The sequence below is a fragment of the Anabaena sp. 54 genome (assembly GCF_017355725.1).
GTDB classification, from domain to species: Bacteria; Cyanobacteriota; Cyanobacteriia; order Cyanobacteriales; family Nostocaceae; genus Dolichospermum; species Dolichospermum heterosporum.
The window spans coordinates 346,029-402,335 of the sequence record NZ_JAAVWA010000001.1 but is presented as its reverse complement, the minus strand read 5'-3'; the positions used below and the strand labels follow the sequence as shown (position 1 = coordinate 402,335).

At 37.3% G+C, this 56,307-nt stretch carries 63 protein-coding genes and 1 pseudogene (2 of these 64 running past the window's edge); 39 read left to right on the top strand and 25 right to left on the bottom strand.

The window, feature by feature from the left end; all coding sequences use genetic code 11:
- The 8 genes from HEQ36_RS02055 to HEQ36_RS02020 all read left to right on the top strand — a co-directional run.
- Window positions 1-484 carry the final stretch of a transketolase C-terminal domain-containing protein gene (locus HEQ36_RS02055; protein WP_168631788.1) on the top strand. 1,421 nt of this gene lie to the left of the window's left edge, so 484 of the gene's 1,905 nt are visible here — the last part of the coding sequence; the start codon falls outside the window, past its left edge; the stop codon is at window positions 482-484.
- A gap of 94 nt (window positions 485-578) precedes the next feature.
- The gene (gene gmhB, locus HEQ36_RS02050) at window positions 579-1,115 is read left to right on the top strand and encodes a D-glycero-beta-D-manno-heptose 1,7-bisphosphate 7-phosphatase (protein WP_015078124.1); all 537 of its coding nucleotides are present in this window, start codon (window positions 579-581) and stop codon (window positions 1,113-1,115) included.
- A 110-nt stretch (window positions 1,116-1,225) separates the two neighbouring features.
- Window positions 1,226-2,518 carry a DUF563 domain-containing protein gene (locus HEQ36_RS02045; RefSeq protein WP_168635294.1) on the top strand — a complete coding sequence of 431 codons (1,293 nt, stop codon included), beginning with the start codon at window positions 1,226-1,228 and terminating at the stop codon, window positions 2,516-2,518.
- A gap of 69 nt (window positions 2,519-2,587) precedes the next feature.
- Window positions 2,588-3,595 (top strand): SDR family oxidoreductase, encoded by a 1,008-nt coding sequence (locus tag HEQ36_RS02040; RefSeq protein WP_015078122.1) that lies wholly within the window; start codon window positions 2,588-2,590, stop codon window positions 3,593-3,595.
- Between the two features lie 17 nt (window positions 3,596-3,612).
- The gene (locus tag HEQ36_RS02035; RefSeq protein WP_085929755.1) at window positions 3,613-4,020 is read left to right on the top strand and encodes a secondary thiamine-phosphate synthase enzyme YjbQ; all 408 of its coding nucleotides are present in this window, start codon (window positions 3,613-3,615) and stop codon (window positions 4,018-4,020) included.
- A 2-nt stretch (window positions 4,021-4,022) separates the two neighbouring features.
- Window positions 4,023-5,144 carry a DegT/DnrJ/EryC1/StrS aminotransferase family protein gene (locus HEQ36_RS02030; RefSeq protein ID WP_015078120.1) on the top strand — a complete coding sequence of 374 codons (1,122 nt, stop codon included), beginning with the start codon at window positions 4,023-4,025 and terminating at the stop codon, window positions 5,142-5,144.
- A gap of 108 nt (window positions 5,145-5,252) precedes the next feature.
- Window positions 5,253-6,089 (top strand): sugar phosphate isomerase/epimerase, encoded by an 837-nt coding sequence (locus HEQ36_RS02025; protein ID WP_053539650.1) that lies wholly within the window; start codon window positions 5,253-5,255, stop codon window positions 6,087-6,089.
- 37 nt (window positions 6,090-6,126) lie between these two features.
- Complete coding sequence (locus HEQ36_RS02020) at window positions 6,127-6,882, top strand: SDR family NAD(P)-dependent oxidoreductase (protein ID WP_015078118.1); 756 nt, start codon at window positions 6,127-6,129, stop codon at window positions 6,880-6,882.
- Between the two features lie 134 nt (window positions 6,883-7,016).
- Here HEQ36_RS02020 and HEQ36_RS02015 read toward each other — a convergent pair whose 3' ends face one another.
- The 3 genes from HEQ36_RS02015 to HEQ36_RS02005 all read right to left on the bottom strand — a co-directional run bounded on the left by HEQ36_RS02015 (window position 7,017) and on the right by HEQ36_RS02005 (window position 10,594).
- Entirely contained in the window at window positions 7,017-7,874 is an 858-nt protein-coding gene (locus HEQ36_RS02015) for an HAD-IIB family hydrolase (protein WP_081424236.1), read from the bottom strand.
- Between the two features lie 385 nt (window positions 7,875-8,259).
- Window positions 8,260-9,960, bottom strand: a complete 1,701-nt coding sequence (locus HEQ36_RS02010) for a DUF3685 domain-containing protein (protein WP_168635293.1) — start codon at window positions 9,958-9,960, stop codon at window positions 8,260-8,262.
- 187 nt (window positions 9,961-10,147) lie between these two features.
- Complete coding sequence (locus HEQ36_RS02005; protein ID WP_168464973.1) at window positions 10,148-10,594, bottom strand: Fur family transcriptional regulator; 447 nt, start codon at window positions 10,592-10,594, stop codon at window positions 10,148-10,150.
- A 266-nt stretch (window positions 10,595-10,860) separates the two neighbouring features.
- Between HEQ36_RS02005 and HEQ36_RS02000 the strand changes: the two genes are divergently transcribed.
- Window positions 10,861-11,346 (top strand): CRR6 family NdhI maturation factor, encoded by a 486-nt coding sequence (locus HEQ36_RS02000; protein ID WP_053539652.1) that lies wholly within the window; start codon window positions 10,861-10,863, stop codon window positions 11,344-11,346.
- A gap of 83 nt (window positions 11,347-11,429) precedes the next feature.
- On the opposite strand, the gene HEQ36_RS01995 is transcribed toward HEQ36_RS02000, so the two are convergent.
- Window positions 11,430-12,272, bottom strand: coding sequence for an RNA-guided endonuclease TnpB family protein (locus HEQ36_RS01995; RefSeq protein ID WP_053537839.1), 843 nt, complete (start codon window positions 12,270-12,272; stop codon window positions 11,430-11,432).
- A gap of 206 nt (window positions 12,273-12,478) precedes the next feature.
- Window positions 12,479-13,420 carry a glycosyltransferase family 9 protein gene (locus tag HEQ36_RS01990; RefSeq protein WP_053539653.1) on the bottom strand — a complete coding sequence of 314 codons (942 nt, stop codon included), beginning with the start codon at window positions 13,418-13,420 and terminating at the stop codon, window positions 12,479-12,481.
- Between the two features lie 195 nt (window positions 13,421-13,615).
- Here HEQ36_RS01990 and ispD point away from each other — a divergent pair, with 195 nt between their 5' ends.
- From ispD to HEQ36_RS01975, 3 genes are all read left to right on the top strand, one after another.
- A complete protein-coding gene (ispD, locus tag HEQ36_RS01985) occupies window positions 13,616-14,296 on the top strand; it encodes a 2-C-methyl-D-erythritol 4-phosphate cytidylyltransferase (RefSeq protein ID WP_039201346.1) in 681 nt (226 codons plus the stop codon).
- A gap of 85 nt (window positions 14,297-14,381) precedes the next feature.
- On the top strand, window positions 14,382-14,939 hold the full coding sequence (scpB, locus tag HEQ36_RS01980) for an SMC-Scp complex subunit ScpB (RefSeq protein ID WP_168464975.1): 558 nt from the start codon (window positions 14,382-14,384) through the stop codon (window positions 14,937-14,939).
- A gap of 103 nt (window positions 14,940-15,042) precedes the next feature.
- A complete protein-coding gene (locus tag HEQ36_RS01975; RefSeq protein ID WP_027401717.1) occupies window positions 15,043-15,387 on the top strand; it encodes a DUF760 domain-containing protein in 345 nt (114 codons plus the stop codon).
- A 116-nt stretch (window positions 15,388-15,503) separates the two neighbouring features.
- Here the strand turns inward: HEQ36_RS01975 and HEQ36_RS01970 are convergent, their stop codons facing one another.
- Window positions 15,504-16,706, bottom strand: coding sequence for an HhoA/HhoB/HtrA family serine endopeptidase (locus HEQ36_RS01970; RefSeq protein WP_168635292.1), 1,203 nt, complete (start codon window positions 16,704-16,706; stop codon window positions 15,504-15,506).
- Window positions 16,707-17,164: 458 nt separating this feature from the next.
- Here HEQ36_RS01970 and HEQ36_RS01965 point away from each other — a divergent pair, with 458 nt between their 5' ends.
- Window positions 17,165-18,058, top strand: a complete 894-nt coding sequence (locus tag HEQ36_RS01965; protein WP_168635291.1) for a M23 family metallopeptidase — start codon at window positions 17,165-17,167, stop codon at window positions 18,056-18,058.
- Window positions 18,059-18,775: 717 nt separating this feature from the next.
- On the opposite strand, the gene HEQ36_RS01960 is transcribed toward HEQ36_RS01965, so the two are convergent.
- The 5 genes from HEQ36_RS01960 to HEQ36_RS01940 all read right to left on the bottom strand — a co-directional run bounded on the left by HEQ36_RS01960 (window position 18,776) and on the right by HEQ36_RS01940 (window position 23,503).
- Window positions 18,776-20,056 carry a VWA domain-containing protein gene (locus tag HEQ36_RS01960; protein WP_053539657.1) on the bottom strand — a complete coding sequence of 427 codons (1,281 nt, stop codon included), beginning with the start codon at window positions 20,054-20,056 and terminating at the stop codon, window positions 18,776-18,778.
- Window positions 20,053-21,309 carry a VWA domain-containing protein gene (locus HEQ36_RS01955; RefSeq protein ID WP_168635290.1) on the bottom strand — a complete coding sequence of 419 codons (1,257 nt, stop codon included), beginning with the start codon at window positions 21,307-21,309 and terminating at the stop codon, window positions 20,053-20,055. The genes HEQ36_RS01960 and HEQ36_RS01955 overlap by 4 nt, the downstream gene beginning before the upstream one ends.
- Before the next feature lie 330 nt (window positions 21,310-21,639).
- Complete coding sequence (locus tag HEQ36_RS01950; protein WP_168635289.1) at window positions 21,640-22,101, bottom strand: DUF29 domain-containing protein; 462 nt, start codon at window positions 22,099-22,101, stop codon at window positions 21,640-21,642.
- 135 nt (window positions 22,102-22,236) lie between these two features.
- The gene (locus HEQ36_RS01945; RefSeq protein ID WP_168635288.1) at window positions 22,237-23,067 is read right to left on the bottom strand and encodes a DUF4351 domain-containing protein; all 831 of its coding nucleotides are present in this window, start codon (window positions 23,065-23,067) and stop codon (window positions 22,237-22,239) included.
- A 130-nt stretch (window positions 23,068-23,197) separates the two neighbouring features.
- Window positions 23,198-23,503, bottom strand: coding sequence for a DUF29 domain-containing protein (locus HEQ36_RS01940; RefSeq protein ID WP_233455392.1), 306 nt, complete (start codon window positions 23,501-23,503; stop codon window positions 23,198-23,200).
- 253 nt (window positions 23,504-23,756) lie between these two features.
- Between HEQ36_RS01940 and HEQ36_RS01935 the strand changes: the two genes are divergently transcribed.
- From HEQ36_RS01935 to hypB, 10 genes are all read left to right on the top strand, one after another.
- Window positions 23,757-25,622, top strand: a complete 1,866-nt coding sequence (locus tag HEQ36_RS01935) for a pentapeptide repeat-containing protein (protein WP_325064577.1) — start codon at window positions 23,757-23,759, stop codon at window positions 25,620-25,622.
- A gap of 653 nt (window positions 25,623-26,275) precedes the next feature.
- Window positions 26,276-26,395, top strand: coding sequence for a type ISP restriction/modification enzyme (locus HEQ36_RS01930; protein ID WP_199924453.1), 120 nt, complete (start codon window positions 26,276-26,278; stop codon window positions 26,393-26,395).
- A gap of 254 nt (window positions 26,396-26,649) precedes the next feature.
- Entirely contained in the window at window positions 26,650-27,810 is a 1,161-nt protein-coding gene (locus tag HEQ36_RS01925; protein WP_168635287.1) for a hypothetical protein, read from the top strand.
- A 39-nt stretch (window positions 27,811-27,849) separates the two neighbouring features.
- On the top strand, window positions 27,850-30,201 hold the full coding sequence (gene hypF / locus HEQ36_RS01920; protein ID WP_168635286.1) for a carbamoyltransferase HypF: 2,352 nt from the start codon (window positions 27,850-27,852) through the stop codon (window positions 30,199-30,201).
- Between the two features lie 58 nt (window positions 30,202-30,259).
- Window positions 30,260-30,505: a HypC/HybG/HupF family hydrogenase formation chaperone gene (locus HEQ36_RS01915; RefSeq protein WP_039204499.1), complete on the top strand. Its 246-nt coding sequence runs from the start codon at window positions 30,260-30,262 to the stop codon at window positions 30,503-30,505.
- 131 nt (window positions 30,506-30,636) lie between these two features.
- Window positions 30,637-31,788, top strand: coding sequence for a hydrogenase formation protein HypD (gene hypD / locus HEQ36_RS01910; RefSeq protein ID WP_053539665.1), 1,152 nt, complete (start codon window positions 30,637-30,639; stop codon window positions 31,786-31,788).
- 24 nt (window positions 31,789-31,812) lie between these two features.
- Window positions 31,813-32,028, top strand: a complete 216-nt coding sequence (locus HEQ36_RS01905; protein ID WP_027401706.1) for a 4-oxalocrotonate tautomerase family protein — start codon at window positions 31,813-31,815, stop codon at window positions 32,026-32,028.
- 68 nt (window positions 32,029-32,096) lie between these two features.
- The gene (gene hypE, locus HEQ36_RS01900; protein WP_053539666.1) at window positions 32,097-33,191 is read left to right on the top strand and encodes a hydrogenase expression/formation protein HypE; all 1,095 of its coding nucleotides are present in this window, start codon (window positions 32,097-32,099) and stop codon (window positions 33,189-33,191) included.
- A gap of 54 nt (window positions 33,192-33,245) precedes the next feature.
- Window positions 33,246-33,587, top strand: a complete 342-nt coding sequence (gene hypA / locus HEQ36_RS01895) for a hydrogenase maturation nickel metallochaperone HypA (RefSeq protein ID WP_053539667.1) — start codon at window positions 33,246-33,248, stop codon at window positions 33,585-33,587.
- Complete coding sequence (gene hypB / locus HEQ36_RS01890) at window positions 33,578-34,402, top strand: hydrogenase nickel incorporation protein HypB (RefSeq protein WP_168635285.1); 825 nt, start codon at window positions 33,578-33,580, stop codon at window positions 34,400-34,402. The genes hypA and hypB overlap by 10 nt, the downstream gene beginning before the upstream one ends.
- 144 nt (window positions 34,403-34,546) lie before the next feature.
- Here hypB and HEQ36_RS01885 read toward each other — a convergent pair whose 3' ends face one another.
- The 7 genes from HEQ36_RS01885 to HEQ36_RS01855 form a co-directional block, all read right to left on the bottom strand.
- Window positions 34,547-35,155, bottom strand: coding sequence for a class I SAM-dependent methyltransferase (locus HEQ36_RS01885; protein ID WP_168635284.1), 609 nt, complete (start codon window positions 35,153-35,155; stop codon window positions 34,547-34,549).
- Between the two features lie 102 nt (window positions 35,156-35,257).
- A complete protein-coding gene (locus HEQ36_RS01880) occupies window positions 35,258-35,629 on the bottom strand; it encodes a hypothetical protein (RefSeq protein ID WP_168635283.1) in 372 nt (123 codons plus the stop codon).
- The gene (locus HEQ36_RS01875; RefSeq protein WP_168635282.1) at window positions 35,622-36,620 is read right to left on the bottom strand and encodes an LLM class flavin-dependent oxidoreductase; all 999 of its coding nucleotides are present in this window, start codon (window positions 36,618-36,620) and stop codon (window positions 35,622-35,624) included. The genes HEQ36_RS01880 and HEQ36_RS01875 overlap by 8 nt, the downstream gene beginning before the upstream one ends.
- 18 nt (window positions 36,621-36,638) lie before the next feature.
- Window positions 36,639-36,974, bottom strand: coding sequence for a hypothetical protein (locus HEQ36_RS01870; RefSeq protein WP_027401698.1), 336 nt, complete (start codon window positions 36,972-36,974; stop codon window positions 36,639-36,641).
- A 131-nt stretch (window positions 36,975-37,105) separates the two neighbouring features.
- On the bottom strand, window positions 37,106-37,417 hold the full coding sequence (locus tag HEQ36_RS01865) for a hypothetical protein (RefSeq protein WP_027401697.1): 312 nt from the start codon (window positions 37,415-37,417) through the stop codon (window positions 37,106-37,108).
- 2 nt (window positions 37,418-37,419) lie between these two features.
- Window positions 37,420-37,683, bottom strand: a complete 264-nt coding sequence (locus HEQ36_RS01860) for a hypothetical protein (RefSeq protein ID WP_015079389.1) — start codon at window positions 37,681-37,683, stop codon at window positions 37,420-37,422.
- Window positions 37,684-37,840: 157 nt separating this feature from the next.
- Entirely contained in the window at window positions 37,841-38,269 is a 429-nt protein-coding gene (locus HEQ36_RS01855; protein ID WP_168635281.1) for a hypothetical protein, read from the bottom strand.
- A gap of 907 nt (window positions 38,270-39,176) precedes the next feature.
- On the opposite strand from HEQ36_RS01855, the gene cysK reads away from it, so the two are divergent.
- Window positions 39,177-40,118: a cysteine synthase A gene (gene cysK / locus HEQ36_RS01850; RefSeq protein WP_168635280.1), complete on the top strand. Its 942-nt coding sequence runs from the start codon at window positions 39,177-39,179 to the stop codon at window positions 40,116-40,118.
- Between the two features lie 62 nt (window positions 40,119-40,180).
- Window positions 40,181-40,315 (top strand): hypothetical protein, encoded by a 135-nt coding sequence (locus tag HEQ36_RS01845; RefSeq protein WP_256366854.1) that lies wholly within the window; start codon window positions 40,181-40,183, stop codon window positions 40,313-40,315.
- Window positions 40,316-40,573: 258 nt separating this feature from the next.
- On the opposite strand, the gene HEQ36_RS01840 is transcribed toward HEQ36_RS01845, so the two are convergent.
- A complete protein-coding gene (locus HEQ36_RS01840; RefSeq protein ID WP_168635279.1) occupies window positions 40,574-40,996 on the bottom strand; it encodes a hypothetical protein in 423 nt (140 codons plus the stop codon).
- Between the two features lie 219 nt (window positions 40,997-41,215).
- A pseudogene (locus HEQ36_RS01835) lies at window positions 41,216-42,316 on the bottom strand (nickel-dependent hydrogenase large subunit); the annotation flags it as partial.
- A 471-nt stretch (window positions 42,317-42,787) separates the two neighbouring features.
- Between HEQ36_RS01835 and HEQ36_RS01830 the strand changes: the two are divergent.
- The 7 genes from HEQ36_RS01830 to HEQ36_RS01800 all read left to right on the top strand — a co-directional run bounded on the left by HEQ36_RS01830 (window position 42,788) and on the right by HEQ36_RS01800 (window position 47,064).
- Window positions 42,788-44,101, top strand: coding sequence for a site-specific integrase (locus HEQ36_RS01830; protein WP_233455391.1), 1,314 nt, complete (start codon window positions 42,788-42,790; stop codon window positions 44,099-44,101).
- Between the two features lie 110 nt (window positions 44,102-44,211).
- On the top strand, window positions 44,212-44,547 hold the full coding sequence (locus tag HEQ36_RS01825) for a hypothetical protein (RefSeq protein WP_168635278.1): 336 nt from the start codon (window positions 44,212-44,214) through the stop codon (window positions 44,545-44,547).
- The gene (locus HEQ36_RS01820; protein WP_168635277.1) at window positions 44,544-44,966 is read left to right on the top strand and encodes a hypothetical protein; all 423 of its coding nucleotides are present in this window, start codon (window positions 44,544-44,546) and stop codon (window positions 44,964-44,966) included. The genes HEQ36_RS01825 and HEQ36_RS01820 overlap by 4 nt, the downstream gene beginning before the upstream one ends.
- A gap of 407 nt (window positions 44,967-45,373) precedes the next feature.
- Window positions 45,374-45,925 carry a DUF6036 family nucleotidyltransferase gene (locus HEQ36_RS01815; RefSeq protein ID WP_053539677.1) on the top strand — a complete coding sequence of 184 codons (552 nt, stop codon included), beginning with the start codon at window positions 45,374-45,376 and terminating at the stop codon, window positions 45,923-45,925.
- Window positions 45,922-46,227, top strand: coding sequence for a hypothetical protein (locus HEQ36_RS01810; RefSeq protein ID WP_053539678.1), 306 nt, complete (start codon window positions 45,922-45,924; stop codon window positions 46,225-46,227). The genes HEQ36_RS01815 and HEQ36_RS01810 overlap by 4 nt, the downstream gene beginning before the upstream one ends.
- 185 nt (window positions 46,228-46,412) lie before the next feature.
- Complete coding sequence (locus tag HEQ36_RS01805; protein ID WP_053539679.1) at window positions 46,413-46,652, top strand: hypothetical protein; 240 nt, start codon at window positions 46,413-46,415, stop codon at window positions 46,650-46,652.
- Entirely contained in the window at window positions 46,639-47,064 is a 426-nt protein-coding gene (locus tag HEQ36_RS01800) for a type II toxin-antitoxin system VapC family toxin (RefSeq protein WP_053539680.1), read from the top strand. The genes HEQ36_RS01805 and HEQ36_RS01800 overlap by 14 nt, the downstream gene beginning before the upstream one ends.
- A gap of 117 nt (window positions 47,065-47,181) precedes the next feature.
- Here HEQ36_RS01800 and HEQ36_RS01795 read toward each other — a convergent pair whose 3' ends face one another.
- A complete protein-coding gene (locus tag HEQ36_RS01795) occupies window positions 47,182-47,550 on the bottom strand; it encodes a hypothetical protein (protein ID WP_053539681.1) in 369 nt (122 codons plus the stop codon).
- 24 nt (window positions 47,551-47,574) lie between these two features.
- Window positions 47,575-47,958, bottom strand: coding sequence for a papain fold toxin domain-containing protein (locus HEQ36_RS01790; RefSeq protein ID WP_053539682.1), 384 nt, complete (start codon window positions 47,956-47,958; stop codon window positions 47,575-47,577).
- A gap of 462 nt (window positions 47,959-48,420) precedes the next feature.
- On the opposite strand from HEQ36_RS01790, the gene HEQ36_RS01785 reads away from it, so the two are divergent.
- The 3 genes from HEQ36_RS01785 (at window position 48,421) to HEQ36_RS01775 (ending at window position 49,666) form a co-directional block, all read left to right on the top strand.
- The gene (locus tag HEQ36_RS01785; protein WP_168635276.1) at window positions 48,421-48,756 is read left to right on the top strand and encodes an RNA-binding protein; all 336 of its coding nucleotides are present in this window, start codon (window positions 48,421-48,423) and stop codon (window positions 48,754-48,756) included.
- Window positions 48,757-49,209: 453 nt separating this feature from the next.
- Window positions 49,210-49,431, top strand: coding sequence for a hypothetical protein (locus HEQ36_RS01780; protein ID WP_053539683.1), 222 nt, complete (start codon window positions 49,210-49,212; stop codon window positions 49,429-49,431).
- Window positions 49,409-49,666, top strand: a complete 258-nt coding sequence (locus HEQ36_RS01775; RefSeq protein ID WP_168635275.1) for a hypothetical protein — start codon at window positions 49,409-49,411, stop codon at window positions 49,664-49,666. Before HEQ36_RS01780 ends, HEQ36_RS01775 begins: the two co-directional genes overlap by 23 nt.
- A gap of 183 nt (window positions 49,667-49,849) precedes the next feature.
- Here HEQ36_RS01775 and HEQ36_RS01770 read toward each other — a convergent pair whose 3' ends face one another.
- The gene (locus HEQ36_RS01770) at window positions 49,850-49,972 is read right to left on the bottom strand and encodes a hypothetical protein (RefSeq protein ID WP_267902162.1); all 123 of its coding nucleotides are present in this window, start codon (window positions 49,970-49,972) and stop codon (window positions 49,850-49,852) included.
- A 259-nt stretch (window positions 49,973-50,231) separates the two neighbouring features.
- Here HEQ36_RS01770 and kdpA point away from each other — a divergent pair, with 259 nt between their 5' ends.
- The 4 genes from kdpA (at window position 50,232) to kdpC (ending at window position 55,125) form a co-directional block, all read left to right on the top strand.
- Window positions 50,232-51,974, top strand: coding sequence for a potassium-transporting ATPase subunit KdpA (gene kdpA / locus HEQ36_RS01765; protein WP_053539686.1), 1,743 nt, complete (start codon window positions 50,232-50,234; stop codon window positions 51,972-51,974).
- A 52-nt stretch (window positions 51,975-52,026) separates the two neighbouring features.
- Entirely contained in the window at window positions 52,027-54,153 is a 2,127-nt protein-coding gene (kdpB, locus tag HEQ36_RS01760) for a potassium-transporting ATPase subunit KdpB (RefSeq protein WP_168635274.1), read from the top strand.
- Window positions 54,154-54,316: 163 nt separating this feature from the next.
- Entirely contained in the window at window positions 54,317-54,511 is a 195-nt protein-coding gene (locus HEQ36_RS01755) for a potassium-transporting ATPase subunit F (RefSeq protein ID WP_039205087.1), read from the top strand.
- Window positions 54,511-55,125, top strand: coding sequence for a K(+)-transporting ATPase subunit C (gene kdpC, locus HEQ36_RS01750; protein WP_168635273.1), 615 nt, complete (start codon window positions 54,511-54,513; stop codon window positions 55,123-55,125). Before HEQ36_RS01755 ends, kdpC begins: the two co-directional genes overlap by 1 nt.
- Here kdpC and HEQ36_RS01745 read toward each other — a convergent pair.
- Window positions 55,108-55,434 carry a hypothetical protein gene (locus HEQ36_RS01745; RefSeq protein WP_168635272.1) on the bottom strand — a complete coding sequence of 109 codons (327 nt, stop codon included), beginning with the start codon at window positions 55,432-55,434 and terminating at the stop codon, window positions 55,108-55,110. The genes kdpC and HEQ36_RS01745 overlap by 18 nt on opposite strands.
- Window positions 55,435-55,914: 480 nt before the next feature.
- Window positions 55,915-56,307, bottom strand: the final stretch of a protein-coding gene (locus tag HEQ36_RS01740; protein WP_053539689.1) for a WYL domain-containing protein. Its footprint extends 480 nt past the window's final position; the window shows 393 of its 873 coding nt (coding positions 481-873); its start codon lies off the right edge, out of view — the gene reads right to left on this strand; it ends in the stop codon at window positions 55,915-55,917.

Sequence of the window (56,307 nt, the reverse complement as noted above, 5' to 3'; positions counted from 1 at the left end):
AGGGTTAAGATTTCTCTTTTCTAGCCGTTCCCCAGTACCCGATATTCTGGATACAAATAGTAAACCTTTATTTGCAGATGGTTATACATTTATTCCTGGAAAAGATGACGTAATACGAGAAGGAACAGCCGGCTATATCGTTAGCTTTGGAGAGGTACTTTACCGCGCCTTAGAAGTAGTAGAAAGCCTGAAAAAACAGGGAATTAATGTCGGTTTAATCAATAAATCCACATTGAATCTAGTAGATGAAGAAATCATGGCAAAAATTGGTTCAACACCCTTTGTTTTAGTAGTTGAATCCTTAAATCGGCGTACAGGTTTAGGTATCCGTTTTGGTTCATGGTTACTAGAAAGAGGGTTTTCTCCCAAATATGCCTATATGGGAACTCATCAAGAAGGTTGTAGCGGAATTTGGGAACAACTCCCCCATCAAGGTATTGATACTATTGGCATCATGAACAAAGTTGAGGAAATGTTAAAATAAGAAAAAAATCCCCGAATTCTTCTGTGATCATCACCATAAATTATCAGATGATATCAGAAGTCGGGGATCTGAATCTAAAGGAGAATAATTACCAGTGATTAAAGTGGCTTTTCTTGATCGAGATGGAGTAATTAATATTGATCATCACTATGTTTTTAGATGTGAGCAGTTTGAATTTAATGATGGTATTTTTGCTACTTGTCGTCTACTACAAGATTTAGGTTATAAGCTAATTGTGATCACAAATCAATCAGGTATTGCTCGTGGTTACTATTCTGAACAAGATTTTTTAAGTCTTACTGTCTGGATGTATGAGCAATTTAATAACCAAGATATAACAATACTGGATGTGTTTTACTGCCCACATCATCCCCAATCAACTATATCTAATTACCGTCAAAACTGCCGATGTCGTAAACCGTTACCAGGAATGATTGAACAAGCTTGTCAGAAATATCCTATAGACTTGCAAAGCTCAATCCTAATTGGTGATAGAATATCGGATATGCAAGCTGCTAAAGCCGCAGGAATCGGTAAATTTTATTTACTCAGTCCAGAAATTTTTATTCCTAAAGAATTACAAGTTTCTGCTCGGTTGGATAATCTGGAAGCACTAAAGTTTTTTATTTAATGAATTTGAGAATATGTTTATTAAATATTCATTAAATTTTACTAAACTTTTACTAAAAAACCAGCAAATTATTTTCCTGTCCTATACAAAACAGAGAGATTTACAAGCAGATGAATAAAGTTGGGCGTTATGTTCAAGAATTGCTAATATTTAAACTCATATATCCCATTCTATTGAGATACATTGACGAAAATCTCATCACGATGACTGAGGAGATGGAGAAAGATAAAATGGAGAATAATATTCCTAAATTAGAAGTGGAATATGAACAATTACCTATTCTCAAATTGATTTATTCAATTTTATTTAACTATCTACACAGCAATTTAATTACTAGAGTAGATTTACTCCAGCAATGTCAAGCAGAGAATAATCTTTATCAGTTAAAATATGATGAAATTATTCAAATTGAACCAGCTATAAGTTATCAAGAAATTCCCGCAGCATTTAGAGAAAAAGAAGGTAGCTTTGAATTTACTAATCCTTTTGCTGCGGTTGTCAAAAACGTTGAGTTATTGGGAATTTATGGGATTGGTTTTACTGAGGATAAAAATATTATTTTAGAAACAGTTTTAGATAGAGTAGATGTCTTAGAACACACTACTATTTCTACAATGAGGGCAGGTTTCAATTCTCAATATATTACCCCTATAGCTAATATAGAACATTTTGATTTAGCTTGTTCATTTGTTAATTATTGGAGTCATTTATACGCTCATTGGATTTATGAGGCTTTAACTAGATTAGAAGTCCTTGAATATTATTCTCAAAAAACAGGTAAAAAACCAGTCTTAATAATTGATAAAGATATTCCTAGTTGGAAAATTCGCTCTTTAGAATTGATGGGTTATGGTCTAGAAAATTATATCCAATGGAATGGATATAGAGCTAAAGTTAATGAATTAGTTATTTGCTCTAAAAGACGTGAAGGAGGACGTATTTCTATCAAAGCTTGTCATTGGGTAAGAGAACGTATTCTTAGTAACGTAGATACTTATGCAAATCCAAATCTGGTTTTGAGTCCCAATATTTTTATTTCTCGTAAAAAAGCAAATGCTCGCCGCATTTTGAATGAAGAAGAAGTAAGCAATACTCTCGATAAAATGGATTTTGTACCTTATGTTATAGAAGATTTAGATTTTGCTGACCAAGTAAAATTGTTTGCTCAAGCTAAATTTATTATTGCTCCTCATGGTGGTGGAGTAACAAATATTATTTTCTCCCAAAATTTAACTTTAATTGAACTTTTTGGTCAGAAAATTAGCCATTTCTATTATACAGTTGCTAAAGGATTAGGATTCGATTATGCTTGTATGTTTTGTGAGGTAAAGAATGAAGATATCATTGTCAATTGTGAAGAATTAAGTAGAATGGTTGATAAAATGACAAAAAATAGAATTTGATAATGTAAATTAGATGATCATAAAGCTTGATGAAAATTTAAATTTTGACTAACAGATTATTAATTTTGTATGAACAGTAAATTAAATTCTCCTAAACATTGCTTAGTCACTGGTGCTGCTGGTTTTATTGGTAGCCACTTGTGTGATCTCCTCCTCAAATCAGGTCATAGTGTCGTTGGTTTAGATAATCTGGTGACAGGAAGAACGGCTAATTTAAAAGTGGCTCAAACCTATTCCACATTTACATTTATTGAGCAAGATGTTGCTGATATTTCCCCATCCATATTAACAGATATTGACTGGGTATTTCATTTAGCAGGATTAGCTGATTTAGTTCCCTCAATCCAAAATCCAGGAGCATATTATCATGCCAATTTACATAGTACATTCGTCCTTTTAGAAGCTTGTCGTACTGCTAAAATCCAAAAATTTATCTACACAGCTTCTTCCACTTGCTATGGTATTCCTAATCAATATCCCACATCAGAAACCTATCCTTGTCATCCTAAACATCCATACGGCTTAACAAAATATTTAGGTGAACAATTAGTCATGCACTGGGCGCAAGTTTATCAACTTCCAGCCCTTTCTTTACGATTGTTTAATGTGTATGGACCAAGATCCAGAACCACAGGAGCTTATGGTGCAGTATTTGGCGTATTTTTAGCTCAAAAACTAGCGAAAACCCCTTTTACTGTTGTTGGAGATGGAATGCAAACGAGAGATTTTACCTTCGTTAGTGATGTAGTAGCAGCCTTTATCAAAGCTGCTGAATCGGATATTACCGGGGAAATTATTAATATTGGTTCTGGTAAATCTGAAAGCGTTTTAACACTGGTGAAATTATTAGCAGGAGAAATTACTCACATTCCCAAACGCCCAGGAGAACCGGATTGTACTTGGGCTGATATTACTAAAGCTACGACTCTTTTAAAATGGCAACCTCAAGTACCTTTAAGTCAAGGTGTAAGTGAAATGTTAGCCAATATTGAACTTTGGCGAGATGCTCCAGTTTGGACACCAGAAACAATTCAGCAAGAGACAAAATCGTGGTTTGAGCATTTAGGAAAGGAATAAAAATGACCAACTCATCTATAAGACTTGACCAACAATCAATCAAGGTACAAACTACTGGTAAATCTCTATGTCAAATTACGCCCCAAGTCCAAGCAGTCATTACAGAATCAGGAATTACAGCAGGAATTTGTAACCTTTTTATCCGTCATACTTCCGCCAGTTTATTGATTCAAGAAGAGGATGCCAAACCCGACGTGGAAACCTTTTTTGCGAAGTTAGTTCCCGAAAATGGTCAATATCTTTTAGCCGGACAAGGTTTAGATGATATGCCGGCACATATTCGCTCTGCCCTTACCCATACCTCTGAACAAGTTCCGATTGCTCAAGGTCTTTTGCAGCTAGGACGTTTACAAGATATTTATATCTGGGAACATCGTCAGTCTGGTTACATCCGTGAAGTCGTTATCAATATATTGGGATATTAAAAATGTCACAACTATTAACCATTAATCAAATACCCTTCGTTAATCTTAAAAGTCAACACGCTGCCATAAAGTCTGAGTTACTAGCAGCAATGGGTGAAGTCCTTGATGATGGCAACTTTATTTTAGGCGAGCAAGTTGCAGAGTTTGAGCGTCAGTTTGCTCAATTGTGTGGCGTTCGTTATGCAGTTGGTGTTAATTCTGGGACAGATGCCTTAATTTTTGCACTCAAAGCACTTGGTATTCGTTCTGGTGATGAAGTTATTACTGTCCCTAATTCTTTCGTGGCTTCAGCTACCTGTATTCGCATACTTGGTGCTAAACCTGTATTCGTTGATGTGGGCGATGATTACAATATTGATCCAACTAAAATCGCCGCAGCTATTACTCCCAAAACAAAGGCAATTATCCCTGTACATCTGACGGGAAGACCTTGTAACATGAAACCAATTTTAGATATTGCCCAGGAAAATGGAATAGCTGTAGTGGAGGATGCCGCCCAATCTGTACTGGCTGAGTATCAAGGTCAACGAGTAGGTTCTTTGGGAATAGTGGGTTGTTTCAGTTTACACCCCCTGAAAAACTTAAATGCTTGTGGAGATGGAGGAGTAATAGTAACGGATGATTCCGAACTGTATGACCAGTTAAAAATTATGCGGAATATTGGTTTACGAACTCGTGATGACTGTGTGATGTGGTCTCATAATTCTCGCTTAGATACTTTACAAGCAGCTATTCTGTTAGTTAAATTGCGTTACCTCCAGGAATGGACACAGCAACGTCAAGAAAATGCTCACTATTACCAAAGTCAACTTGCGGGTATTCCTCAAATCATAATGCCATGGGAACGAGAGTGGGAAAAATGCGTTTACCACACCTTTGTTATTCAAGCTGAACGGCGTGATCAATTGCGTCAATTTTTGAGCGATCGCGGTATCGGTACAGCAATTCATTATCCAGTGCCAATTCATCTATCTACAGCAGGTAAAGAATTAAGCTATCCAGCAGGGAGTTTTCCTGTCGCAGAAATGCAAGCAAGCCGCATCCTGAGTTTACCTATTTATCCAGGACTAACCGTTCAGGAACTTGAGCAAGTTTGTGAAAACATTAAGTTATTCTATCAATAAATAAGCCTCAAATTTTCTTCACTTTTGACTTGCTGTTGTGCATTTTGAATGCACGACAGCTTACCCTCTAAGCTATACACATCATTTCTAAAATCCAAAATCTAAAATATGCTAAAGTCTAACATTAATTCACTAAATATTGGCTGTGCTGCTTGGGGCTGGAGAGAAGTGGAAATACCTGAATATTTCCACTGGATAGCTAACCAAGGCATTCGTTCAGTAGAAGTGAATGCTCATCCCCAAGCACCCAAACATCTTTTACATGATGGTGATGATCAAGCAGTATCTAAAATTGCTGATTGGGCTAAAGAAGCAGGAGTAGATATTATTTGTATAGCAGGAAGAAATAATTTTACACTCTCAGATGCAAATGAGTTAGAAACAGAAATTAAAAGAGTAGAGCGTTTTGTTGATAGTGCTGAAAAATTAGGGGCAAAATTTGTCAGATTATTGTCTGGTGATCACAGAAATGATTATATTCTCCCAGATGTTTTTCCTCTGTTGCATTATGCTTTTAATAAAATCGGTGATTACGCCGAAGAACGAGGAATTCAAATAACGATTGAAAATCATGGTGGACCAACTGCAACCGGACAAAGAGTGGCCAGAATGATGGAAGGTATTAAAAGTCCTGCTGTTGGTATTAACTATGATCCCGCTAATTTTTTGAATCAGGGAACTGATCCTTTGATGGCACTCCGCTATATTCTTCCTTGGGTAAATTATAGTCATTGGAAAGATGTGCAATGGGTTAATGGTAGTCCTCAATTCTGTGCTTTTGGAGAGGGAGAAATTGTCTGGGAACCGATTATTAAAGAACTATTAAATGCAGGTTATCAGGGATATTGGGTGGTTGAATATGAAGAAACATCAGATGTTGAGCAGGGAACGAAAGAGAGTTTAAATAACTTGTCTCAAGTATTACAAAAATTTGCCGTTGTCTAAGTTTATTTCATTATTTTCATCAGGGGTTAGCAATTAAATGTCATTTTCTTTAGATGGTCATGTGGCCTTAGTTACAGGAAGTTCCGCTGGTTTAGGGAAAGCGATCGCTCTCAAATTGGGACAAGCAGGTGCTAAGGTAGCAATCAATTACAGCAATAACGAATCACGGGCTAAACAGGCTTTAGCTGAACTTGAACAACAAGGTTGCCAAGCTATTTTGGTTCGTGGGGATGTTACCCAAGAAGAAGATGTAGCAGCAATTTATGAAGCGATCGCCTCTCAACTGGGTGCAGTAGATATTTTGGTGTTAAATGCCACAGGAAACCAACCCCAGATCCCCTTTGAGGAATACACCTGGCAAGATTTCCAAACCATGCTGGATTTTTTTATCAAAAGTCCCTACTTATTAACTCGTATTTGTTTACCCTCCATGAAACAAAAACAATGGGGACGAATTATTAATATTAGTAGTGACGTTTGTTTCCGCTCAGTTAATAACTTCAGTGCTTACGTTACTGCCAAAAATGGACAACTGGGATTTACACGCAGCATGGCCACCGAATTAGCGCCTTTTGGTATTACAGTTAATGCAGTTGCTCCCGGTTGGATACCCGTAGAACGCCATGAAAACGTTCCTCAAGAAAAAAAAGACGCTTACCAAGTCAGAATTCCCATGCAGCAATGGGGTACTCCACAGGATATTACTGAAGCAGTGCTTTATTTCGCCAGTCATGAGTCCAGATTTGTTACAGGGCAATATTTATGTATTAACGGTGGCTTTACTCTTATGTAAATATGATTAAGACTGATTGAGTTATAAACAATTCAGCTTTTTCAGGATTACACAAAAAATACCAAAAATATGGCGTTTCATAATTGCGGAATGTGGGATGTAATATATCAAACATTCTGACTCATGACTCTTGATTATTTAATAAGTGTTTTTAATACAGATAATATTCCTTTAGCATATTCATTTTCTGCTATTTGAAAATGTAATTTCCTAGCTTCGCTGGTTGCATTTCCAACTAAATAACCATGTCTAACAGTTTGCAGCATTTCAATATCATTACCACTTTCACCAAAAGCTATGGAGTTTTGATAACTTACATTTGTCTGCTGTAAAATAAAATTAACTATATGTTTTTTACCTGTCCCTGATGGGATAAAATCAACATCATAGCAATTGTTTGGATCTCCAGATAAAGGATTTGCTTGACTAATATTTACTTGAATACCAGCTTTTTTCACTAACTCTTTTATCTTCAAAATTGCCTGATTATCAATTAGATCATTTTGTTGATGGTAATAGTAATTCTTTAAAAAAGGACAATCTGCTATTTGAGGTTGTGGTGTCAAATGTATATTATCTAATTTTAAAAAACTAACTAAGTTATTAACTAAATTCTCAGAGAATCCAGTTTTCATGAGATTGTTTTCCCATATTTTATCTTTTTCAGCGTATTGGTTTTGATTGAAGTAGATTAGTTCAGTCCCTAAACTACTAGCAATAAAATGAGGTAATAATGTCAAACCACATTTATTTATTTTATCAAAAACTGAAGTTAAACTACTACCAGTAACCCAACCAAAAAAGATTTGTTTCTGATATGTTTCATTTAATAAATACTCCTCAAGTTCTTTGAGATCATTTTTATAATCCTCTCTATTTTGATGAGCAAGATAAGTTTCATCAAAATCTGTAAAAACAACGTATTTTGGTTCTGGGACAGAAGGTAACAGTTTTATATTATGTTTGCAATATTTCATATAATGCTTATACATATTATTTTATTTTTTGTGAGATTCGGGCGAAAAGACTTTATATTTTACATTCTATTATAGCCCACATTCAGCAGGTAAAACCAGAAAAAAGGTATTTTAATCATTCTCATCAATTGACAATTAAGTTTTTTCAGCGTGCCTTTCGTTAGGTATAAGCAAGTTTTTTAGCTTTTATTGTTATCGTAGTAAGTAGGTTGGCGTTGAAAATTGTCGTTATGGCAAGGCAAAAGGCAAGAGGCAAGAGTGAAGAGGGTTTGGGCGATTTTACGTTTCTTTACACAGTTTGGTTTTATTGTGTTCACCTACTTACATACGCGAACAAAATATTTTTGAATTCACCCCCTATATCCCCTTAACCGAGCAGTATTGAATGACTAATGACTAATTACCTATTCTTCCGTTGTCCTTTTTCTGACAAAGAAACACTACCAATTCCTTGCAAAATACCTCTACCAACTAAACCTAAACCCTTACCGACTATTTGAGTAAGGACGAAAACAATTCCAGTTCCTAAAAACCCTACCAATGATTGGATACGTGGAGAAATAGCATCCCGAAATTCCAGTATTAATGTTACCCCTAAAGGAATACCGGAAAGTTGAGCTAATTCTTGATTTCGAGGAGCATAAATTGATATTTTCGTAATTCCACGAGGGGAGAAAACAAAGAACTCATAGCGACTTTCAAAAATAGTTTGTGCTTCAGTTATATATTGATATAATTGATATTTCCAAGATAGATTATTTCTGAACTTCTCAATTTCCCTAGTAGAAATCATTTGCCAGTTATAAAAATTTTGTTTAATACTTTCCTCATCTGCCAAGTTGTTTAGTAATGGTTGAATTACAGCATTAGCTATATGAATCAATAAATTCTCTAAAACTAATAATGCTTGTGATTGAGATTCTTTAGTTCCTGCTGGGTAAGAAACATTATCAACATATAAATCTGTCAGTAATAGTAAATAAGACAATAACTCAAATAATAACGGCACTTTATTAATAATTTCTGTTTGCAAATCTGTATTTTTATCTAATAAAAACTTGACTAAATTTATTTCTTGTTTGTCTAAAATAATCCAAGAATAATTACCAAAAAATTCCGTAATAGCAAATTTCCATAAATCTAGAGAAATCTGATTTTGTAAATTAAATAGCTGATTTTTATCGAAATTAAAAGTATGTATTTCTTCCACCTGGGTAAAAAATTTCTTCAGAATAATATAAAGCAACTCTCGCTTTTTATTTTCTCGGAGAATATCAATTTCTAAAGGTGTATTAGTAAGATTTTCTAAAGAAAATTGCAATTTATTTAAACATAAAGTAAATAATTCAGATTGCAGTTGTCGAGAACTAACTATAGGTGGTATATTAATTGATGGTCTTACATCCGCATCTAGTTTAATGATATTATCCTGATTCTGAATACTGAAGGATAGTAATTGGTTTTCTGGGGGTGGTTTTTGTCTTTCTTTCGGTATTGTCAATAAGTGATTAACAACCCAGCGAGCGGCTAGAAGTTCGCGTCGCTGTCCTGCTAAAATTGCTTTATTTAATAAAGGTATTCCTGGTATTCTTAATTTTTCTGTGACTAGATTAATAGCTTGATCAATATTATTAATTCCTGAATTTTGTAAATTATTTCGCAACTTCGCAAATGGCAAAGGAGAATTAATGATTACTGGTTCTGTGAACCAATAATAACCACCATTAGCAACTTCTTGAAGAATGGGGACTAATTGAGAAATTGATATCCCTTTAGGACAATAACCATTTATTCCTATTGCTTTTGCCGCAATGAGCATTTCTGGTTGGGATTTTGAACTTAAAAGTAATATAGGTATGTGGGGATATAAAGCTTTTAGTTGTTTACAGAACTGCAAACCCAATTGTTCATTCCCTAATTCTAAAATGATTAATTTAATTTGCTGAGAATTTACTTGCGCTAAAACCTGTAAAGCTGCGGTATCTGTGGCAACGTCTGCTATAACTTGTAAATTAGGAATAGCTTCGAGTGTTACCTTTAGTCCTAAACGGAAAATTGGATCTGGGTCAATTAATAAGAATTGTAATAGGCGATCGCTCATTTTTACAAGAGATTTGATTCCTGATTTTTAGGCTAAGTAGGTTGGCGTTGAAAATTGTCGTTATGGTAAGGCAAAAGGCAAAAGGCAAAAGGCAAAAGGCAAGAGGCAAGAGGGTTTGGGCGATTTTACGTTTCTTTACACAGTTTGGTTTTATTGTGTTCACCTACTTAGTTTAAATTCTCAATTCCTAATCATTCACTTTGTCACGATAACCATAAAAGTTAATTGTATATTCAGAAATCTTAATTCCTGTTTGCGCTTCTACTTGACGTAACAACTCTTCGGGTAATTCTATCTGCACATCTAAAATCTGATTTGTATCTATACAGTTAACATGACTATGGGAATCACTATTATTTCCATATAATCGTCCATCACCATGTTCAATACACTCTATAATACTCTGGCTAGATAAAGCTTCTAGATTTTGATATACCGAAGTATGTCCAATTTCTTTACCTTCTTTATTGAGTCGATCATAAATCTCCCTAGCAGAAAGATGCTCTTTCGCTTGCCAAAGCAACTCCAGTATAAAGCGTCGCTGACGACTGACACGCATTCCCAACATTTGACACCTATCCAAAGCATCTTCTAAGGAACGAATAGGTTTAAGACAACTTCCTTGCTTGTACATATTTCAGGTTGTGAATTCTAGAAATTGGAAATCAATTCAAAATACCCTCACTACAGGACTCACTCCCGCAAAATTAAAGAACACTTTGCCTTTTGCCTGTTTACTAACTCATAATATTCCGAATCTAAAACAAACTCATAACAACTTTATCTTAAAATTCCTCTCAATGTCTACCTCAAGTGGTTAAAAAACTGTTACTGTGAATTGTCAACACTGTTGAGTAAGTAAGTATCTATCTATCTATCTATCTATCTATCTATCAGTCCATGACAATCACAATCACCCTCAACAACGATTCTATTTATAGTTTAGATGTATCACCTGCCTTAATGGTGATTGAACCACTGCTGCAAGCAGGAAATATTTGCTCCTATGAACAGCAACTACGTCTAGAAATTAATTATGAACAGGAAGAAAATGATCCACGGGAGTTATCGGAAATTCCCGAGGTAAGACTATGGTTTGTGCGTCTTGATGCCAAGTATCCTTGGTTACCATTTTTACTAGACTGGAAAGCCGGAGAATTATCTAGATACGCAGCAATGTTAGTACCTCATCAGTTTAGTTCTAAAGAAGGTATCCAGTACAACCCCGAAGCCTTAGAAATATTTTTGATGCACAAAATCTTTATTTTAAGTGATTGGTTGTACAAACAAGATATTGTTAGTCCATCTCGACTCAAATCCTTAGCGCAAATTCTGGGCTATGAATTAGATGATGCTTTCTTTGAAATGATTGAAAAAACTAATTAATTTGGAAAGGGAACAGGGAACAGGGAACAGGGAAAAAATTTCCTTCTGACTCCTGACTCCTGCTAGATGATTTTGAATGTGAACTACCCACACTGACCTGACGGTACAGTGTCGGCTTCCTGTCCAACAGAAAGCACAGTAGTAGACTTCTTGCGTCCTCTATTACTGCGACTTATTTCTGGGCGACAGGCTTCTTGATGAAGTTGTTCATGGGGGAAACCCCCAAGACCACACTTCATCGCTTTATCCCCCGTTCCAGAGGTCAAAATTCGTAGTCCCTCATCTCTGAGGTTTATTGCTGCATTAATATCTCTATCATGTCTAGTCTGGCACTTTTCACAAGTCCAGAATCTTATATCAAGTGGCAAACTACCCACTTGATTAAGGCATACATGACAAGTTTTCGACGAAGGAAAGAATCTATCAACTTCTTGATAAATCTTCCCTTCGTTTTCTGCTTTGTATTTAAGCATGGTGCAAAACATCCCCCAGCCAACTTGTTGAATAGATTTGGCTAGGCAGTGATTTTGCATCATGCCTTTAACATGAAGATTTTCCACCACAATAACTTGGTTTTCGTTAACTATCCTACGAGATAGTTTATGGAGAAAATCTTCTCTACAATTAGTTATCTTTCTATGGACTCTAGCAACTTTCTTTCTAGTTTTATTGCGGTTATTAGAGCCTTTTTGTTTTCTGGATAATTGCTGTTGTTTTATTTTTAAGTTCTTCTCATGTTCTTTCTTTAGCTGAGGAATTATCTTTTTGACTTCGTATCCAGACAGTCCTTTACCCGTTTCTTTATATGTTTCATTCATCAAATTCAAAAAATAGTTCCATAACCAACGACAACTGCCAAAAGCTTGTGCTAATGACTGCTGCTGCTGGGCATCTGGATATAATCTGATTTTGACAACTTTTAACATATTAGAGCGAAAGAAATTTACTATAAAACACTGTAACACACTATAACACAAGATTTGTGAATTGCCTCCATGTTTTTCTCCCTTGCTGTCGCTTTGGTCGAAAAACTGTCGTTAATTCACGCGCCATTCATCCCACGCTGCCCTTCGGGTCAGTCGTGGGGCTTCTGTCGGTTAAGCTAAAATCTAAAATCCAAAATTGATAATAGTTAACTTCCCCAAATTTTTTCTAAGACTATTTGGGGCGCAATATCTGCTAGTTTTCCAGTGGGTGAGGTAATAGCTAAGACTTTTTCACTTGTGGGTAATAATTTTTCTGAGTCCGTAGAATTTAGCAAAGCTATTGTATATGTTTCTACTGCTATACTCAATTGCAGAAGACTATTTTCTACAGACAACATTAAACTAGCGCCACCAATGATGGCGGTTAGTTTGCCAATATCATCGGGGGAAGTAACTTTAATATTGTGACAATGTTCTAAAATTGAACGCACAAACGACTCATTATCAGCTTCTTTAATGACAACAACGGGTAAATCTGGTTGTTTTTCTTGGCAAGCTGCAATGATTTTTTGCCAACTTTCTACAGGGTAGGTTGTATCTAAATTAGATCCACCAGCATTGATGAGAATAAAACCTGATTCACTTACGCCTAAACGTTTTTGTTCTCCTTGCGCCCATTCGATGTCTACTTTTGGCACATTTACTGATAGTGGTGGACAAGGAGTATTAATCTTTAAAGGTTTGAGTAGGTCATGGTACACTTTTGCCACATATTGGGATAGGTTGGGTGTAATGTGATTAGTGAGAAAAACCGCACCTTGTCCTTGATAGCCAATGCGTGTGGGGATTCCTGTTAACCACATTAGCAAGCCTACTAACCAACTTTGTCCAACAATAATAGCGACATCATACTCACGATCGCGGATCATGCCAACTAAGTTACCCCAATCAGCCAAACTATTACGATCTTTGTAGTCAAAAGTTAATACATCATGAACTGACTTGCTTACTCGGTAAGCAGCCTTTGACTGGGGTTCGACAATGACATCTATCTGCGCGTCGGGATAATAACGCTTAAGATCATCAAGAGTGGCAAAAAAAAGAATTTGGTTATCAATTGAACCAGGTACAAGGGTTACTACACGCATAATATTTATTAACGTTTATTGTTTTATATTTTAGGAGAATATAGGTATTGAGAATTATGAGTCACGATCTTAAGATGTAGGGGCGCAGGGCGTGCGCCCAAGGGTTAGAAGTTAGGAGTTTTTGAATTTTGCTAGTGAAGTTATTCTCAAAAATGGGTATTCTGAATTTATTTAATTAAAGATCAAGGAAAAGTTGTGCATTTACTAATTCCCGCTGCTGGAAGTGGCAAAAGAATGGGCGCTGATCGTAATAAACTTTTATTACAGGTACGTTCAAAACCATTGATTGCTTGGACTTTGTTGGCAGCAGAAGCCGCAAGTTCTATTAGTTGGATAGGAATTGTTTCTCAACCTCAAGATTGGGACAAGTTCAAGTCTATTATCGCTGAATTAAAGCTAAAAAAAACAATAGAATTAATTTCTGGTGGTTCTACTCGTCAAGAGTCAGTTTATAATGGCTTACAGGCATTACCAAATAATGCGGGACAGGTATTAATCCATGATGGCGCTCGTTGTTTGGCAACACCAGATTTATTTAATGCTTGTTCTGAAGCAATTCTCAATTGTTCTGGTTTAATTGCGGCTGTACCTGTTAAAGATACCATTAAAGTTGTTGATGACAATGGCATAATTAAAAGTACACCAGAACGTAAACAACTTTGGGCGGCTCAAACCCCCCAAGGGTTCGATGTCAAATTGTTAAAACAGTGCCATGCTGAAGGTGTCCGTCAAGGTTGGGAAGTGACTGATGATGCGGCTTTGTTTGAAAAATGCGGTATTGAAGTGAGGATAGTTTCGGGGGAAGAGACTAATTTGAAAATTACTACTCCTCAAGATTTAGCGATCGCAGAATTTATACTTAGTTATAGAGAATAAGCAGGGGAGCAGGCAGCAGGGGGCAAGCAGGGGGAGAAAAATTTTCTAAAATCTAAAATCCAAAATCCAAAATCTAAAATACTGAATGCCCAAGAATATACCTATAGTAGGCAAAATAGAAGCGATTCTTTATTTAAAGGGTAAACCCTTATCACTAAGTGAAATTGCTGAATATGCGAAATGCGATCGCTTCACAGCAGAAGAAGGAATTATCCAACTAATTGAGAATTATTCCCGTCAAGACACAGCTTTAGAAGTCGTAGAAACTGAACATGGTTATAGTTTACAACTGCGGTCAGAATTTCATGATTTAGTGCAAGCTATAATACCAGTAGAATTGGGAGTTGGGGCATTACGGACATTAGCAGCGATCGCCCTCCATAATCCCATATTGCAAAGTGAATTGATTAATTTACGGGGTTCAGGAGCTTATCAGCACGTTCAAGAATTAGTAGAATCCGGTTTCGTCCGCAAACGCCGAGAAAGTGATTCTCGCTCCTTTTCTCTGCAAATAACACCAAAATTTCATCAGTATTTTCAAATCGAACAACTACCCCAAATTTTGGCAATTCCAGACAAAGAACAGCAACTAGAACTGGAGTTAGAAGGATTAGAGGCAGAGGAGGGAACAATTCAAAATTAAAAAACCCTTCTCTATTCCCTATTCCCTTTTCTCTGTAGAAAATGCGCTACCCTATGAATATGGTTTAGAGTAAAATCAGCAGTTAAGCTAATATAAATCGCCAATGGTGTTTGATCCTGACTTTTTGCAAGACGACTCTGAGCAACACCCTAATCAACTTCTGAATGATCGCTTTGGGGACAACCCAAACCAATTACTGAAATATTTACAGCATCAATCTCCTGAAGTTTTAGCCCGTGTAGCCCAAGCTGTCAGCCCCGAAATTAAACAAATCATTTCCCAGAATGTCCAAGGACTCGTGGGAGTGATACCGACAGAACATTTTAATGTGCAAATTACAACAGACCGGGAAAATCTAGCGGGAATACTAGCATCAGCAATGATGACAGGTTATTTTCTCCGCCAAATGGAACAGAGAATGCAATTGGAACATTTATCCAATCAATAGGAGTCAGGAGTCAGGAGTCAGGAGTTCACCAAAAACAAAGAACAAAAAGAAAGTTTCTTCCTCCTCCCCAACTCCTCCCTGTTCCCTGTTCCCTGTTCCCTGTTCCCTGTTCCCGGCTATTGAGGATAATTTCCCGAACGAACCTTAAAGATTTGAGTTTTCCCATTGCGGTTGACTTCTATGGTAAGAATGTCTCCAACACTACTCGATTCGACTATCTTTTGGACTTGAGCCGCAATTTTGATTTGTTTACCATTAACTTTTTGAATCACGTCACCAGGAAGTAATCCTCCTATCTGTGCGGGTGATTTTTCCATAACTTTTCTGATAACAATTCCCACGTCTGGCTGAATGTTTAGCTGATCTTCCGCTTTCAGTCGCTCTTTTGTGGTTGTGGAAATGTCTATCATCTCAATTCCTAGAAAGGGGTGAGCAACTTCTCCTGTGGTAAATAGTTCATTGGCTACACGAAAGGCGGTTTCAATGGGGATAGCAAAACCAAGTCCTTGAGCATCAGCACGGATAGCAGTATTTACGCCAATAACTTGCCCTTGAGCATTTAAGAGTGGTCCACCAGAATTGCCAGGATTAATAGCTGCATCTGTTTGGATAAAACTAACGCGCTTATTGGGAACGCCTACTTGGGCGCTAGTTCTGTCCGTGGCACTGATAATGCCAATAGTGACAGTATTATCTAAACCTAACGGATTGCCTATAGCGATCGCCCATTGTCCAGGAATTAAATTTTGTGAATTACCTAACTTGACTATCGGCAACTTGTGGGCGGAAATTTTGACTGCGGCTATATCTGTCACCGTATCAACCCCTACCACCTTCCCCTCAAAACTCCGCCCATCTTTGAGGGTAACTTGAACCGTGTCTGTATCTGCCACTACATGAGCATTAGTTAATAACTTACCATCCTCACTCAGTATAAATCCTGAACCTGTCCCTCGCTCAACTTTTTCTGAGGGGATTGGTTGTTCATCCTCTTTAAAAAAATGGCGAAATAAGGGATTTTTGAGAGCTTCAGTCATCGGATTTGATACTTTACGAATTGCATTAATTCGCACAACCGCAGGACCAACTCTGCCGACAGCAGTGGCGATAAAATTGATATTATCACTTCCCGAAGTGTTAAGTATGCCATTGACAGGTTGAGGAGCAGCAGATTCAGCAGGTAAAGTTACTGCCACATTTTTTAATTCTTGAAATGAAAGATTGTGCGTCCAAAAATAACGACTAACAAATACACCACCACCAGAGCCAATTACCACCAAACCTAGATAAACAGCCAGTTGCTTCCAAGATACATTCATAATTATTAAGAATAATGGCACTCAAGGACAGATGAAAGCTTATCTCTTTAGTGTAATCAAGCAAACCTTCAGTGAACAGATCATTTGAGCGATAAATATCAAAAATTTGTCAGCATATTCGGGGATCATATCTAGTAGTCTGTCAACCCGAAAATGACGGGTGAAGGGGAGAAGAGAGGTGGGGGAGGTGGGGGAGGTAGGGGAGGTGGGGGAGGTGGGGGAGGTAGGGGAGGTGGGGGAGGTGGGGAAGGTAGGGGAGGTGGGGGAGGTAGGGGGGGAGGGAAGAACAGAAGTTTTTTTCCATTACCCGTCAAAATAAATTTGACGAACTACTAGTTCTTAGATTTCATCATGGATTTACTCAAAATAGGTAGTAAAAAGATAGAGGAAAAACTTTATCCTATCTTTAACAATTCCCCACTAAAATCTAAAAATTAGCGGTTTCTGGACTTCTTTACATGAAATTTTCCTATTGTTCACTATGTTTTTTGAGCTTATTTAGCACTTTAGGTTTATTATCCACCTTATTACAATTACAAAGTGCTAATGCTAGTCCAGGGAGTTGTCCTGTTCCCGTCTTAGCTCGTATCCAACGTCATCAAGTTAATCGCGGTGAAACTTTAGCAAGTATAGCTAATCGCTATAATCTATCACCAGAAACCATTATGGGAATCAATCCATCTGTTAAGAATGGGGTGGTAAGTCCAGGTACAGAATTGCAAATTCTTCCTTTTAATGGCATTGTTGTGGAAGTTCCTCGTAATCAAAGCTGGCGACAAATCGCATCTAAATATAAAGTTCGCCCAGATACAGTCTTTGAAATCAATGGTTGTCAGAAAACCCCTAAATTTGTTTTTTTACCAATACTTCCAGGGGTAACTAATACTACTGCCCCTACTCCTGCTGCTGGGGTAATTGCTACGGCACCTAGTACCCCCGCTGAAAACATTACTGGTTATCCCTTGCCAAGTGTTACAGAGGTTGGATTAGCTTATGGTTGGCAATATCACCCGGTAACAGGAGACGTTTTCTTTCATAGTGGACTAGATTTGTTAGCGCCAGTAAATACTCCTGTGGCAGCGATCGCTCCAGGAATCGTCGTTTTTGCCAAGGAACAAGGTAGTTACGGCAAATTAGTCATTATTAACCACGCAGGTGGCTCACAGAGCCGTTACGCCCAACTTGACAGCATCAAGGTCACGCTCCGTCAAACGGTCAACAAAGGCGATATTTTAGGATCAGTGGGAACTACAGGACAACCAACCTCTACTCAACCCCATCTTCATTTTGAAATGCGTTCTAACGGTTATTTAGGTTGGGAAGCAAAAAATCCCAAGGAGTTTTTAAAGTGAGGAGTCAAGCCATAGTTCAGAGCTAATAACTCAAGTCCCTTTTAACGGATTATAAACGAAAAAAAAGGTTTGGTGCTATGACCAAACCTCCATAATTGCTGTGCTTAACAACGTACTCAATTAATTTAGTGCTACTCTAGTCACATATCATCTTCCTATGGAATGTGTACAGATTGCTCTAATTGTGATAGATCAAGACAAAAATATATATTGGCGTTGCAAATATTAGTCTATATGAAATTATACAAATTAATTTAAATATAAAAAAGGCTTGGGTGTTAGCCAAGCCTTTATATATACCAGGTGTTTACCATATATAGATACTTTAAACCTTAAATTACTCCTATTCATCTTCCTATCAGGTGTGTACAAATTCAATAAAATCTGATATGGCGGATGTTTATAAGTAGGGGTTGCTGAAAAAGTTATCTGTGAGGGCTAGTAGTCTGTCAACCCGAAAATGACGGGTGAAGGCGAGTAGGGGGGGTAGGGGGGGTAGGGGAGGTGGGGGAGGTGGGGGAGGTGGGGGAGGTAGAGGGGGAGGGAAGAACAGAAGTTTTTTTCCATTACCCGTCAAAATAAATTTGACGAACTACTAGAAGTATGGCTAACGCCACGCTGCGCTATCAGCAAACCCTACTTAATGGTTTTTGAGCGATCGCTGGCTCAAAAATTGCCGAAAATTTGATCAGGTAGGCCAAAAGACCTACCCTACAGCTATTCTTTCAAAATAGTCTTGGATGCCATTCTTGTCTTCTTGCGATCGCTCTCCGATAACTCTTCACCGGCTTGTAAGCGAGTTGCTGAAACTTGTAGCACGGTGGCTGCACAGGTATCGCCAATTTGTAAGGCGGTATTAGCAGCAGTTTGTAACATTGTGGCAGCACCAAGGCGATCGCCTAGTTCTAATTTTGCCTCAGCTAATTGAGTTTGCCGATATTTAGCCAAAAGCAGAATCGAGTTTAGCACCTGGGAATTGAGAGCAGGTTCATAACTCTTGGTAAAATTGGCATATATTGGCACTAAGGGAGAAAGTAAACCCTCTTTATTCAAGGATGGGTCATCATAGCGAATTTGAATATGACCAATGACTTGTTTCCCTTCTGGTAATTGTCCCAGATAAATATTCGCTAAAACAACCCTTTCGCTATCCTTCATCAAGTCCCCTAACCGCAGTATTAAAGTCCCATTAGCATCGGTTTCCACTGGTAATTCAATGGTATCTGGCGCAACTTGGGCAACGGGTTTGAGTTCCGCCAGACGGACAACAGGGACTAAAGATAGGAGTAAATGGGCATTTGTTAATCCCACCGACTGTACCCGCCGAAATAGCCGCGCAAATTGAGTTACAGCTTGCTCTGGGTTCTCGATATAAGCTAGAGTCCCACCCCCTGCATCAGCAATCTTTTCCAATAAATCTGGATTCCAGTCATCACCAAAACCCAGGGTGTTAATTGTCAGGTTGAGTTTGGCGGCTTTTTTGGCAAGTTGCAAACAACGTTTATTGTCATTTGGTCCAATTTGCCATTTCCAAATCTGTAACCCGTTATCCCCATGACCATCTGTGAGGAGGAAGGCTTGGGAAACCGCCCCTTTTGTGCCTTTGAGTAGTTCTGTAATCCCCAAGGATAAACCTTCGGCGATGACAGTCCCTCCAGCAGCCTTTAGCTTGGCTCTTAACTGGGTTTTGATGCTTTCAATATCTTGGATGATTTGGTTGGGGATAATGACTCCAGATGTGCCAGCAAAACCGATGATGGAAATCCTGTCACCAACTTTTAATTGATCCAATAATTGCTCAACTGCTTGAATGACAATATTCATGGGTTCACCGGACATAGAACCACTTTGATCGAGAATCAAGCAGAGATTCAAGGGTAAACTTTGTTCAAATTCAGCAGGAATAGCGGAAATAGAAATTGAGAGTTGACGTTGATTGCTTTGTTGGGCAGCATCAACGTTGGTATCATTTAGAGCCGATGTTAGTTGAACTTTCATTGAGGGGAAGCATCTTGCAAAACAGTTTTTGAGACAATTCTGGTTTTTTTGCGATCGCTTTCTGATAACTGTTCCCCAGCTTGTAAGCGGGTGGCGGAAACTTGCAATACCGTTGCAGCACTAGCATCTCCCATTTGCAGCGCAGTTTTTGCCGCAGTTTGTAACATCGTTGCTGCACCAGCCCGATCACCCTGCTGTAATTTCGTTTCGGCTAACTGGGTTTGGCGATATTTGGCTAAAGCTAAAACCGACCGTTGTACCTGGGGATTTGGTGCTGGTTGGTATTCCCTGGTGACATGAGCATAAATTGGTAGATTGGGGGAGTATAGCCCGATTTGGTTATGGGCGGGGTCATCGTAGCGGACTTGAACATTAGCGATCGCCTGTTTACCTTCTGGCAACTGTCCTACATAAATATTAACTAAAACTACCCGTTCCCCGTCTTTCATTAAATCGCCCAATCTCACCACCAAGCGCCCATCGCTTTCGGGTTGTACTGGTAACTCAATGGTATCTGGGGAAACTTGGGCAATGGGTTTGAGTTCTGCTAACCGCACATTAGGCATTAAGGATAATAATAGTTGAGCGTTAGTCAACCCCACTGTTTGCATTCGACTAAACAACCGCCCAAATTCCGATACAGCCTGATCTGGGTGTTGAATATAAGACAACGTACCCATACCAGCATCAGCGATTTTTTCTAAAACCTTATCATTCCAATTGTCACCAAATCCCAATGTATTTAGAGTTAAATTATAGCTGGCGGCTAATTGGGCAAATTTCAAACAGCGATCGTTATCACCATGTTCATTTTCTCCATCAGTCAGTAAAAATGCTTGGGAAACTGTATCATGTTTACCCTTGGCTAACTCTTCAATTCCTAAGCGTAAACCCTCATCAATAGCAGTTCCCCCATCAGCTTTGAGTTGCATTATCTGTTTTTTAATATGTTGGCGATCTGTAATTAACTGATTGGGGACTAAAACCTTGGCACGGTGGTCAAAAACAACTACACTGAGACGATCTTCAGGAGTCAAACGATCTACTAATAAACAAGCGGCATTTTTCACAGTTTCCAGGGATTTTCCTTGCATTGAACCGCTATGATCGAGAATTAAGCATAAGTTCAATGGCACAGTCCGATCTATAGTTTCACCACTGGCAGAAACGGATATTGCTAATTGACGTTGAGTGCTGGTTTGATTTGCATCTATACCTGCATCATTAAGCGCTAGTTGTAAATTAATCTTCATAATTTCATTTCCTATCTAGTTTAGACAGATACAATTTTATAGATAACTTCAAACCGCATCCTCCATACTACGGAAAATAAGTTAATTTAGAGGCTGAGAGGATGTTTGAAAAGTATCAAAATTTATTTAGATCCCCCCAACCCCCTTAAAAAAGGGGGCTAAATTTCTTAAAGTCCCCCTTATTAAGGGGGATTTAGGGGGATCTACAGGTGTTATATACCACACAAAAAAGTTTTCAAACACCCTCTGAGAATCACTGGAATAAAAGCCTTAACTTTCCCTAAAACAGAGACTGAAATATGAACAAATAAACATGAAAATTGATATAATTTAATTATTCAAAAAGTAATTTTTCAGGGTTTCTGCTAAAGTAAAAGGAGATTCTTTAGGAAAGAAGTTTAATTTAATTCCTGTTTCTTCAGATGCTTTTAACCGAGCTTTTTCATAACAATCTGCAAATATTTCTATAAATAGAGGTTGCAAACTAGGACTATCTTCTAATAATAATTCAATACAAATACGTTGCTCTGTAATCGTACTGCGCCAGCTTTCACTACGTTTTTCAGGTTGATATTGCCATTTTAGTAAGTGCATTAATAGCACAATTAAACGGCTCTTTAACTCCCGTTTTTCACTTTTTCCCATGCTTTCAATTTCTTCTATCAGATTTGCTAAATCAATTTCTGCAAATTTCCCTGCTTTTAATTGTTTAGATATTGTTTCTATCCACAGATAAAAATCTTGGTCGTAAAGATTATAATTGGTAATGACTGTTGGTTGATGTGTTGTCATAATGATTTCTAACCTCCTGCAATAATCTTATCAGTAAATCATTCTATTGTTTCTCTTTCTTCATAATTCACCTTGATGCTAAAAATATCATTCCCCGGCAGAACCAGGGAACGAGGATAATAATGGTTTTTGTTGTTAGGAAATATTCGCCATATATTTAACTAAATCATCTATTTGCGAAAAATCTAATAATTCTTCGGCTAAATCTTCCAGTTGAGTTAATCCCAAATTAGGAAGTTGCTGTTCTATTCTGGCTGGAATATTCCCAAAGCGGCGTTTTAACTGACGGAGAATCAATTCTAGTGCTTCTCTTCTTTTGCCTTTTTGCTCACCTTTTTGCAGAATATCCTGATAAACCCAAGATTCTTCCATAATGTCCTCCTGAAACAGTTGATTAAGTAGATTTCTATTAAATCTTAACCCGGCTAAAAGCTGTGTACAAACGGAAATATTATCTCGTGCTTTCTTGGATTCAATTGTATTTACAGCAGCAGCAACTTGGGTTAAAAGATTTTCGGGTGAGTCGCTTTTTGCTAAAGTTGCTAATGGTAATAGTGCGGGGTTAGCCAGTAGTGACGCTGCTTCCTCTTCCCACATCCGTATAACTCTATATTTGTGGATGGTGTTTGTGTCTACATATTGACTATTAAACACCATTTCGGAAGTTGTGGCTTGCAGAAAAATCACGACTTGCTCAATTTCACAGCAATATTGACGTTTTAAGCGAGTGTAGTAGTCAAGCATCCGAAAATCAAGGGGTGTTTTCGATTTCGGTGTAGTTTGGAACTCTAAATGTAAGATTTTATTACCGACTTTGAGGAAAATCACCGCATCAGCGCGTATGGGTTCAAGATGAAGTTCGGTTTTCAAGATTTCCACCTCTGATACTTCACCAGCTAGTAACCATCTGGCAAAATCTTGAGGATAGGTTTCCGCTAGGTACTTACAAGTGTTATCGTAGGACAAGTTATTTTTTTCCTTGAATCTGGTAATTGTTATTTACCAGATTCTTACATATATACCGATAAACCACCTAACGCAAAAATCTCTCAAACCCTTATTCCTCTGTGTCCTCTGCGCCTCCGTGGTTCGTTAATCAGGATAATTTATTTCTTGGAAGTCCCTCTAAATCTTTTCTAACTCGAAAGCGATGTTCAGTAACAGAACTATACCAACTTCCTTTCATCATTTCGGGAGCATCAGCTTGAACGGTCAATTTGAGTAAGTGAGCAATTAAGATGGTTAAATTACTCAAAAATGAGCGTTTTTCTGATTTTCCTATATCTTCTAATTCTAAAAGCAAATGTTCCCAATCAATATCATTAAAATTTTGTTGTTTGATTTTTTTAATGATAGTTTCTCGCCAAACATTAAAATCTCGTTCATAGAGTTGATTGTTCATAATCCTCCTGCAAAAGTTAACTCTTATTTTAATTTAGTTAGGACTTACGCACAAGTTACGGAATAAACGAACCACAGAGGCACAGAGAACACAGAGAAATAAGAGTTTGATAGGTTTTTTGCGTAAGTCCTATTAGTTTAAAAATATTTACCCGGATTATAAAAAGCCAAATTTAATAAAATTTAACCAAAACTGGGAATAATACCCACAAATAAGTATAAAATCTAATAGACAATCTCTTGCTGACGCGATTATGCCGAAAGACTACTCCGGTCAAAATCTCCGAGGATGCTCTTTTAAAGGTCAAAACCTGACAGGAGCTAATTTTAGCAAAGCCGATATTAGAGGAGCAAATTTTACCAATGCTATCCTTAAAGGTGCTGACTTTACTGGTGCTAAAGCTGGACTACAGAAGCGTTGGGTAATAATTGGTTTTTTAATCGTTGGGTTGCCGCTTTTAGCTCTAGCATTTACTTCCTCAATCAGTATTGGTCTATCAGTAGCAAATATTTTTGACACAAAACACACTGGAAATATATTGATGGGAGCAGTTTCCCTAGTTTTTGTATTAGTTTTTTGTGTTGTTGCTATTCGTAAAGGTTTTACAGCAGGTTTAGAAGTTCTAGCCATTCTTTTTGTTGTTGCATCTTTTTTAGTTATTATAACTGTGATTGCCTTTCCTAAAGCCTTTACTGTAATTAAAACATCACCTCAAGGTTTAGTAGTGGTCTTTGCTTTATTCATTGCTTTTTCTTTCATGTTATTTAGTATTTTTATTGCGTGGAGGATTGAAGGTAGATATGATAAAGACAGTTGGATAAACTTATATATTACAAAATTAGTTACTTTGAAAAGTACAAGTTTTCATAGTGCTAACTTAATTAATGCTGATTTTACTGGTGCAATTCTCAAAAATACAGACTTCAGCAAAGCAAATATAAGACGTACTCGTTTTTATAAAGCTAAACAACTGAACCTTGCTAGAGTAGACGATACCATATTAGCTAATCCTGCTGTCCTCAATTTATTGGTTAGCTGTAATGGTAGGGGAAAATCCTATGCCGGTGCTAACCTAAGAGGTGCTAATCTTAAAGATGCTGACTTAAGCAATGCTAATCTTAAAGGCGCTGATATTATTGTAGCCACTTTTGAAGCAGCTTGTTTAGAAGGTGCAAATCTGACTTTAACTCAAGCTGTGTATGCTGATTTTACTAATGCTCAAATGACTGGTGCTTGTATCGAATCATGGAATATTGACAGTTCAACCAAGTTAAACAACATTGATTGTCGCTTTGTCTATCTTTTAGAATATCCCAAGTGGGCAACAGATGACCTCGAACGCCGTCCTAGTAGTGGGGAATTTCAACCAGGAGAATTTACTAAATTATTTGAAGAAGTTTTAAATACTGTTGATTTAATTTTCCGCGACGGTATTAACTGGCAAGCTTTTGTTACTGCTTTCAAAAAAGTGCAAGTTGAAAATGGAGATACAGAATTAGCTATCCAGAGTATTGAAAATAAAGGTGATGGGGTAGTTGTTGTTAAAGTTGCCGTTCCTGATAATGCTGATAAAGAAAAGATTCACCGCGATTTTACTCAAGATTATCAATTAGCATTAGCAGCAGTGGAAGAAAAATATAAAGCAGAATTACAAGCTAAAGATAATGAAATAGTTATTTATCGCCAACAAAGTTCAGAGATGACAGAAATTGTTAAACTATTAGCTAATAAACCTATCAATGTTCAAGTTGACAACAAAGTGGAGAATAAAAACATGACTAACGATTCTAGCCGTAAAGTTGAAATTGGCAGTATCGGCGGAGATTTTAACGCCAGTGGACAAGCTTTGAATCTAGGTGAAATCAGTGGTACAGTCACAAATACCATTAATGAATTACCATCTGCACCTGAACCCGATAAACCAGGAATTAAGGAATTATTGACACAATTAAAAGCAGCAATTGAAGCTGATACTGATTTAAAACCTAAAGACAAAGAAAAGGCACTAAAACAAGTCAAAGCTTTAGCAGAAGCCGCCCAAAATCCTCAAGAAAAACAGGATTTAGCAGATACAGCAATCACGGAACAATTGCTAATTTACCAACTGCGGCAAAATTAGTTGAAGAATGTGGTAAGTTATTACCGCTAATTGCTGGTTTTTTAGGTTTAGCTTAGAAACCCATTTTTTAGCCCAGATGATCGATTATATAGTTTAGCTTACACACAAACAAAGCGGCTATACAAACAAAGTCCAGGCGATTATAAATCGCGGCTATACAAACAAAGTCCGCCTACGCGGACTAAGAGAAATTTAACACACGAAGGTGGGTTTTGTCTGTGTAGATGCGGTTTCTAACCGCCTTGTTCTGAAAATATCGTTAAGATGGGAGGTAGAACCTCCCGGAAAGCATTCCCAGTCTCCGACTGGGAACGAGGGAAAAGCATTCCCAGTCGGAGACTGGGAACGAGGGAAAAGGAGTTCTCAGCAACTTACCAAATGCCGCAAAATTGGTTGAAGAATGTAGTAAATTATTACCTCTAATTGCTAGTATTTTCTAGCCCAGGCGAATAGAATATGGCTTGGCTTCGCCACGCCAAGGGCGAACGCGGCTACACAACCAAAGTCTAAGAGAAATTTAACCCACGCAGGTGGGTTTCGTCTGTGTAGACGCGGTTTCTAACCGCCCCCTTTCTAAAAATACCGTTAAAATGGGAAGTTTTACAATCTCCTGCAAATTTATCTGGAGAAGATGTATTGCCAGAATTTTTTAGATTTACAACTTTCCCTCACATATCTGGGAATTTAAAATTGGTGGATATCAAGTATTAGATAAATGGTTGAAAGATAGAAAAAATTCTAAGAGAGAATTATCTACTGAGGAAATTGACTAGTATCAAAAAATTGTCATTGCTTTAACAGAAACTTTACGAATAATGCAGGAAATTGATATAATTGTTCCAGGTTTTCCCATAAGTAGGTGAACACAATAAAACCAAACTGTGTAAAGAAATGTAAAATCGCCCAAACCCTCTTCACTCTTGCCTCTTGCCTCTTGCCTTTTGCCTTGCCATAACGACAATTTTCAACGCTCACCTACTTAGAGTAAAAACTGGTAATATTAACCAATATTAATTTCCTATTTACATTGAAAACCCAAAATGTCTCCTATTTACCTCTCTCTCCTCATGGTGCAAAAATAATATTAGGAAACAATATTACACCAGAACAATTAGTAGTTCCCCTTGCACCCACTCCTACAACAATGTTTGGACCCCGTGCAGCTTGTTTATTATCACCAACAGGACCATTATGGGTATCAGATACAGGACATCATCGTTTATTAGGGTGGCAAAATTTACCCACAAAAGATCATCAACCCGCGGACTGGGTAATAGGACAAACTGACTTTTTTCATGAAGGACAAAATGCTAAGGGTACACCAGGAAAATCTACACTTAGTGTCCCTACAGGTATTTGTAAATGTGGTAATGGTTTAGCTGTTGCCGATGCTTGGAATCACCGCATTTTAATCTGGTACAATATACCAGAAGATAGTCATGTTCCCGCAGATTTGGTATTAGGACAAACTAACTTTATTGATAATGAACCAAATCGAGGTAATCAACAACCTGCGGCTAATACGTTACATTGGCCTTATGGTATTTTTTATCATCAAGGTAAGTTATTTGTAGCTGATACCGGAAATCGTCGGTTATTAATTTGGAATCAATTACCCACAGAAAATGGACAACCTGCGGATATAGTTTTGGGACAACCGGATATGATATCACGCAATGAAAATGGGGGTGGTTCTCCCACTGCCGCCAGTATGCGTTGGTGTCATGATATCACCCTTTGGGATGATAATTTAGTTGTTGCTGATGCAGGTAATAACCGGGTAATGATTTGGGAAGGAACACCAACAGAAAATAATGCCCCTTGTGCGGTGGTTTTAGGACAAAAAAACTTCAATTTTGTGGAATTAAATCAAGGTGTTTATTTCCCCATTGCAAGTAGTTTAAGTATGCCCTATGGGGTAGATGTTGCGGGGGATTGGTTAATAGTTGCTGATACAGCTAATTCCCGGTTGCTAGGATGGAAGAAACAAGCATCTATTTTATTATTGCAGGGTGCGATCGCTGATGGTGTGATGGGACAAGATAACTTTACAAATAAAAGCGAAAATCGGAATTTTGGACTACCAACAAGACAAAGTTTAAATTGGTGTTATGGAATTAAGGTTTGTGGGGAAACTGCGGTGGTTGCTGATTCTGGGAATAATCGCGTTTTGATTTGCAAGTTTTGATTATTTCACGCAGAGACGCAGAGGCGCAGAGGAGGAAGGATGAGAATAGAGGAAATTCGGGTTTGTGGGACTGTGCAAGGTGTGGGTTTTCGTCCTACTGTGTATCGTTTGGCGAAGGTTTTTGGGTTAAAGGGTGATGTTTGTAATGATGGGAAAGGGGTGTTAATTCGTGTTTCTGGTGGTGAGGAAGAAATAACGGAGTTTGTCAATAAGTTATATCAAGAATGTCCTCCTTTGGCAAGAATTAATGAGGTGATTAGAAGTCCATATTTGGGGGAGTTTGATTTTGATAATTTTGTGATTTCTCGCAGTGTTAATAGTGTTGTGAAAACAGAAATTTCTCCTGACGCTGCTATTTGTCCCCAATGTCAAAAGGATATTTTTGATCCTTTTAGTCGTTATTTTCGTTATCCTTTTACTAATTGTACTCATTGTGGTCCAAGGTTGAGTATTATTCGCGCTATTCCCTACGATAGAAATAATACTAGCATGGTGAATTTTCCAATGTGCCAGGAATGTGAAAAGGAATATCAAGATGTAGAAAATCGTCGGTTTCATGCCCAACCTGTGGCTTGTTTTGTATGTGGACCTCGTGCATGGTTAGAAAGGACTGACGATAAACCTGTGATTTCTGATATGTTTTCCATGTTGGATGATGTGGATGCTGTTTGTACGTTATTACAAAAGGGTGAAATTGTTGCTATTAAAGGTTTAGGTGGTTTCCATTTAGCTTGCGATGCCACTTTAGAAAATGCAGTTTTAAAACTCAGAAATCGTAAAATTCGTTATCATAAACCTTTGGCTTTAATGGCAAGAGATATTAATATTATTTCTGAATATTGCTATGTTAATGATTTAGAAAAGGAATTATTAACAAGTTCTGCTGCACCAATAGTTTTATTAAATATTAAAGATCAGAGTAAATTAGCACCTTCTATAGCCCCAGGGCAAAATACTCTTGGTTTTATGCTACCTTATACACCGTTACATCATTTAATTCTCAGAAGAATGAAAGTACCAATAGTCTTAACTAGCGGTAATATTTCTGATCAACCACAATGTATAGATAATGAAGATGTAAAAGATAAATTATCCAAAATAGCTGATTATTTTCTTTTACATAATCGTGATATTGTTAATAGAGTAGATGATTCTGTAGTGCGAGTTATTAATAATCAAATTCAAACCCTCAGACGCGCTAGAGGATATGCACCAGCACCAATTCTTTTACCTCCAGGTTTTAAAAATATACCGCCTATTTTAGCAATGGGTAGTGAGTTAAAAAACACCTTTTGCTTATTACAAGAAAGTGAGGCGATTTTATCACAACATTTAGGAGATTTAGAAAATGCGGCTGCTTTTAATGCTTATCAAGAAACATTGAATTTATATCTGAATTTATTTCAACATCAACCAGAGATAATTGCTATTGATAAACATCCAGAGTATTTATCTTCTAAACTTGGCAAAGAACTAGCAGAAAGTAATAACATTAAATTAGAAGAAATTCAACATCATCATGCCCATATAGCTGCCTGTATGGCAGAAAATCAAATTTCCTTAGATACAAAACCCATTTTAGGAATAGCTTTTGATGGGTTAGGATATGGTGAAGATGGTACACTGTGGGGAGGAGAATTTTTACTAGCAGATTATTGTAACTCTCAAAGATTAGCTACATTTACACCAATGGCAATGATAGGAGGAAAACAGGCAATTTATCAACCTTGGAGAAATACATACTCTCAATTAATTAATGCTTTTACTTGGGAAGAAATCAAAGAAAAGTACAGTGATTTAGAAATCATCAAATTTTTAGAAACTAACAACCCAAAACTACTCAACCAAATCATAGAAAAAGGTATTAATTCACCCTTAACATCATCAGTAGGCAGATTATTTGATGCAGTTGCAGCCGCAATAGGTATTTGTCGAGAACAATGTAGTTATGAAGGACAAGCAGCAATAGAAATGGAAACAATAGCTGATGTCAATATTTTAAACAATGATGAAGAAATTCTAAATTATTCCTTTAAATTTAAAAAATCAGATAATATTTATTATATAAATACATCTCCAACATGGCGAGAAATCCTCAATGATATTAAACAGCACATATCCTCATCAAAAATAGCTGCAAAATTTCATAAAAGTTTAGCTATTACTGTTGTAACAATGGTTCAACAAATTAGACAAGAACACGAATTTCACCAAGTAGCATTAACAGGAGGAGTATTTCAAAATCGAATTTTATTACAACAGGTAAAAAAGCGATTAGAAAAATTAGAAATTAACGTATTAACTCACAGTATATTACCGACAAATGATGGCAGTTTATCATTAGGACAAAGTGTAATTACAGCCGCTAAATACTTAAAAGAAATAACATAAAAACCTCTGTTGTCTCCGCGCCTCTGCGTGAGATAAATCTTAAAAAAGGAAAACTAAAATGTGTTTAGGAATACCCGGACAAATAACAGAAATAACCAACCGCGAACATAAACTAGCTATGGTTAATATTGGAGGAGTCAAAAGACAAATAAATATAGCCTGTATAGTTGACGAACAACACCCACCAGAAAAATGTATAGGAGATTGGGTATTAGTTCACGTCGGTTTTGCCATGAACAGAATCAACGAACAAGAAGCCGCAGAAACATTACAATTATTGCAAGAAATAGCCGCCTTGCACTAAAGTACAAGGCTAATAGCAAAAGTCCGTTAAAACGGACTGGAAAAGCAAAATAATGACATTCTAGCTAATCAATTTATGTTTTGTGAAGTAATTAATCCAAAATCTAAAACCTAAAAAAATTTAAAATTGATATGAAATATGTAGATGAATTTCGCAACCCTGAAAAAGCCCTCGCTTTACAACAAGAAATAATCAAACTCAGCCAACAAATAGACAAACATATCAAAATAATGGAAGTATGTGGAGGACATACTCATGCTATTTTTAAATATGGAATCGAAGAAATATTACCCGATAATATAGAATTAATTCATGGTCCTGGTTGTCCAGTTTGCGTCATGCCTAAAGGGAGAATAGATGATGCGATCGCACTCTGTCAACTACCCAACATCATATTTACCACATTTGGCGACGCAATGCGAGTACCTGGTGCAAAAACCAGCTTATTGCAAGCCAAAGCCCAAGGCGCTGATATTCGCATGGTTTACTCACCATTGGATAGTCTGAAAATAGCCAAAGAAAACCCCAATAAAGAAATAGTTTTCTTTGGTTTAGGCTTTGAAACCACCGCCCCTAGTACCGCACTTACCATACTTCAAGCAGCCGCAGAAAATATCACTAATTTTAGTATGTTTTCTAATCATGTATTAGTAATTCCCGCCTTGCAAGCATTATTAGAAAATCCCGATTTACAACTTGATGGTTTTATTGGTCCTGGTCATGTAAGTATGGTAATAGGAACAGAACCTTATGAATTTATTACCCAACAATATCATAAACCCATCGTTATTTCTGGCTTTGAACCATTAGATATATTCCAATCAATTTGGATGTTATTAAAACAAATAGTAGAAAATCGTTGTCAAGTTGAAAATCAATATAATCGTTTAGTAGAACCTAGGGGAAATCAAAACGCATTAATAGCCATGAATCAAGTTTTTACAGTCCGTGAAAAATTTGCATGGCGAGGTTTAGGAGAAATCCCCAATTCCGGTTTTAAAATTCGTGCAGAATATGCCCAATTTGATGCTGAAGTTAAATTTACCATTCCTAATTTAAAAGTAGCAGATCATAAAGCTTGTCAGTGTGGAGAAATTCTGAAAGGAGTTTTAAAACCTTGGCAATGTCAAGTATTTGGAACAGCTTGCACACCAGAAACACCCATAGGGACTTGTATGGTTTCTTCCGAAGGTGCTTGTGCAGCATATTACAAATATGGGCGACTTTCCACTATGGCTAAAAGAGATAAATCAGGTGTATCTCCACAATCGCTATCAGTCTAAATTGCACAATTTGAGGAAAATTATATGCCTTTTGTCACTGTTCAAATTGGTAAAGGTCACTCCATAGAAAAAAAGCGAAAATTAGTTAAAGCTGTAACTGATGCTTTAGTTTCTGCTTTAGGAACAAAACCCGAATGGATAACCGTACATATTGACGAATTTGAACGGGAAGATTGGGCAGTTGGTGGGGTTTTACATTACGATAAACACAATGGTAGACATGAAGAGACAGGTAGGTAATTAATTAACGATGACAGGCAAGATGCCTGTCCCACAAGAAAAAAATATAATTACAAAGCAATTTTAAAATGCCAATTAACCCTAATCAAAATTCACTCTTTCAAAAAATCGAACAAGTCCGTCGTCGTCAAGGAAAAGTAAGAGATACTCATATTAATTTATCTCATGGTAGTGGTGGTAAAGCCATGAGAGATTTAATAGATGATATATTTGTAAAAAGTTTTGATAATCCCATACTTGCCCAATTAGAAGACCAAGCCACATTTGATTTAGCCAGTCTTTCTCAACATGGAAAGCGACTAGCATTTACCACAGATTCTTATGTAGTAGACCCCTTGTTTTTCCCTGGTTCAGACATAGGAGAACTAGCAATAAATGGCACAATTAATGATTTAGCCGTGAGTGGTGCAAAACCTTTATATCTCACCTGTAGCGTCATTTTAGAAGAAGGTTTACCAGTAGAAACATTACGCCGTGTAGTTGCCAGTATGCAGAAAGCAGCCCAAAAAGCTGGAGTGCAAATAGTGACAGGAGACACCAAAGTTGTTAATCGTGGTTGTGCTGATAAATTATTTATAAATACTGCTGGTATTGGTATAATTCCCCCAGGAATTAATATTTCTCCTCACAACATTCAACCGGGAGACGTGGTAATTATTAATGGAGAAATAGGAAATCATGGTGCAGCAATATTAATTGCTAGAGGAGAATTAGCATTAGAAACAGATATAGAAAGTGATTGTCAACCATTACATGAATTAGTCGCCGAAATCATCAAAGTTTGTCCTCAAATTCACGCCATGCGAGACGCAACCAGAGGAGGTTTAGCCACAGTATTAAATGAATTTGCCCTCACCGCAAACGTAGGCATACGCATTAATGAAAACGCAATTCCTATTCGAGAAGAAGTAAATGGAGTCTGTGAAATACTCGGTTTAGAACCCTTGTATTTAGCCAACGAAGGAAAATTAGTCATAATTGCACCAGCAGAAAAAGCCGATTTAATATTAGAAACAATGCGAAATCATCCCACAGGAAAAGACGCATCTATTATTGGTGAAGTTATTACTAACCCATCAGGAATAGTATTATTAAAAACTGCTTTTGGTGCAGAAAGAATAATAGATATGCTAGTAGGTGATCAACTTCCCAGAATTTGTTAAATACCTCATTCTTCCTCCCTCTGTGTCCTCTGTGGTTCGTTTAAAAAAAAGTATATGCACGAACTAGGAATAACCCAAAACATCATCGCTATAGTTAGCGAAAACGCCCAAAACAAAAAAGTCCAAAGAGTATTATTAGAAATTGGCAAATTATCAGCTATTATGCCAGATGCAATTAAATTTTGTTTCGATATTTGTTCCCAAGGTACAATAGTTGAAGGGGCAATATTAGAAATATTAGAAATACCCGGAATGGCTAAATGTCGTCAATGTAGTACAATCTTTCCGATAGATAAACCTTTTGGAATTTGTCAATGTGGTAGTGTGCAATTAGATATCATAGCTGGTGAAGAATTAAAAATAAAAGCAATTGAAGTGGAGGAATTATGTGTGTAACCTGCGGCTGTTCTGATGATAATCAAATGACAATTACAAATATGGAAAATGCAGATCATCATACTCATACTTTACCAGATGGAACTGTAATTACTCATTCTCATCACCATGAAGAAACGCCCCAAATTCACGCTAAAATTCATAATACAACGATATCTTTAGAACAAGAAATTTTAGGTAAAAACAACTTATTAGCTGCCCAAAATCGCGGCTGGTTTAAAGGTCGAAATATTCTGGCTTTGAATTTAATGAGTTCTCCCGGTGCAGGAAAAACTACATTATTAACTCGGACTATTAATGATTTAAAAGATAAATTATCTATTAGCGTGATTGAAGGTGATCAAGAAACAACTAATGATGCGGAAAAGATTAAACAAACAGGTTGTAAAGTCGTACAAATTAACACGGGTACAGGCTGTCATTTAGACGCATCAATGATAGAAAGAGGGTTGCAAGAACTAAATCCACCGTTAAATTCTGTGGTGATGATTGAAAATGTCGGAAATTTGGTTTGTCCGGCTTTATTTGACTTGGGAGAAGCTGCTAAGGTGGTAATTTTATCAGTGACAGAAGGGGAAGATAAACCTATTAAATATCCCCATATTTTCCGCAATAGTGAAATTATGATTCTTACGAAAATTGATTTACTTCCCTATTTACAATTTGATGTTCAACGCTGTATTGAATATGCAAAACAGGTTAACCCAAAAATACAAATTTTCCAAGTTTCTGCTACTACTGGGGAAGGGTTGGCAGGTTTATATGGTTGGTTATCTCAACAGGTGAATAATTCTGCTAATTTAATTTCTCTATAAATTAATGTGCTTTGTGTTGAGTTTAATATTTTTTTACTAACCACAGAGGCACAGAGGACACAGAGAAAATAAAAAATGCTTAATTCATGTTTATATTACACTATTTTCGTAGGGTGGGCATTGCCCACTCTAATAAAATTAGCTTTATTTTTGAAAAATAGTTAATAATACAAACCCCAATAAATTATAGTGACCTACACAAGTTAATCCAGCATTATTACCCATTTCTTCTCTTTGTTTTTTGCTGTAAAACCGAATTCCTGTAGGAGAGTGGGGCGTAATTTGACATGGTGATGAGTTATTAAAAGTAATATCCACTAAATAAAATTTACCACCAGGAGAAAGTACCCTTGCTACTTCATTTAAAACCTGTTCTGGTTGGGGATAATGCAAAAAGCTGATGGTATTAAAAACCGCATCAAATTGTCCCTCAGCAAAAGGGAGATTTTCCGCATTACCTTCAAGATAAATTAATCGTGGACGGTGGCGGTTATTTTGTCTAGCTATCCGCAACATTTGCGGAGATAAATCTAAACCTGTGGCTGTAATTTCTGGAAATTGAGTTGCTAATCTATCTAATAAGCGTCCAGTACCACAACCTAAATCTAGAATATTTGCATGAGGTAACAATTCAACTTTTGTAATTAATCTTTGGTGAATAGCTTGATAAATAAAAGAAGGAAATGTCCAATCATAACTATTTGCCCAACGGTCAAATAATTCTTTTTTATTATTTACAAAATTGCTAATCATGGCTGGTATGTTGTATTTATTTTATTATAACAAGATAGATCCCCGACTTCTTGAAGAAGTCGGGGATCTGGTGATTTTAGTGATTAAAATATAATTTAGGACTTACAACCAATCTCGATAGGCTGAAATTTCAGTTACTCCAATTTCAAAAGGTGATCCTTTTCCAAAAGGAGGATAAACGCGAATTTTGGCATTTTTAGTAAATCTTTCCAGTCTATTTCCCAATTGGGGAATATTGCTGACTATATGCCAATAAGCAACTATATCGGGACAGTCTACAATTAACATCAAAGTAGTGTTATTTGTGGTCATGTACCACTGACAATTAGATAGTAATACTTGGGTAATGCGATCGCACGCATAGAAGAAGCATCTACCAATAGATTGTTCCAACTCCAAATGGAGGATACCATCCTCTTTTGTTACCTTTATAGGAGGTAAATCATCGGGAGGAAGCAAAGAAAGTTTAGACATAATTCCGCACCTCTTGATTGTAGCGTTGCAAACTTTCTCGATTTTTTTGCAAAGAAAAAGATGAGGGTTTTAACGCTAGTGTGCTGAGATTTAATTCGTCCTGAAATTTCTTGATTTTGTCACGACAACCATTAACATCACCGATAATTGAATTCTCAATCAAATAGTCTTCATCGAAACAAATATTTGTCCGATCAAATGCTGGTTGTTGAGGACTTTTCTGCATTACTTGAGTCGAGTTAGCCGTCATTTCTTTGCTGAAGTGGCGAATAAAAGGCAATGCTTCATTTACCGCTTCATCATGGGTTTTACCCACAAAAAAGAACCGCGCTAACAGGAACTTTTCTGCACCACTGGAATTAAATTCCCGATACTTATTGACTGTCTTCCGCAATCTTTCTAGAGAAAAAGGTGGACCACCCATTAAACCGAAGGAATTTTTAGCAGCAAATTCAATTGCATCATTGTCACCACTAGCAACATAGATGGGAATTGGTTTTTGCAATGGTTGGGGATGAATTGTGAGATTTTCACATTGATAATATTCGCCATTAAATGATACATTAGTCTCATATAACAGCTTTTGAATCAATGCTACTGACTCTAACATTCTGGTGCGAGATTCCTGGGTTGTCACCCCAAAATGTTTATTTTGCTGTGGAAATGGTCCACCTTTCGCTACCCCAAAAGCCAGCCTCCCACTACAAAGATTATCCAAAGTGGCGATATCTTCAGCCACCCGGATTGGCTGATGAAATGGCAATAATACAGCGGCAGTTCCTAGACGAATTTGTGAAGTTACACCCGCCAAATGTGCCAATAACAGCAGAATTGAAGGACTAAGATTGAACTCATTAAAATGATGTTCCGTTACCCAAGCCTCTTCAAAACCTAAACTTTCAGCCTCTTTTACCAATAAAACTTGCTCAAAGATAGTCCGTCTAGCATCTAGGTGATGATTTTCGTAATTGCAGAAAAGTCCTGTTTTCATTGTTGACCAAATATTAGATTAGGCTGCGACTAATTGCAACTCCAACCATAATCGAGGTTCGGACTGCTTTAACTTCGACATAGGGTCACGTAGCAATCGTTTAGCATTCAGACAAACTACTTGAATTAACCCCATATTTTCGGCTAATTCTCTGAGGATTTCTTTTTTGGATTGGATACAGGGCATTATGTCTTCTCGACAATAAATTCCTATATATTGAAACCGTTTTGCAGGTCGTCCCCAAAAACAAGTAATAACTTTCACATGACAGCCTTCTAAGAGTTCTCCCACGGCTGGGTAATAGTCATTTACGACTCTAAGAAATTCTTGGGCTAGGATGTCTTCAGTAATCATCTGACTGATTCTTCTGTAGCTTCCATAACTCTATTAATTATAACATATAATTGTTATTTAAACCTGACAAACTAAATAAAATCAATAAGATCCCCGACTTCTTTAAGAAGTCGGGGATCTGAAACTTTCAACTATCGAGAATTGCGTTCTGCTACTAAAACATCAGCAATGATATCTGGTAGACTTTTCAAATCGGTATATCCTTCTGAACCAGAAATTGGGGAAATAAAAGTATAGTTAGGATCACAAACTCCTGTGTCATAAACCTGCATAACCCATCTATCAGGTAATCCCTCTACACCCAATTCTACAATGTACCAACTCTCACCCATTAACCGAGAATTAATCACTGTAAACCAATCTCTATAATCATCAGCAATATTCCAATCTGCCAAAAGAAATTCCAATGATATTTTTCCGGCATCAGTTGCAGTCAATAACATTATTACTCCTGAGTGACAACTTGATTAGAAACTTCAGGATATAAACCTAATTCCTTTGCTAATTGTTTAGCAACAAAAAATAGAAATTGCGCTCCATCTTGATTACCTTGATGAGCAAACATTGTGGCTACTTGTAACATTGCTTGAACTAAACCAGAATCAATTAATTCAGGTTGTGCTTCCAAAACTTCTGGTTCTTGACCATTAGGACATTGGAGAAGTTCATCAATTAAATTAAAATACTGTGTTTGGCGTTCGTCTGTCATGATAATTTAGTTTAAGTAGGTTAGCATTGAAAATTGTCGTTGGGGCAAGGGAACAGGGAACAGGGAACAGGAAGAGGGTTTGGGCGATTTTACTTTTCGTTACATATTTCGGTTTTTTTCCGTTCACCTACTTATGGTGAATGATTAATTTGAAAAATTACTGTTCGATGCTTTGTTGCCACATTCTTTCCAACATGGCAATGTGTTCTTTTAATACAGCAGCACGGTAGACAAGATATCTGTCATAAGCGATAATTCCTATACCAATACAAATCGGTGTTACTAAAAATAACCATTGCAAAATTGTTGCTAATTTATATTTTTTTGCCGCAATTTGGATTTGATGTAGAAAATTATTTTCAGATAATTTAACCTTGACTAAAGATGGCTGAGTGTTGATAATTTTTGTTTGGGGAACTAATTGAGAAGATGCTATATTTATTTTCGGCAATTCACAGGATAAATTCTGTGTTTTAACGAACTCTCTATGTTGTCCCCAAACTATAGCAAATACTACTACCCCTGGAGAAATTAATGCTAAAGTTACCAAACTTACGGTAAGCACATTTAAAAGTTTGACTTTCATGTTTTCTCCATTACCAGGTATCAACTACCTAGAAAGAAAATTTCTATTAGTAGGTTTATTTTTTGCACCTTTTTTATTCAAAATATGCTTATCAAAATCTCCTCAAAACAAAATTCTTTCCTTTTATATTGAGTAATACAGACAGGATTGAGATAACTTTTGAGAAATATAGGAGTTAAGAAGTCCCCCCTGATTCGTCAGACTTGCATCTTAGGAACTTCGGGGGGTAGAGGGGAATCTCTGCGTAAATCCTATATCGTTTATATCAGTTGCCCTTTTAGTCCTAACTTTAAGTGAGTTGAATTAATATTATTAAGATGATTACGATAATACTCATAGTCTGTCATCCTGACTGTGCAAGCATTAAAAAAAATATTTGGTGTGGGGGTGCTAGTATTTTTTGAGTGGGGTACTAGCATTTTTGAGGGAGGGGACGGGGTATTTTGTACTCAAAGCCAAACTAATATCGGCTATTGGTTTGAGATATTTATTAGGGAAGATTCACAAGTACAAACTGTACTCAAATGACAGCATCTCATGACAAGGCTAGACCTAAGATATCTTGAATAAGTCAGAAACAAAATTAAGATATTCTAAGGAAGGTAGAACAGTATTATTTTCAACAATCAATACCTTCACCATTTTTGTAGGTTGGGTTAAGCGACAGCGCAACCCAACACTCATGTTGGGTTTCATGCTATTGCTCCGCAACGCTCACGCGAACAACCCAACCTACGAATCAAGACTTTTTTCAATTTGGCGAAGGTATTAACAATTAGGAATATTTTCTTGTGGGAATAGACAGAAATTATGGTAAAATGGGTATGGCTAATATAAAGAACTAATCAGATAAATATGTAACCGAAATAGATTAATATATAAATTTTAGGAGTTTAGGAGTTAAAAAATGCGAATTGCTAAAGACGTAACAGAACTTATTGGAAAAACGCCATTAATTCAGTTAAATAAAATTCCCCAAGCCGAGGGAGTAGTAGCTAGGATAGTCGTCAAACTAGAAAGTATGAATCCTGCGGCTTCTGTAAAAGACAGAATTGGCGTAAGTATGATCCTTTCCGCTGAATCTGAAGGTTTAATTTCACCGGGCAAAACCATTTTAGTTGAACCAACATCTGGTAATACAGGTATCGCTTTAGCAATGGTAGCAGCCGCCCGTGGCTACAAGTTAATTTTAACTATGCCAGAAACCATGAGCCAAGAAAGACGGGCTATGTTGCGGGCTTATGGTGCAAGTTTGGAATTAACACCAGGAACTCAGGGAATGCGGGGCGCAATTAACAAAGCTGAGGAAATTGTTGCCAATACTCCTAATGCCTTTATGTTACAACAATTTGCCAACCCAGCTAACCCGAAAATTCACCGAGAAACCACCGCTGAGGAAATTTGGGCGGATACTGACGGAGAAGTTGATATCTTAATTTCTGGGGTCGGAACGGGCGGCACAATTACTGGTATTGCTGAAGTAATTAAACAACGCAAACCAAGTTTTCAAGTTATTGCAGTCGAACCTAGTAACAGTCCGATTCTATCAGGTGGTAAACCCGGTTCTCACAAAATTCAAGGAATTGGTGCGGGATTTATTCCTGATGTTTTGCGTCAAGATTTAATTGATGAAATAATTCAAGTTGAGGACGCAGCAGCAATGGAATATGGACGAAGATTAGCTAGGGAGGAAGGTTTATTATCAGGAATATCTTCGGGTGCGGCTTTATCTGCTGCTATTGAAGTAGGTAAACGCCCAGAAAATGCAGGTAAATTAATAGTAATGATTCAACCTTCCTTTGGTGAACGCTATTTAAGTACCGCTATGTTTCAAGATTTAATGAGTTAAACATTTTGTAAGGTTGGGTTGACGTATCTTCCCCAACATTTACCCGGTTTACAAAAAAAACAGTGTCATTATTTCAATCTCATGTTTTTAAACATGAGTTTTTTCTGTTCCCTGTTGCTTCTTCCTCTGAAACCTTGGAGAATGGTAACATTGATGCGATCGCTAATTTTTGGCTTAAACTGTTAGGGTGGTGGTAATGCTATTCCCGTTTTTCTAAACTCTGCGGGTAAAGGTTCATTATTAGACATCTCCGGTAAAGATTGTAGAGACTTTCCATGGAACGTCTCTACAGGGGTTTCATGTCACGCATATTTAATTTTCACCAGATGTCTATTGGTCAGCAAATTATACAAGGTCGCAGCTAAATCATAAACTGTCCAATTTGGTAAATATAATTAATATAAAGCCTCATGTTAACTATCAATCATGAGGTGGGCAATGCCCACCCTACAAATTTATAAATTCACACCATGTTTCTTAGCAATTTCTACAAGTTGCTCATATTGATGTTGTGATGCTTTAGCTAAAATTGCATCTGCTTCTTCTGGATTAGTACCATCTTTAGGAATTAAATACTTAACATAAAGAGAAACAAAATCAACCACAGCAGCTAAACCTGTTAATTCGTGTTTATCGGCTTGTTTGCCAGCAATTACGGCTACTAACCCGGCTCTAATGGGGTCAGGTCTTACTTTCATAAATTGGTCAACTAATTGCTTAGAATAATCCCCTGGTGCTAAATTCTTTAACTTACTTTGATCGGGTTTAAATTCTAATCCTGCGGCTGTTGACTGATCCAACATACACCATTCTATAAATTCTTGCAATGCAGCTTCAGGAAGTTGAGGAAGATATTGATGTAGTTCTAAATTAGACACAATTAGTTACCATTTTTAGTATTTAGTAATTCCTAATTGATAATTCTTAATCTGATAGTTAGGAATTATCAATTATTCCTTAAAATTCAGACTAACCCACTGATTTGGGAACTTTTGTACTGCACATAACAATTATATAGAACCCTGACTTATCGAAAAATAGAGAAAAGAACAGATCCCCGACTTCTCTAAGAAGTCGGGGATCTTAAGTAACATAAATTAAGCCGTTCTAAAACGAGCTAATTCTTCGCCGGTTTTCGCGTCGTGGGCGTGAACAGTACACACCAAACATGAATCAAAAGAACGGGCGACATGACCCACTTCTACGGGGTCTTTCGGGTCTTGAATAGGTGTTCCAATTAATGCTTTTTCAATTGGTCCTAATTCTCCCGCACCGTCACGGGGTCCGATATTCCAAGTACCAGGGGCGATAACTTGATAATTCTTAATTTTACCTTTTTCGATTTCTACCCAGTGACATAATGCACCTCTAGCGGCTTCCGTTGCACCCCAACCTTTACCATCTTTTTCTTCTGGTTTAATATACCAAGGATCGTTTAATTTGAACTCTCTTAAACACCGTTCGGCTTGACGATATAGTTTAACTATTTCGTGGACTCTTCCTAATTGGCGAAGATGAACACTTGCACCGCCCATTTTCTTGAATGTATCGAGAATAAATGGGTCATAATGTTGCCAAGATTCCCCATGATTTCCCCCTGCAACTAATTGACGGGCTAGGGGACCGGCTTCTAAACGTCCTAAGTCTTGGTGAAGGACTGCACTTGACCAAGAATATGCCCCATTAAAGTCTTTTTGGTTGTTATTAATTGGTGTGGTTGTGCGATCGCTTGGATGCCAATCTTCTGTACCCTCATCATACCAAGAATGGGTTAAATTCTCACGGGCAAAAGATTGATTCATCAAAGCATGAGTATCAGTGAAGCTATCATAAACACCGCTTTTCATAATCACAGCAGCGTTACGTCCTTCAATGGTGGGATGATTATATTTATCCTCATGGGGAATATAACCCCAAGTCACATATTTACCCACACCAGCACCATATCGATCTAAACCGATATCTAACCCCATGCGCCAATATAAACCCAAGTCAGATTCTCGATGTTTAACATCTTCATTTAACCACTTTTGAAAGTCTTCATAGGATTGAATTTCTTCATATCTTTCTAAAGAACAACCTAACCAAACTGGTTCTAACCAATTGGTGCGGAAATATTCCAAAATTGCCCAGGCGCGGGTAATATCCGTTAAGGTGGGGGCGCACATCACACCACCAGGCACCATATAACTGCTATGACAACAGGTGATATGCTGTAAATGTTCCTGAGTAACTTATTTTATCAGGTAATTTTGCTCAGTCAGAACATTTTATTTTCACCATTTCAGCTTTTATAAATAAGGGAATATTTAGGGAATGAGTCAGGGTAATTTTTATCCCTAACAGTTACAGCAGTTTTCTTGTATTTGAACTACTATTATTAGACCTAACCCCCAGCCTACCTCTCCCTAACCCTCTCCTAAGAGGAGAGGGAAAAAGAAAAACCTTTATTGCTGGAAGGGGGGTAAATCAAAGCCTCTCTCCTCTTAGGAGAGAGGTTTGGAGAGAGGTCGGTTTGTGGTCTATTTACCTGAAAATAGCTGTACTGTAATATCGGAAACCTATCCCCCATCTCTACATGAGGATGCAAATGCAGACTCAAGGGACTGGTTCGCAGATATGTTTGCAGACTTTGAGCCGCAGAACACCACAGACGGTAGGTATAGGGAATGGCGAAAATAAAAGCAACGGAATTACAGTATCAAGCAGTTTTTGAACAGAAGTTAGTTGAAGCTAATACTAATTTAAAAAGGGAGAGAATAAGAGTTAGTATTAAACAAACTGGCAATTCTCTCCAATTACGAGCTACCTTACCTTTAAAACCAGGAGATTACAGTTTAGGTAAGACAAAAAAGCAGTATGATATATCTTTAGGAATACCCGCAAATTTAGAGGGATTAAAAACAGCCATTGAAGAAAGTTATGAATTAGGTAAATTAATTGCTCGTCATACTTTTGAGTGGAATGAGAAATATTTAGGAATTAAATCGAGAGAGAAACAAGAGAGCAAAACAATTGGCGAATTATTAGATAAATTTGATGAAAAATATTATCAAACCCGTCAGAAAACTATCACTAGTCAAAATACTTTTGCTAACTATATATCTGTAATTAAAAGAAACTTGACTCTCACCCATTTAGCTACAAAAGAAAATTTTGAGGAAATTATTAATTCATTTCAGGGTAATAAAAAAAATGAACTAATAGCAGTAACTTCTGTTTTGATTAAAACCTTTAATTTAGGATTTCAACTTGATGTCAAACGAGATCATGTCACTCCTGCTTATCGAGAAATTCCTGAAGATGAAAAAATAATATCTGCTTTTGACCTCTTTGAAAAATTTGCCCTCAACCGCAAAAATACAAACATTAGTGATGAAATAGACACCTGGGAAATGTGGCGTTGGGTATATGGAATGTTGGCGACTTATGGATTAAGACCAAGGGAATTATTTGTCCAACCAGATATTAATTGGTGGATGTCTCCCCAAAATATAGACCATACTTGGAAAGTGAATAAAAATACCAAAACTGGATATCGAGAAGTTATTCCTTTTGTTCCTGAATGGATAGAATTATTTGATTTACATAATCCCAAACCATTAAAGATTTTAGAACAAAAGGTGGCAAAAATTGCATCTGTACAAAATATTAATTGGATGCGGAGAGATATATCCAGATGGTTTAAAAAGGTGGGAATTGAGTTTCAACCTTATGATTTACGGCATGGTTGCGCGATTCGAGCGCATCTTCAGGGAATACCAATTAAAGCCGCAGCAGATAATTTAGGTCATACTGTTGATGAACATACAAAAACCTATCAAAGATGGTTTGGTATTGAAAATAGGAAAAAAGCCTTTGGTGAGTTAATTAGTCAAAAGTCGTTAATTGAGTTGCAGAAAAATGAAATTTTGGCGCTAAGGATGGAGAATGAAAGGTTAAGGTTGGAAGCTAAAAAGTTGAATTTTTTGGAAAATGTCTAAAAATCCAGATAACTGCGAACAGCTTTACCAACAAGGTTAAACGCCAACAGTAGTGTTATCTAAAAAAAATTCTGCATAACTTGACAAAATTTACCTGTAATGCTTACTATATGATTGTAGACAAAGCGGCAGGTATCGCTTGCCGTTCAATTCAGCCGTTAAGCAAAAGCATTAAGAGTTTATGTATAATCGTTAAAAAACATGAGAGCTTGACAATGGCACAAGAAACTATAGCATCCAAGAAAGCTAGACGTATTCTCAAAGAGATTAATGCTGTTCGATCTGGTATACAAATGCCTTTCTTAGCCTATTTTGTAGGAATTCTCATCACAGTTGCATTAACTTCAGCACTAGTTTTTTCTTCTTTTACTTGGGTTTCAACTTCTGAGACTATTCAGCTTGATAATTGCCAAAATCTTACGTGTCAAAGAGGAGTTTCAAAATGAGTTCTGAGTCTGCATTGGAGATACTAAAACATTTCCCAAAAACTTCAAAATTTGAGGCTGTCCTCATGGCTACGGGTGGTGCTACTGGAATATTTGGAGGTGCAGTAGTGGCAATAGGTGGACAAAAAATAACTGAAGAGCTTGCTAAATCTGCTGCGATCTGTTCAGGTATTGGAGGGGTGGGCGGTATTTTGGTGGGGTATGTAGTTTCTAATGGAATACTTTACTTTATAGATTGTAATCGAGTGGATAACCTCAAGCAATCGACTGCTGATTTCATTAAAGAAATTAAAGGAAAAGGCGATCCTCATGCTGAAAAACTAGAAAAGCTATTGGATTGTTTTAAGACGGGCTTGCTGAATCAAGAACAATTTTGCGATAATCTGCTACCGATCATCCTCAAATACGTTGAAGCCTAACACATTATTGTAGCGGACAACACAGAGATAATCTCACCTGAGCAAAAGTGTGATCGCTGATCTTGTAAGGTGCGTTAACGGAGTGTAACGCACCTTATTACGTTTTCATCTTTGAGAAAAGCGATCGCTCAAAATCAATTATCTTGTGCTTTCTTAACTGCGATTAACTGCGATCGCTAATATTGGGAAAATGCGATCGCTCAAAATCCATTGTTTTGTGATTCTTTAACTGTGATTAACTGCGATCTCATGGGTAAGCGATCGCTCAAAATCTATTGTCTTGCGCTTCCTTAACTGTGATTAAGTGCGATCGCTAATATTGAGTTAATGCGATCGCTTAAAATCCATTTTTTTGTGCTTCCTTAACTGCGATCGCTCAATATCCAAACAAATAAATCAATAAAAATATGCGTGCAAACATTGACACTCAAAAGTTAGAACGTCTGATGCAACTCTTAGGTAGAGAAGCCCAGGGTTCAGGCTGTATCTACTTTACAGGAGGAGCTAGTGCGCTACTAATTGGATGGCGTAACTCCACAGTTGATGTTGATCTTCGTCTAGATCCTGAACCACCAGGCATTTTTCAGGCGATCGCCAAACTCAAACAAGAATTAAACATTAATATCGAATTAGCATCTCCCCAGGACTTCTTACCACCTCTTCCAGGATGGCGTGATAGAAGCGTATTCATTGGCAAACAAGGTCAAATTTCGTTTTATCACTATGATTTTACTGCCCAAGCTCTTGCTAAACTATCCAGGGGATTTGACCGTGATATTAAAGATATTGAAGCCATGTACAAACAGAAATTATTCTCTTTGAATGATTTACGGAATAGTTTTGAAGCAATTACACCGGAAATAATCAGATTTCCCTCTCTAAACCCTGATATCCTTAGAAGTAGAATTGAAAAATTTATTGAACTTTGTGAAAATAACCTGGAGGAAAATCAATCATGAATCTTAATGAATTACCTGGTGCAGAAACAATATTACCTGGACTTAATGATCTTCACAATGGTGAGTCCAATACAATAGGAGCATTATTAATTGCAATTGCCTCAACACGGTTATCTGAAGCCGGTTTAGATATCCCTAAAGATCGCCTAGCACCAGAACCAGAGTTAACTTTATATGCTAATCTCCAAGATAAACAAGAGGATGCTTACATTTACTATAATGCTTTGCTTAATCAACTAAATAGCTTTTGCAATGCTCTGGAACTAAGTTATAAATATAAACCGTCTAATTTCACTGTTTAACATCTTTGAGAAAAGCGATTCCTACGGAGTTCGCTATCGCTCAAAATCCATTGTCTTGTGCTTCGTTAACTACTATTTATTAATTGCGATAGCGTAACGCTAATATTGGGTTAGTGCGTAAGCGTTGCGCTCCGCAGGAATCGTTTTTTGCTAAACTATAATCAGAGAAACAGCAAAATTAGATTATGAACTTAGATACAATTCAACAAGATATTGCGTCTCTTCCTCCCGATGCACAACAAATCATAATCGTCCTCGTAGAAGTCCTGAAAAAACGCTACCTTCAGAATCAACAGGAATCCTCAGAAAATTCCTGGCAAGACTGGTCAGACTTTATCGGTTGCATAGAAGCTGAAACAGACCTCTCTAAAAACTATAAAAACTACTTAGACCGTGAACTTAATCAAAAATATGATCATAGTTGATACAGGCTTTTGGTTAGCTCTTGCCAATAAAAAAGATACAGTTCATATAGCCGCCAAAAAACGATTTCAAGATTTAGCTAATCAGCAATTTATTACAACCTGGTGTGTCGTCACGGAAACTTGCTATCTATTACAAAAAAGAGTAGGAGTAGATGCTCCAAAAATCTTTATTAATAAAATTTCTATAGGAAAACTACAAATCTTTGATCTCAAACAACATCATTGCCAGCGTATTGAAGAACTAATGGAAAAATATAAAGATTTACCGATGGATTTAGCCGATGCCTCTCTCGTTATTCTGGCAGAAGAATTAGGTCATGGCCAAATTTTATCGGTTGATTATCGAGATTTTAACACCTATCGCTGGAAAAATACAGAACCGTTCGATAACCTCTTTCATGAATTTTTATGATGTAATGCGATGCCTATGGCGAGGGAAGCGATCGCTCAAAATCCATTATCTTGTGCTTCCTTAACTGGGATTAACTGCAACAGAAACAACCAGCACACTAAGATTCACTGTTATTATTCAAGCAGCTTCTTGAGAATTTTTAGAGGATGGTTCAGCCAGGATTGGTTCAATATCTTGGCTTTGGTCTCTTTGAATAAATTCATCTAGTAATTGAAAAAAGTAATCAAATGCAGCTTTTTCATCAATACAGGTGAGTAAAATAATTTTATCCCAAGCGTTAACGGTATGGATAGATAAGCGGTTTTGTAGCCAAGGTTGAAAGTTTTTATGAAAATCACTTTCAGTTTCAGTATTAGTAATACCTAATTCAGAGCGAGAAAAGCGATATCCCAAAATAAACATCCGTAAATTACTGATAGATGCTGTTCCCAAATATAAGCCTGGTTTGGTTTTAATTTTTTCCAGTAAGTTAAATAATGTACTCATTGAGTTTAACTCCATTAAAAATTTTCAAAATTCTTCTATTACTTCTATTTTAAACTCATTAGATAGAGATGTAAAATCTTGAATCCAGTCATCTGGGTATAGTCCTTGTCGGGAAAGGTTGTCGAAAATTTTGCCAAAAACTTCAACACCGTAATGAACGCCATTTTCCGTAATAGTTTCAAAGCAACCTTGTTTTTCTAAGCGATTGCTCAAAATAAAGTCTTCATTATCGTATATCGTCGAAAGTCGCCAAACTTTACCAGGAATTTTACGTTGTTTTAGCCACTGTTTGAGTGTTTTGGCACATTCTTGGCAATGAAGTAATGGAAATCGAATGACAAGATTACCAATTGCTTGATGAATTTCAATAATGGCTAAATCATCCGGTAAATTATACAGAAACAGCACCTCCTAAAAAATGTTGATCTTATTTTAGTCTTGGATAAACTGCCCTTAAATGCGATCGCTCAATTGCCATTTTCTTGCGCTTCGTTAACTGTGATTAACTGCGATAGCGTAAGCGCTGACTTGTCAGTTCGCTAATATTGAGTTAATGCGATAGCGAAGCGCGACCTAGGAATCGCTTAAAATCCATTATCTTGTGCTTCCTGAACTATTATTAAATGCGATAGCGTAAGCGCTGACTTGTCAGTTCGCTAATATTGGGGAATGCGATAGCGAAGCGCGACCTAGGAATCGCTCAAAATCCATTGTTTTGTGATTCTTTAACTGTGATTAACTGCTATGAACAGTATTTCAAGCCCCTGGAAAAACCCTATCAAGGCACAGAGCAATTTGAATTACCAGTTCCTCATCATTTGTTTCCTATCCTTAACCAATATCCAAGAGTCTTAAAATCAAGGTAGTGCTATGAGCGATCAGTTTTGGAAAAAAATCAAATCTAAATATCGGTTAGGTGAACTGATTCACGGTACAGTCGAGTATCATGCAACCTTTGGGATTTTTGTTAGTTTAGATGATGAAGTAGTGAAGGGTCTTGTTCAGATTACTGATTTTGTTGATAGTGGAGATATGACTCCAGAGATGTATCCAGATATTGGTTCACCTATTGGGGCTGTTGTTGTTGGGTATACTGAAGATAATCGCCATCAAATTTGGTTGAGTGTCAAGCCCAGTGTCTTACAGAAAGCATTGGTACATCTCAAAATTCCCGCAACAAGCGATCGATCATTACCAGCAGCATAACGATCCAAAATGAACACGAACCACTAAATGCGATTGCGCTATCGCTCAAAATCCATTTTCTTGTGCTTCCTTAACTCTTATTAAATGCGATAGCGTAAGCGCTGACTTGTCAGTTCGCTAATATTGGGTTAGTGCGATAGCGTAAGCGCTGACTTGTCAGTTCGCTAATCTTGTAGTGCGATAGCGAAGCGCTCCGTAGGAATCGCTCAATTTCCATTATCTGCGATAGCGAAGCGCTGACTTGTCAGTTCGCTAATATTGGGTTAACGCGATAGCGAAGCGTTCCGCAGGAATCGCCAATCTTGTAGGGTGCGTTAATGAAATGTAACGTACCTTATTACTTTTTCATCTTCAAGAAAAGCGATTAGTCAAATAGCTACCATGTAGTGGCGTTTCAATGTCAAAGTTGGTGATAATATAGAAAAGAAAAACTCTTTAAATGTAAAATCTTGTATGACTACTCGGCTAGAAGTTGAATCAGTAATCAAGCAATTGCCAGAAAGTGAAGTTCGTGATCTGGCAAAATGGCTTCAAGAATATCTTGATGAGATGTGGGATCAGCAAATTGAGGCAGATTTAGCATCAGGGAAATTAGATCGCCTCATTGCTCAGGCAGAAAAAGATATTGCAGCCAACAACGTGAGGGATCTTGATGAAATCCTTGGCGACGACTGAGTTTTGGAAAGCGTATGCTAATTTGTCACCTGAGATGCAAGAGCAAGCGCGGAAGGCTTATCAGCTTTGGCAGGAAAACTCACTTCATCCCTCTTTGCACTTCAAAAAAGTCGGTATAAATCTTTGGTCTGCTCGTGTTAGTGGTGGATATCGAGCGTTAGCCTTGAAAAAGGGTGACGATTATTATTGGATTTGGATCGGTAATTATGATGAATATGAAAGTTTTTTAAATTAGCTCGTTGTCACAAGCCAGCGAACATACCATCGCTCAATATCCATTTTCTTGTGCTTCCTTAACTGGGATTAACTGCGATCTCATGGGTAAGCGATAGCGAAGCACTGCTGCAAGCAGTTCGCAATATTTCTACTTTATTTAGGAGTGTTACAATATCAGCGAACTGACAAGTCAGCGCTTACGCTATCGCAATTTGAAGGTTTCTTGAGAATTGAGTTGACGTTTGCCGTCTAATATGTCTAATATTGTTTGTTCTTGCTCAAAAATCCCTAAAAAATCTCGTATTTCCAAATTATAGTCTTCCATTAATGTTTGTAATAATTCTCCATCAGTTAATTTAGGGAATTGTTCATTTTTCTCTTCATAGTCATAAACTAAACATAAAATATACCTTGCGAATCTTGTTTTTAATCAGAAATTAATGAATTATAGAAATTGGTTATTCAATAGACATATCCAAAAAAGATGATAGAGACGTTACATGGAACGTCTCCGCAAGGGTTTCAAGTCAAGCATCTTTAATTTGTGGAGATATCTAATCAGCCTATATTCTTAGTCTAAAATTATGATTCAAGGATGGATACAAATAGCATTAACTCTACTCATAGTAGTAGGCATCACACCTATCTTGGGAAAATATATGGCGCGTATTTACCAAGAACAGAGGACAATTCTCGACCCCATATTTGACAAACTTGAGAGATTCATTTACCTGCTCATCGGTGTTCATAGTAAACCAGATATGACCGCTTGGCAATATGCAGCAGCCATATTTTACAGCAACTTAGTCATGGGATGTTTAATATTTTTCATCCTCATAAATCAAGCATGGCTACCTCTCAACCCCACGCAAATTGGTGGGATGACATGGGATACAGCTTTACATACAACCATATCCTTTCTCACCAACACAGATCAACAACATTATTCAGGAGAAACTTATCTCAGCTATGGTAGTCAAATTTGGGGAATTGGCTATTTAATGTTTACTTCCGCTGCTACAGGACTAACAGTAAGTATAGCATTTATTAGAGGATTAACAGGCAGACCATTAGGCAATTTTTATGTAGATTTAATTCGTTCGATTACGCGAATATTGTTACCCATGAGTATAGTAGGCGCAATATTCCTAATGATAGCGGGAGTACCAGAAACATTAGCAGGACCGGCAGTATTTCCCACCTTAGAAAATTCTAGCATTAGTCAGGCGATCGCTCGCGGACCAGTTGCCCATTTGGAAATTATCAAACAACTAGGAGAAAACGGCGGCGGATTTTTTACTATCAATTCTGCCCATCCTTATGAAAACCCCAACGGATTTTCTAACCTCATAGAAATCATCGCCATGTTGTTAATTCCCACATCCCTAATTTACACCTATGGAATATTTGCCAACAACAGCAAACAAGCCTGGTTAGTTTACAGCATGGTAGGCATAATTTTCATCATCTTTATTATCACTACCGCCATAGGAGAATATAACGGCAACCCAGCCATCAATACCATTTTAGGAAGTACACAACCGAACTTAGAAGGAAAAGAAATCAGATTTGGTTGGGCGCAATCAGCCTTATTTATAGTTGCGACAACCGCCACAATGTGTGGAGCAATTAATAGTTTAATTGATTCATTTATGCCCAACGGCGGTTTTGTTACCTTTGCCAATATGTTTCTCCAAATCATTTGGGGCGGACAAGGAACAGGAACAGCTTATTTATTTACTTACCTCATATTAACCGTCTTTGCTACAGGCTTAATGGTAGGCAGAACACCGGAATTTTTAGGAAGAAAAATCGAAAAACGCGAAGTTGTCCTGGCCAGTTTTTTGATTCTTTTAGTACATCCCATCGCCATCATGATACCAGCCGGAATCACCCTAGCTTTTCCCGACCAACTAGCAGGAATCAGTAATCCCGGTTTTCATGGTTTTGCTCAAGTGCTGTATGAATATACCTCAGCCGCAGCTAACAACGGTTCTGGACTCGAAGGTTTAGGAGACTCCCAACCATCACCTTTAGCCATAGCTATGGGAGCAAAACCCACTATTACCGCTTTATGGTGGAACCTCAGCGCCAGTTTTAGTCTTCTCGCAGGGCGTTTTGTCCCCATTACAGGCTTATTGTTACTAGCAGATAATATGTCTCGTAAACCAAGTGTACCCTTGACTACAGGGACTTTACGCACTGATACGGGATTATTTACCAGTGTCACTGCTGGAATAATTTTGATCTTGGGTGCATTGACGTTTTTTCCGGTTTTGGCTTTTGGTCCTATCGGTGAAGCATTTTGGATCGCTAAAGGATTATAAGTTAAAGTCTCACGCAAAGGCGCAAAGGCGCAAAGATAGAAAGAATAAAGATATGACAAATAATCTTCGTCTTCCTCATGGAACTCGTGACTCCCGTAAGCATACACCGAAAGCAAATATGCGGGGATTGTATCAAAGAGCTATTCGTGAGTCATTCGTCAAGCTTGACCCCCGCATTTCTGTCAAAAACCCGGTGATGTTTATTGTTTGGGTGGGGACAATAGTGGTTTTTTTAGTCACTCTTGACCCTAATTTATTTGGCACTGTTAAGGCTGATCTTAATCAACAACGACTGTTAAATGGGATAATTACTCTGATTTTATTTTCCACCGTTTTGTTTGCCAATTTTGCGGAATCTGTGGCGGAAGGAAGGGGTAAAGCCCAAGCTGATACTCTCAGAGCTACCCGTTCTGATACTATGGCTCGGAAAATTTTACCTAATGGGGTGATTGAAACCACTAACTCTACGGAATTACGTAAGGGGGATTTAGTGAAAGTCATTGCAGGTGATATGATTCCGGCTGATGGAGAAGTTACTCAAGGTATGGGTTCTGTTGATGAGTCAGCCATTACGGGAGAATCTGCCCCTGTACTTAAACAACCGGGTACGGATATTGCTAGTTCGGTTACAGGTGGTACACGCTTACTTTCCGATGAGTTGGTAATTCGCATTACTGCTGATCCCGGTCAAGGTTTTATTGATAGAATGATTTCTCTGGTAGAAGGTGCGGAACGCAGTAAAACACCTAATGAAATTGCTTTAACTGTGCTGTTAGCAGTTCTTACCCAGGTGTTTTTAATTGTGGTTTCTACTCTTCCTCCTTTTACTGGTTATATCGCTAATTTTATTAGTGTGGTATTTGGGGAAGAAGCAGGGAATAATTTACGCAATGGTGCAAGTATTGCCATTTTAATTTCTCTGTTAGTAGCTTTAATTCCTACAACTATTGGTGGTTTATTGAGTGCTATTGGTATAGCTGGCATGGATAGAGTCGCTCAATTTAATGTGATTGCTACTTCTGGGAGAGCAGTAGAAGTTTGTGGTGATATTAATACTTTAGTTTTAGATAAAACAGGAACTATTACTTTAGGCAATCGCATGGCTGATGAATTTATTCCTGTGAATAATTACTCTGTTGAAGATGTAGCCAGAATCGCCAGAATCGCAAGTCTATTTGATGAAACACCGGAAGGTAGATCAATTGTGAAGTTAGCAGAAAAATATCAGGTAGTTATAGATGTTGATGTTGATCATGCTGAAGGTGTAGAATTTTCAGCTAAAACCCGTATGAGTGGGATTAATTTAGCTGATGGTAGTGAAATTAGAAAAGGTGCGGTAGATGCAATTAAAGGTTTTGTCCGTTCTCGTGGTACTCAAGCTCCTCCAGAATTAGATGCGGCTTATGAACAGGTTTCTTTATTGGGAGGTACACCTTTAGCTGTTTGTTTAAATGACCAAATTTATGGGGTGATTTATCTCAAAGATATTGTTAAACCTGGTCTTAAAGAAAGATTTGATCAACTGCGAAGAATGGGGGTAAAAACTATTATGCTCACTGGTGATAATCGCATTACAGCTAGTGTTATTGCCAGGGAAGCAGGAGTTGATGATTTTATTGCGGAAGCTACTCCAGAAGATAAAATTAGTGTCATTCGGGCTGAACAATCTCAAGGTAAATTAGTGGCAATGACGGGAGATGGGACTAATGATGCACCTGCTTTAGCTCAAGCAAATGTGGGTGTAGCTATGAATTCGGGAACACAAGCGGCAAAGGAAGCTGCTAATATGGTGGATTTAGATTCTGATCCTACCAAATTAATTGATTTGGTGACTATTGGTAAACAGTTACTAATTACTCGTGGGGCGTTAACTACGTTTTCTATTGCTAATGACATTGCTAAATATTTCGCTATCATTCCCACTATTTTTGGTGCTGCTGGGATTGGTGCTTTAAATATTATGGGCTTAAAAAGCGCCCAATCAGCAATAGTTTCGGCTCTAATTTATAACGCTTTAATTATTCCGGCACTGATTCCTGTAGCACTCAAGGGTGTAAAGTTTCTACCTCTCACAGCAGATCAATTATTAAAACGCAATATCTTTATTTATGGTGTTGGGGGTATTATTGCGCCCTTTATTGCCATTAAATTAATTGATGTCATTCTGCCTTTAAACTAGAGGAGGTTTGAAAAGTTATTAGTTATGTATCAAGAACTTTTAGATCCCCCTAAATCCCCCTTAAAAAGGGGGACTTTGATTCTAGTTCCCCCCTTAATAAGGGGGGTTAGGGGGGATCAACAAGTGCCTAACGACGAAAAGAAATATCCCAACATCAGAAATTATGCACAAACATCAACTCCCGATTTATTTATTTTTAGGAATATGCAGTAATTTAATTATTGCCCCAATGGTTTATGCGGCTACATCTGAACATTTTTCTCGTTCACAAGCTTGGGCTTTAGGACTATTAGGAGTAGGAATTTTAAGTCTGTCTATTTATTTGTTTTTTGTAATGTTTCAACCGGAGAAATTTTAATGAGTTTTACTAGAGATGCTAACCAGGCTATTCGTGCTACTTTAATCACTTGGATAATTTGCGGCTTAATTTATCCATTGATCATGATTATTGTTGGTCAAATTGTATTTCCTGATCAAGCTAATGGTAGTTTAATTACTAATAGCCAAAAACAAGTTATTGGTTCTGATTTAATTGGGCAACCTTTCACTTCTGAACGCTATTTTAATGGTCGTCCCAGTACCACTAATTACAGTACAGCAGATCCAAGGAAGGATGAAAGTGGAGTTTTAAAGACAGGTATATCTGGCGCTAGTAATTTAGCTCCCAGCAATATAGCATTAATAGAACGGATTAAGGGAAATGATGGTTTTCAGGGTTTACAGACGGCAGGTATAAAACCTACTGCTGATTTGGTTTATACTTCTGGTTCTAGTCTTGATCCTCATATTACTCTAGCCGCAGCTAGGGCGCAAATTGCCAGAGTTGCAAAAGCTAGGGGAGTTCAAGAACAAAAACTGGAAAGTTTAATTAATCAGAATATTGATGGGCGTTTTCTTGGTATTTTTGGAGAACCTGGAGTCAATGTTTTAAAGTTAAATTTAGCTGTGGATGCTTTAAAATCTGGAGGTTAAATCAGACAAATAATGAAATCCTTTTCTCAAGTCCTCTCCAAATGAGTCATAAGTTCCCTGGTAAGATGTAAAAATCTTGTACCCTGGCAATACTAAAGCAATACCTATTCTGCTGTGAATCTTACCTGGATATTTATAAGGTTGATCATCAGGAACATCACCACCAATACGCATAAGTATTCCTGGTAGCCATAAGTATAATCTAGGAATTAATAAGTCCATGCTGTAAGCAATTTCTCTCATCGCTTCGTTTTCACTAAGAGCATTATTGCCAGAAAAGCTCAACTTGGTGTTTGTGATGTTCAACATTACGTTTTTAATCTCCAATAGAGATTTTGGGCATTGCTGAATTAGGGTATGAAATTGAAAAATCAATGATTTCAAACTCTTAGAGACTTCCAAGAAATAAATTATCCTAAGAAACGAACCACAGAGGCACAGAGTACACAGAGAGAGAATTTCTGCATCAGTTTTGGGACATTTTTTTATTTGGAAGTCTCTTACTCTCTACGACTGGAGCGCCTCTGCGTGTTCGCGCAGCGTGCCGTAGGCATAACAAAATCATACTCTTAATCAGCAACGCCAGATTTTGCTAGCAGTTTCAATCCCTAATAGAGATTATTGTAACAGGAATAGGAATCTCCACACACTACCTATAGCGGTTATTGTTCGGATGCAATCCAATTGAGGGTGGGGAAATCCCGCCCCTACTAAATACTGGATTGCGTATCTACGTTTTCGCTGTGGTGTAAGGTATTTCTCAATCCTTGGCTATTACCTGTAATGATATTAACTGGTGAGTGATGCAGTCAAGTCATAATTTTGACATAGATTGATGAGTTTTCCTTTAATGCGCGATCGCACATTCTCCGGTGAAACTACAATACAATCGGAGGAATATTGCATGATTTCCCGAATAAACCAGAATGTATTTGATACTTGTCTAATTACTCGCTTCACTTTTGATTTTTCTGGTATCCATTCAACTATTGAATCCTCTGGTTTAGTTTGATAGGCAAAAGCTAAGTTGTTTAGTAGGTGCATTTCTACATCTATTTGATCTAACTGCGATCGCCATTTACCAGCAATTTCCGTAATAGCTGCTTCGTTAATTCTATCTAAACGAAAACACCAGTTATGCTGTAGTGCTTCTATGTCATGGTTATCTAATGTTTCCTCACA

What these genes read in the sequence shown, in the direction of transcription:
- HEQ36_RS01995 (WP_053537839.1), bottom strand. Translation starts at nt 12,272, where the DNA reads ATGTTAAAAGTTGTCAAAATCAGATTATATCCAGATGCCCAGCAGCAG.
- HEQ36_RS02010 (WP_168635293.1), bottom strand. Translation starts at nt 9,960, where the DNA reads ATGAGCGATCGCCTATTACAATTCTTATTAATTGACCCAGATCCAATT.
- HEQ36_RS01860 (WP_015079389.1), bottom strand. Translation starts at nt 37,683, where the DNA reads ATGACAGACGAACGCCAAACACAGTATTTTAATTTAATTGATGAACTT.
- HEQ36_RS01990 (WP_053539653.1), bottom strand. Translation starts at nt 13,420, where the DNA reads ATGCGTGTAGTAACCCTTGTACCTGGTTCAATTGATAACCAAATTCTT.
- HEQ36_RS02015 (WP_081424236.1), bottom strand. Translation starts at nt 7,874, where the DNA reads ATGTATAAGCATTATATGAAATATTGCAAACATAATATAAAACTGTTA.
- HEQ36_RS01965 (WP_168635291.1), top strand. Translation starts at nt 17,165, where the DNA reads ATGAAATTTTCCTATTGTTCACTATGTTTTTTGAGCTTATTTAGCACT.
- HEQ36_RS01855 (WP_168635281.1), bottom strand. Translation starts at nt 38,269, where the DNA reads ATGAAAGTCAAACTTTTAAATGTGCTTACCGTAAGTTTGGTAACTTTA.
- HEQ36_RS01830 (WP_233455391.1), top strand. Translation starts at nt 42,788, where the DNA reads ATGGCGAAAATAAAAGCAACGGAATTACAGTATCAAGCAGTTTTTGAA.
- hypE (WP_053539666.1), top strand. Translation starts at nt 32,097, where the DNA reads ATGCCAATTAACCCTAATCAAAATTCACTCTTTCAAAAAATCGAACAA.
- HEQ36_RS01810 (WP_053539678.1), top strand. Translation starts at nt 45,922, where the DNA reads ATGAATCTTAATGAATTACCTGGTGCAGAAACAATATTACCTGGACTT.
- HEQ36_RS01970 (WP_168635292.1), bottom strand. Translation starts at nt 16,706, where the DNA reads ATGAATGTATCTTGGAAGCAACTGGCTGTTTATCTAGGTTTGGTGGTA.
- HEQ36_RS01795 (WP_053539681.1), bottom strand. Translation starts at nt 47,550, where the DNA reads ATGAGTACATTATTTAACTTACTGGAAAAAATTAAAACCAAACCAGGC.
- HEQ36_RS01770 (WP_267902162.1), bottom strand. Translation starts at nt 49,972, where the DNA reads ATGGAAGACTATAATTTGGAAATACGAGATTTTTTAGGGATTTTTGAG.
- HEQ36_RS01825 (WP_168635278.1), top strand. Translation starts at nt 44,212, where the DNA reads ATGATTGTAGACAAAGCGGCAGGTATCGCTTGCCGTTCAATTCAGCCG.
- HEQ36_RS01905 (WP_027401706.1), top strand. Translation starts at nt 31,813, where the DNA reads ATGCCTTTTGTCACTGTTCAAATTGGTAAAGGTCACTCCATAGAAAAA.
- HEQ36_RS01960 (WP_053539657.1), bottom strand. Translation starts at nt 20,056, where the DNA reads ATGAAAGTTCAACTAACATCGGCTCTAAATGATACCAACGTTGATGCT.
- HEQ36_RS01885 (WP_168635284.1), bottom strand. Translation starts at nt 35,155, where the DNA reads ATGATTAGCAATTTTGTAAATAATAAAAAAGAATTATTTGACCGTTGG.
- kdpA (WP_053539686.1), top strand. Translation starts at nt 50,232, where the DNA reads ATGATTCAAGGATGGATACAAATAGCATTAACTCTACTCATAGTAGTA.
- HEQ36_RS01780 (WP_053539683.1), top strand. Translation starts at nt 49,210, where the DNA reads ATGACTACTCGGCTAGAAGTTGAATCAGTAATCAAGCAATTGCCAGAA.
- HEQ36_RS01935 (WP_325064577.1), top strand. Translation starts at nt 23,757, where the DNA reads ATGCCGAAAGACTACTCCGGTCAAAATCTCCGAGGATGCTCTTTTAAA.
- kdpB (WP_168635274.1), top strand. Translation starts at nt 52,027, where the DNA reads ATGACAAATAATCTTCGTCTTCCTCATGGAACTCGTGACTCCCGTAAG.
- cysK (WP_168635280.1), top strand. Translation starts at nt 39,177, where the DNA reads ATGCGAATTGCTAAAGACGTAACAGAACTTATTGGAAAAACGCCATTA.
- HEQ36_RS01880 (WP_168635283.1), bottom strand. Translation starts at nt 35,629, where the DNA reads ATGTCTAAACTTTCTTTGCTTCCTCCCGATGATTTACCTCCTATAAAG.
- HEQ36_RS01915 (WP_039204499.1), top strand. Translation starts at nt 30,260, where the DNA reads ATGTGTTTAGGAATACCCGGACAAATAACAGAAATAACCAACCGCGAA.
- hypD (WP_053539665.1), top strand. Translation starts at nt 30,637, where the DNA reads ATGAAATATGTAGATGAATTTCGCAACCCTGAAAAAGCCCTCGCTTTA.
- kdpC (WP_168635273.1), top strand. Translation starts at nt 54,511, where the DNA reads ATGAGTTTTACTAGAGATGCTAACCAGGCTATTCGTGCTACTTTAATC.
- HEQ36_RS01975 (WP_027401717.1), top strand. Translation starts at nt 15,043, where the DNA reads ATGGTGTTTGATCCTGACTTTTTGCAAGACGACTCTGAGCAACACCCT.
- HEQ36_RS01815 (WP_053539677.1), top strand. Translation starts at nt 45,374, where the DNA reads ATGCGTGCAAACATTGACACTCAAAAGTTAGAACGTCTGATGCAACTC.
- HEQ36_RS01865 (WP_027401697.1), bottom strand. Translation starts at nt 37,417, where the DNA reads ATGTTATTGACTGCAACTGATGCCGGAAAAATATCATTGGAATTTCTT.
- HEQ36_RS01745 (WP_168635272.1), bottom strand. Translation starts at nt 55,434, where the DNA reads ATGTTGAACATCACAAACACCAAGTTGAGCTTTTCTGGCAATAATGCT.
- HEQ36_RS02045 (WP_168635294.1), top strand. Translation starts at nt 1,226, where the DNA reads ATGAATAAAGTTGGGCGTTATGTTCAAGAATTGCTAATATTTAAACTC.
- hypF (WP_168635286.1), top strand. Translation starts at nt 27,850, where the DNA reads ATGAGAATAGAGGAAATTCGGGTTTGTGGGACTGTGCAAGGTGTGGGT.
- HEQ36_RS02040 (WP_015078122.1), top strand. Translation starts at nt 2,588, where the DNA reads ATGAACAGTAAATTAAATTCTCCTAAACATTGCTTAGTCACTGGTGCT.
- HEQ36_RS01870 (WP_027401698.1), bottom strand. Translation starts at nt 36,974, where the DNA reads ATGATTACTGAAGACATCCTAGCCCAAGAATTTCTTAGAGTCGTAAAT.
- HEQ36_RS02020 (WP_015078118.1), top strand. Translation starts at nt 6,127, where the DNA reads ATGTCATTTTCTTTAGATGGTCATGTGGCCTTAGTTACAGGAAGTTCC.
- HEQ36_RS01875 (WP_168635282.1), bottom strand. Translation starts at nt 36,620, where the DNA reads ATGAAAACAGGACTTTTCTGCAATTACGAAAATCATCACCTAGATGCT.
- hypB (WP_168635285.1), top strand. Translation starts at nt 33,578, where the DNA reads ATGTGTGTAACCTGCGGCTGTTCTGATGATAATCAAATGACAATTACA.
- HEQ36_RS01775 (WP_168635275.1), top strand. Translation starts at nt 49,409, where the DNA reads ATGAAATCCTTGGCGACGACTGAGTTTTGGAAAGCGTATGCTAATTTG.
- HEQ36_RS02000 (WP_053539652.1), top strand. Translation starts at nt 10,861, where the DNA reads ATGACAATCACAATCACCCTCAACAACGATTCTATTTATAGTTTAGAT.
- hypA (WP_053539667.1), top strand. Translation starts at nt 33,246, where the DNA reads ATGCACGAACTAGGAATAACCCAAAACATCATCGCTATAGTTAGCGAA.
- HEQ36_RS01785 (WP_168635276.1), top strand. Translation starts at nt 48,421, where the DNA reads ATGAGCGATCAGTTTTGGAAAAAAATCAAATCTAAATATCGGTTAGGT.
- HEQ36_RS02005 (WP_168464973.1), bottom strand. Translation starts at nt 10,594, where the DNA reads ATGTACAAGCAAGGAAGTTGTCTTAAACCTATTCGTTCCTTAGAAGAT.
- HEQ36_RS01800 (WP_053539680.1), top strand. Translation starts at nt 46,639, where the DNA reads ATGATCATAGTTGATACAGGCTTTTGGTTAGCTCTTGCCAATAAAAAA.
- HEQ36_RS01955 (WP_168635290.1), bottom strand. Translation starts at nt 21,309, where the DNA reads ATGAAGATTAATTTACAACTAGCGCTTAATGATGCAGGTATAGATGCA.
- HEQ36_RS01820 (WP_168635277.1), top strand. Translation starts at nt 44,544, where the DNA reads ATGAGTTCTGAGTCTGCATTGGAGATACTAAAACATTTCCCAAAAACT.
- HEQ36_RS02025 (WP_053539650.1), top strand. Translation starts at nt 5,253, where the DNA reads ATGCTAAAGTCTAACATTAATTCACTAAATATTGGCTGTGCTGCTTGG.
- scpB (WP_168464975.1), top strand. Translation starts at nt 14,382, where the DNA reads ATGCCCAAGAATATACCTATAGTAGGCAAAATAGAAGCGATTCTTTAT.
- HEQ36_RS01940 (WP_233455392.1), bottom strand. Translation starts at nt 23,503, where the DNA reads ATGAACAATCAACTCTATGAACGAGATTTTAATGTTTGGCGAGAAACT.
- HEQ36_RS01950 (WP_168635289.1), bottom strand. Translation starts at nt 22,101, where the DNA reads ATGACAACACATCAACCAACAGTCATTACCAATTATAATCTTTACGAC.
- HEQ36_RS01805 (WP_053539679.1), top strand. Translation starts at nt 46,413, where the DNA reads ATGAACTTAGATACAATTCAACAAGATATTGCGTCTCTTCCTCCCGAT.
- HEQ36_RS01755 (WP_039205087.1), top strand. Translation starts at nt 54,317, where the DNA reads ATGCACAAACATCAACTCCCGATTTATTTATTTTTAGGAATATGCAGT.
- HEQ36_RS02030 (WP_015078120.1), top strand. Translation starts at nt 4,023, where the DNA reads ATGTCACAACTATTAACCATTAATCAAATACCCTTCGTTAATCTTAAA.